Origin of the sequence: Actinomadura violacea (genome assembly GCF_017573465.1) — a bacterium.
Classification (GTDB): Bacteria; Actinomycetota; Actinomycetes; order Streptosporangiales; family Streptosporangiaceae; genus Spirillospora; species Spirillospora violacea.
This window is the reverse complement of sequence record NZ_JAGEPF010000055.1, coordinates 1-49,116: the sequence shown is the minus strand read 5'-3', so window position 1 is coordinate 49,116 and position 49,116 is coordinate 1. Positions and strand designations below refer to the sequence as shown.

At 73.4% G+C, this 49,116-nt stretch carries 48 protein-coding genes; 32 read left to right on the top strand and 16 right to left on the bottom strand.

All coding sequences use genetic code 11. The features are described from left to right. The 15 genes from J4709_RS51295 to J4709_RS51225 form a co-directional block, all read left to right on the top strand. Positions 1 to 1,255 (top strand): hypothetical protein (locus J4709_RS51295; RefSeq protein WP_208252816.1); only part of this gene is annotated, 1,255 nt, incomplete at its 5' end. A 186-nt stretch (positions 1,256 to 1,441) separates the two neighbouring features. After that, positions 1,442 to 3,115: a CTP synthase gene (gene pyrG / locus J4709_RS51290; protein WP_208252815.1), complete on the top strand. Its 1,674-nt coding sequence runs from the start codon at positions 1,442 to 1,444 to the stop codon at positions 3,113 to 3,115. After that, positions 3,112 to 3,756 carry an NUDIX domain-containing protein gene (locus tag J4709_RS51285; protein ID WP_208252814.1) on the top strand — a complete coding sequence of 215 codons (645 nt, stop codon included), beginning with the start codon at positions 3,112 to 3,114 and terminating at the stop codon, positions 3,754 to 3,756. Before pyrG ends, J4709_RS51285 begins: the two co-directional genes overlap by 4 nt. 374 nt (positions 3,757 to 4,130) lie before the next feature. Beyond that, on the top strand, positions 4,131 to 5,045 hold the full coding sequence (locus J4709_RS51280) for a site-specific tyrosine recombinase XerD (protein WP_307802168.1): 915 nt from the start codon (positions 4,131 to 4,133) through the stop codon (positions 5,043 to 5,045). Between the two features lie 194 nt (positions 5,046 to 5,239). Next, a complete protein-coding gene (locus J4709_RS51275; RefSeq protein WP_307802169.1) occupies positions 5,240 to 6,106 on the top strand; it encodes a ParA family protein in 867 nt (288 codons plus the stop codon). Beyond that, a complete protein-coding gene (locus J4709_RS51270) occupies positions 6,088 to 6,531 on the top strand; it encodes a hypothetical protein (RefSeq protein ID WP_208252812.1) in 444 nt (147 codons plus the stop codon). Before J4709_RS51275 ends, J4709_RS51270 begins: the two co-directional genes overlap by 19 nt. A 23-nt stretch (positions 6,532 to 6,554) precedes the next feature. Beyond that, entirely contained in the window at positions 6,555 to 7,295 is a 741-nt protein-coding gene (locus J4709_RS51265) for a SecDF P1 head subdomain-containing protein (RefSeq protein ID WP_208252811.1), read from the top strand. A 122-nt stretch (positions 7,296 to 7,417) separates the two neighbouring features. Beyond that, on the top strand, positions 7,418 to 8,320 hold the full coding sequence (locus tag J4709_RS51260; protein ID WP_307802167.1) for a segregation and condensation protein A: 903 nt from the start codon (positions 7,418 to 7,420) through the stop codon (positions 8,318 to 8,320). Beyond that, positions 8,313 to 8,933, top strand: a complete 621-nt coding sequence (scpB, locus tag J4709_RS51255) for an SMC-Scp complex subunit ScpB (protein WP_208252810.1) — start codon at positions 8,313 to 8,315, stop codon at positions 8,931 to 8,933. The genes J4709_RS51260 and scpB overlap by 8 nt, the downstream gene beginning before the upstream one ends. Then, complete coding sequence (locus J4709_RS51250; protein ID WP_208252809.1) at positions 8,930 to 9,661, top strand: pseudouridine synthase; 732 nt, start codon at positions 8,930 to 8,932, stop codon at positions 9,659 to 9,661. The genes scpB and J4709_RS51250 overlap by 4 nt, the downstream gene beginning before the upstream one ends. 39 nt (positions 9,662 to 9,700) lie before the next feature. Next, on the top strand, positions 9,701 to 10,063 hold the full coding sequence (aroH, locus tag J4709_RS51245; protein WP_208252808.1) for a chorismate mutase: 363 nt from the start codon (positions 9,701 to 9,703) through the stop codon (positions 10,061 to 10,063). 112 nt (positions 10,064 to 10,175) lie between these two features. Continuing rightward, positions 10,176 to 11,276, top strand: coding sequence for a prephenate dehydrogenase (locus J4709_RS51240; RefSeq protein WP_372442252.1), 1,101 nt, complete (start codon positions 10,176 to 10,178; stop codon positions 11,274 to 11,276). Positions 11,277 to 11,436: 160 nt separating this feature from the next. Beyond that, entirely contained in the window at positions 11,437 to 12,099 is a 663-nt protein-coding gene (gene cmk / locus J4709_RS51235) for a (d)CMP kinase (RefSeq protein ID WP_307802165.1), read from the top strand. A 29-nt stretch (positions 12,100 to 12,128) separates the two neighbouring features. After that, positions 12,129 to 13,520 carry a ribosome biogenesis GTPase Der gene (gene der, locus J4709_RS51230; RefSeq protein ID WP_208252807.1) on the top strand — a complete coding sequence of 464 codons (1,392 nt, stop codon included), beginning with the start codon at positions 12,129 to 12,131 and terminating at the stop codon, positions 13,518 to 13,520. Between the two features lie 179 nt (positions 13,521 to 13,699). Beyond that, the gene (locus tag J4709_RS51225) at positions 13,700 to 13,903 is read left to right on the top strand and encodes a hypothetical protein (RefSeq protein WP_208252806.1); all 204 of its coding nucleotides are present in this window, start codon (positions 13,700 to 13,702) and stop codon (positions 13,901 to 13,903) included. A gap of 75 nt (positions 13,904 to 13,978) precedes the next feature. Here the strand turns inward: J4709_RS51225 and J4709_RS51220 are convergent, their stop codons facing one another. The 3 genes from J4709_RS51220 to J4709_RS51210 all read right to left on the bottom strand — a co-directional run bounded on the left by J4709_RS51220 (position 13,979) and on the right by J4709_RS51210 (position 16,201). Next, complete coding sequence (locus J4709_RS51220) at positions 13,979 to 14,608, bottom strand: hypothetical protein (RefSeq protein WP_208252805.1); 630 nt, start codon at positions 14,606 to 14,608, stop codon at positions 13,979 to 13,981. Positions 14,609 to 14,685: 77 nt separating this feature from the next. Further along, positions 14,686 to 15,141: a PPOX class F420-dependent oxidoreductase gene (locus tag J4709_RS51215; RefSeq protein WP_307802164.1), complete on the bottom strand. Its 456-nt coding sequence runs from the start codon at positions 15,139 to 15,141 to the stop codon at positions 14,686 to 14,688. A gap of 34 nt (positions 15,142 to 15,175) precedes the next feature. Next, positions 15,176 to 16,201 (bottom strand): alpha/beta hydrolase, encoded by a 1,026-nt coding sequence (locus J4709_RS51210; protein ID WP_307802163.1) that lies wholly within the window; start codon positions 16,199 to 16,201, stop codon positions 15,176 to 15,178. A gap of 187 nt (positions 16,202 to 16,388) precedes the next feature. On the opposite strand from J4709_RS51210, the gene J4709_RS51205 reads away from it, so the two are divergent. From J4709_RS51205 to soxR, 8 genes are all read left to right on the top strand, one after another. Further along, positions 16,389 to 16,796 (top strand): TOBE domain-containing protein, encoded by a 408-nt coding sequence (locus J4709_RS51205; protein WP_208252803.1) that lies wholly within the window; start codon positions 16,389 to 16,391, stop codon positions 16,794 to 16,796. A 17-nt stretch (positions 16,797 to 16,813) separates the two neighbouring features. Continuing rightward, positions 16,814 to 17,590 carry a molybdate ABC transporter substrate-binding protein gene (gene modA / locus J4709_RS51200; protein WP_208252802.1) on the top strand — a complete coding sequence of 259 codons (777 nt, stop codon included), beginning with the start codon at positions 16,814 to 16,816 and terminating at the stop codon, positions 17,588 to 17,590. Then, positions 17,587 to 18,372, top strand: a complete 786-nt coding sequence (gene modB / locus J4709_RS51195) for a molybdate ABC transporter permease subunit (protein WP_208252801.1) — start codon at positions 17,587 to 17,589, stop codon at positions 18,370 to 18,372. Before modA ends, modB begins: the two co-directional genes overlap by 4 nt. Beyond that, a complete protein-coding gene (locus J4709_RS51190) occupies positions 18,369 to 19,436 on the top strand; it encodes an ABC transporter ATP-binding protein (protein WP_208252800.1) in 1,068 nt (355 codons plus the stop codon). The genes modB and J4709_RS51190 overlap by 4 nt, the downstream gene beginning before the upstream one ends. Positions 19,437 to 19,613: 177 nt before the next feature. Beyond that, positions 19,614 to 21,431: a phosphoenolpyruvate carboxykinase (GTP) gene (locus J4709_RS51185; RefSeq protein ID WP_307802162.1), complete on the top strand. Its 1,818-nt coding sequence runs from the start codon at positions 19,614 to 19,616 to the stop codon at positions 21,429 to 21,431. Between the two features lie 115 nt (positions 21,432 to 21,546). Next, a complete protein-coding gene (locus J4709_RS51180; protein ID WP_208252798.1) occupies positions 21,547 to 22,116 on the top strand; it encodes a DUF421 domain-containing protein in 570 nt (189 codons plus the stop codon). Between the two features lie 64 nt (positions 22,117 to 22,180). Further along, positions 22,181 to 22,798 carry an HdeD family acid-resistance protein gene (locus J4709_RS51175; RefSeq protein ID WP_208252797.1) on the top strand — a complete coding sequence of 206 codons (618 nt, stop codon included), beginning with the start codon at positions 22,181 to 22,183 and terminating at the stop codon, positions 22,796 to 22,798. 47 nt (positions 22,799 to 22,845) lie between these two features. Next, positions 22,846 to 23,373: a redox-sensitive transcriptional activator SoxR gene (soxR, locus tag J4709_RS51170; protein ID WP_232385359.1), complete on the top strand. Its 528-nt coding sequence runs from the start codon at positions 22,846 to 22,848 to the stop codon at positions 23,371 to 23,373. A 43-nt stretch (positions 23,374 to 23,416) separates the two neighbouring features. Here the strand turns inward: soxR and J4709_RS51165 are convergent, their stop codons facing one another. Further along, positions 23,417 to 25,822 carry a glycoside hydrolase family 65 protein gene (locus tag J4709_RS51165; RefSeq protein WP_208252795.1) on the bottom strand — a complete coding sequence of 802 codons (2,406 nt, stop codon included), beginning with the start codon at positions 25,820 to 25,822 and terminating at the stop codon, positions 23,417 to 23,419. Further along, entirely contained in the window at positions 25,819 to 26,568 is a 750-nt protein-coding gene (locus J4709_RS51160) for an HAD family hydrolase (RefSeq protein ID WP_208252818.1), read from the bottom strand. Before J4709_RS51160 ends, J4709_RS51165 begins: the two co-directional genes overlap by 4 nt. Positions 26,569 to 26,721: 153 nt before the next feature. On the opposite strand from J4709_RS51160, the gene gnd reads away from it, so the two are divergent. Beyond that, positions 26,722 to 28,146, top strand: coding sequence for an NADP-dependent phosphogluconate dehydrogenase (gene gnd, locus J4709_RS51155; protein WP_208252794.1), 1,425 nt, complete (start codon positions 26,722 to 26,724; stop codon positions 28,144 to 28,146). A gap of 53 nt (positions 28,147 to 28,199) precedes the next feature. On the opposite strand, the gene J4709_RS51150 is transcribed toward gnd, so the two are convergent. After that, entirely contained in the window at positions 28,200 to 28,388 is a 189-nt protein-coding gene (locus J4709_RS51150; protein WP_208252793.1) for a hypothetical protein, read from the bottom strand. A 275-nt stretch (positions 28,389 to 28,663) separates the two neighbouring features. On the opposite strand from J4709_RS51150, the gene J4709_RS51145 reads away from it, so the two are divergent. The 7 genes from J4709_RS51145 to J4709_RS51115 all read left to right on the top strand — a co-directional run bounded on the left by J4709_RS51145 (position 28,664) and on the right by J4709_RS51115 (position 38,703). Then, positions 28,664 to 32,704: a wHTH domain-containing protein gene (locus J4709_RS51145; RefSeq protein WP_208252792.1), complete on the top strand. Its 4,041-nt coding sequence runs from the start codon at positions 28,664 to 28,666 to the stop codon at positions 32,702 to 32,704. Positions 32,705 to 32,720: 16 nt separating this feature from the next. Further along, positions 32,721 to 33,317: an HD domain-containing protein gene (locus J4709_RS51140; protein WP_208252791.1), complete on the top strand. Its 597-nt coding sequence runs from the start codon at positions 32,721 to 32,723 to the stop codon at positions 33,315 to 33,317. Between the two features lie 64 nt (positions 33,318 to 33,381). Next, a complete protein-coding gene (locus J4709_RS51135; RefSeq protein WP_208252790.1) occupies positions 33,382 to 33,582 on the top strand; it encodes a hypothetical protein in 201 nt (66 codons plus the stop codon). Between the two features lie 35 nt (positions 33,583 to 33,617). Then, on the top strand, positions 33,618 to 36,125 hold the full coding sequence (locus J4709_RS51130; RefSeq protein WP_208252789.1) for a DEAD/DEAH box helicase: 2,508 nt from the start codon (positions 33,618 to 33,620) through the stop codon (positions 36,123 to 36,125). 14 nt (positions 36,126 to 36,139) lie between these two features. Next, complete coding sequence (locus J4709_RS51125; RefSeq protein ID WP_208252788.1) at positions 36,140 to 36,937, top strand: carbon-nitrogen hydrolase family protein; 798 nt, start codon at positions 36,140 to 36,142, stop codon at positions 36,935 to 36,937. Positions 36,938 to 37,060: 123 nt separating this feature from the next. After that, positions 37,061 to 37,705, top strand: coding sequence for a hypothetical protein (locus J4709_RS51120; RefSeq protein ID WP_208252787.1), 645 nt, complete (start codon positions 37,061 to 37,063; stop codon positions 37,703 to 37,705). Then, complete coding sequence (locus tag J4709_RS51115) at positions 37,702 to 38,703, top strand: hypothetical protein (protein WP_208252786.1); 1,002 nt, start codon at positions 37,702 to 37,704, stop codon at positions 38,701 to 38,703. The genes J4709_RS51120 and J4709_RS51115 overlap by 4 nt, the downstream gene beginning before the upstream one ends. A gap of 43 nt (positions 38,704 to 38,746) precedes the next feature. On the opposite strand, the gene J4709_RS51110 is transcribed toward J4709_RS51115, so the two are convergent. The 6 genes from J4709_RS51110 to J4709_RS51085 form a co-directional block, all read right to left on the bottom strand. After that, complete coding sequence (locus J4709_RS51110) at positions 38,747 to 40,126, bottom strand: FAD-binding oxidoreductase (RefSeq protein ID WP_208252785.1); 1,380 nt, start codon at positions 40,124 to 40,126, stop codon at positions 38,747 to 38,749. A gap of 42 nt (positions 40,127 to 40,168) precedes the next feature. Next, positions 40,169 to 40,714: a Clp protease N-terminal domain-containing protein gene (locus tag J4709_RS51105; protein ID WP_208252784.1), complete on the bottom strand. Its 546-nt coding sequence runs from the start codon at positions 40,712 to 40,714 to the stop codon at positions 40,169 to 40,171. Positions 40,715 to 40,717: 3 nt separating this feature from the next. Next, a complete protein-coding gene (locus tag J4709_RS51100) occupies positions 40,718 to 40,951 on the bottom strand; it encodes a helix-turn-helix domain-containing protein (protein ID WP_173100187.1) in 234 nt (77 codons plus the stop codon). An 84-nt stretch (positions 40,952 to 41,035) separates the two neighbouring features. Next, complete coding sequence (locus tag J4709_RS51095) at positions 41,036 to 42,052, bottom strand: CNNM domain-containing protein (RefSeq protein WP_208252783.1); 1,017 nt, start codon at positions 42,050 to 42,052, stop codon at positions 41,036 to 41,038. Beyond that, positions 42,049 to 43,398: a hemolysin family protein gene (locus J4709_RS51090; protein ID WP_208252782.1), complete on the bottom strand. Its 1,350-nt coding sequence runs from the start codon at positions 43,396 to 43,398 to the stop codon at positions 42,049 to 42,051. The genes J4709_RS51095 and J4709_RS51090 overlap by 4 nt, the downstream gene beginning before the upstream one ends. A gap of 178 nt (positions 43,399 to 43,576) precedes the next feature. Further along, positions 43,577 to 44,476, bottom strand: coding sequence for an EamA family transporter (locus J4709_RS51085; protein ID WP_208252781.1), 900 nt, complete (start codon positions 44,474 to 44,476; stop codon positions 43,577 to 43,579). 218 nt (positions 44,477 to 44,694) lie between these two features. On the opposite strand from J4709_RS51085, the gene J4709_RS51080 reads away from it, so the two are divergent. Next, entirely contained in the window at positions 44,695 to 45,714 is a 1,020-nt protein-coding gene (locus J4709_RS51080; protein ID WP_208252780.1) for a hypothetical protein, read from the top strand. Between the two features lie 65 nt (positions 45,715 to 45,779). On the opposite strand, the gene J4709_RS51075 is transcribed toward J4709_RS51080, so the two are convergent. The 4 genes from J4709_RS51075 to J4709_RS51060 form a co-directional block, all read right to left on the bottom strand. Next, positions 45,780 to 47,657 (bottom strand): CASTOR/POLLUX-related putative ion channel, encoded by a 1,878-nt coding sequence (locus J4709_RS51075; RefSeq protein ID WP_307802161.1) that lies wholly within the window; start codon positions 47,655 to 47,657, stop codon positions 45,780 to 45,782. A 197-nt stretch (positions 47,658 to 47,854) separates the two neighbouring features. Beyond that, the gene (locus tag J4709_RS51070; RefSeq protein WP_173100192.1) at positions 47,855 to 48,184 is read right to left on the bottom strand and encodes a histone-like nucleoid-structuring protein Lsr2; all 330 of its coding nucleotides are present in this window, start codon (positions 48,182 to 48,184) and stop codon (positions 47,855 to 47,857) included. A gap of 17 nt (positions 48,185 to 48,201) precedes the next feature. Then, a complete protein-coding gene (locus tag J4709_RS51065; protein ID WP_208252779.1) occupies positions 48,202 to 48,558 on the bottom strand; it encodes a histone-like nucleoid-structuring protein Lsr2 in 357 nt (118 codons plus the stop codon). Between the two features lie 160 nt (positions 48,559 to 48,718). After that, the coding region (locus tag J4709_RS51060) for a PucR family transcriptional regulator (protein WP_208252778.1) at positions 48,719 to 49,116 on the bottom strand (398 nt) is incomplete at its 5' end.

Genomic DNA, 49,116 nt, shown 5'->3' with positions numbered 1-49,116 from the left:
GCAGGTGGCGGCGATCCAGGCGGAGAAGGAGTCGGCGCAGCGCGACGCCGCGGCCGCGTGGGGCGAGGTGCAGCGCGCGCGGGGTCAGGCCGAGCAGGCCGACCGCCGCGCCGTCGACGCCGAGCGCAAGGTCGCCGAGGCCGAGCGCCGCGCCGGCGAGGTGCAGAACGAGGCCGTCGCCCAGATCGCCGCCCTCCAGCAGGAGAAGGAGGCCGCGCAGCGCGACGCCGCGGCCGCCTGGAACCAGGCGCAGCAGGGCCGCGCCCAGGCCGACCAGGCCCGCGGCCAGGCCGAGCAGGCCCGTGTGCAGGCCGACCAGGCGCGCGCGCAGGCCGAGCAGGCCCGCGCCCAGATGGAGCAGGCGCAGGCGCAGGCCGAGCAGGCAGAGCGCCGCGTCGCCGAGGCCGAGGCCACCGTCCGGCAGGCCATCCAGCAGCGCGACGCGATGAGCGAGGCCCGCGACGACGCGCTGCGCGCCGTCGAGGACGCCGTCGGCGGCCGCCGCTCCGCCGAGACCGAGCGCGACCGGGTCGCCGAGCAGGCCGCCGAGCTGTCGCGCGCCCTGGAGTCCGCGCACGCCGAGCTGTCCGCGCTGCGCTCCAAGGTCACCGACGCGGAGATGACCGCGCAGAACCTGCAGCACGCCGTCGTCGCCGCCGGCAAGGAGGCCGACGAGACGCGCCGCCGCGCGCAGGAGTCCGAGCGCCGCGCGCAGGAGAACGAGCGCCGCGCCCAGGAGTCCGAGCGGCGCGCCCAGGACGCCGAGCGCCGCGCGCAGGACGCCGTCGTCCGCGCGGAGACCGCCGAGGCCGAGCGCCAGCAGGCCCTCGACACCGCCGCGCAGTCGCTGGAGGCCGCCAAGAAGGCCGAGCGCGAGCGCGACGCCAGCGGCAAGGCGCGCGAGGCCGCCGACCGCACCCGCGAGGCCGCGGTGCAGTCCCAGGCCCGCGCCGAGTCGGAGCTGACGCTCGCCCGCGGCCGCGCCGACCAGGCCGGCCGGGAGCGCGACAAGGCGGTCGCCGGGATGCGGCAGATGGCCGCCGAGCGCGACGCTGTCGCCGAGAAGCTCGCCGAGCGCGACCAGTGGGTCGACCAGCTCGCCCAGGCCGTCACCGAGCAGCGCGCGCAGATCGCCGAGCTGTCCCAGGAGCGCGACGCCGCCCGCCAGGCCGCCGACCAGGCCCGGTCCCTGATCGACGAGCTGACCCGGCAGCTGCGCACCATCATGCCCACCGCCGCGACGCCGCGGCTCTGAGGAACCCCCCCCGGCCCGGCGGGCCGGGGGCACGGGCCGCCCGCCCCCCGCACCCTCTGACCAGCGGGAGCGGGGCACTCCCGGGATGGCGCACCCGCGACCGGCTGTTATTCTGGTGGCCCGTGGACAGTGCGGTACCGACCCCTTCGGTGAAAGCCGCCTCGCAACGACCACGGGAGCGCCTTCTTGCCTTCGGCAGCCACTGGTAGATCACGTCCTACCAAGCACCTCTTCGTCACCGGCGGTGTCGCCTCCAGCCTCGGCAAGGGACTGACGGCCTCCAGCCTGGGGCGGCTTCTCACCCTTCGCGGGCTGCGGGTCACCATGCAGAAGCTGGACCCCTACCTCAACGTCGACCCCGGCACCATGAACCCGTTCCAGCACGGCGAGGTGTTCGTCACCGACGACGGCGCCGAGACCGACCTGGACATCGGCCACTACGAGCGGTTCCTGGACACCGAGCTGCACGGGTCGGCGAACGTCACGACCGGCCAGGTGTACTCCAACGTCATCGCCAAGGAGCGGCGCGGGGAGTACCTCGGGGACACCGTGCAGGTGATCCCGCACATCACCAACGAGATCAAGGACCGGATCCGCGGGATGGCGGACGACACCGAGGTCGACATCGTCATCACCGAGGTCGGCGGGACCGTCGGCGACATCGAGTCGCTGCCGTTCCTGGAGTCGGTGCGGCAGATCCGGCACGAGATCGGCCGCGACAACTGCTTCTTCCTGCACGTGTCGCTGCTGCCCTACATCGGGCCGTCCGGCGAGCTGAAGACCAAGCCGACGCAGCACTCGGTCGCCGCGCTGCGCTCCATCGGCATCCAGCCCGACGCGATCGTGTGCCGCTCGGACCGGCCGATCACCGACGGGCTCAAGCACAAGATCAGCCTGATGTGCGACGTGGACCGCGAGGCCGTGGTGTCCGCGGTGGACGCCGCGTCCATCTACGACATCCCGAAGGTGCTGCACGCCGAGGGCCTGGACGCCTACGTGGTGCGCCGGCTCGGGCTGCCGTTCCGCGACGTCGATTGGGGCGCCTGGGACCGGCTGCTGCGCCGCGTCCACAAGCCCGCCCGCGAGGTCACGATCGCGCTGGTCGGCAAGTACATCGACCTGCCCGACGCCTATCTGTCGGTGACCGAGGCGCTGCGGCACGGCGGGTTCGGCAACGACGCCAAGGTGCACATCCGCTGGGTGAAGAGCGACGACTGCGAGACGCCCGAGGGCGCCAAGCGGGAGCTGGACGGCGTCGACGGGGTGCTGATCCCCGGCGGGTTCGGCGTCCGCGGCATCGAGGGCAAGCTCGGCGCGATCCGGCACGCCCGCGAGAACCGCGTCCCGCTGCTCGGCATCTGCCTCGGCCTGCAGTGCATGGTGATCGAGGCGGCGCGGACGCTCGGCGGGCTCGCCGACGCCGGCAGCGCCGAGTTCGACGCCACCACCGAGCACCCGGTCGTCGCGACCATGGCCGACCAGGTCGACGTGGTCGCAGGCGAGCGCGACATGGGCGGCACCATGCGGCTCGGCCTCTACCCCGCCGACCTCGCCGACGGTTCGGTGGTGAAGGGCCTGTACGGGGAGGCGAAGGTCTCCGAGCGGCACCGGCACCGCTACGAGGTCAACAACGCTTACCGCGGCCGGCTGGAGGAGGCGGGGCTGCGGTTCTCCGGGCTGTCGCCGGACGGCCGCCTCGTCGAGTACGTCGAGCTGCCCCGCGAGAGCCACCCGTTCTTCGTCGGCACGCAGGCGCACCCGGAGTTCCGGTCCCGGCCGACCCGCCCGCACCCGCTGTTCACCGGCCTGGTCGCCGCGGCGATCGAGTACGCCGACGCGCGCGCGGCGGACGCCTCGTGACCGCGGAGCCCGGGCCGGACGACGTCCGCGACCGGCCCGAGCACTGGAAGGTCGTCGAGGAGTCGACCGCGTTCACCGGGCACGTGTTCAACGTCCGCCGCGACCGGGTCGAGATGCCGGACGGCACCGGCGGCACCGAGGTCGTCGGCCGCGACGTGATCGAGCACCTCGGCTCGGTCGGCGTCCTCGCCCTCGACGACCGGGAGCGCGTGCTGCTGCTCCGCCAGTACCGGCACCCCGTCGGGCGGCTCCTGTGGGAGACGCCCGCCGGGCTCCGTGACGTCGACGGCGAGCCGCTGCGCGCGCTCGCCGAGCGGGAGCTGCTGGAGGAGGCCGGGTACCGGGCCGCGCGCTGGGACACCCTCGCCGACGTGTTCCCCTCGTCGGGGATGTCGGACGAGCGCACCCGGATCTTCCTCGCCCGCGACCTCGAACTCGTGCCGCCCGAGGAGATCGACTTCGAGCGGGTGCACGAGGAGGCGGACATGCCGGTCGTCTGGGTGCCGCTGGACGAGGCCGTCCGCAAGGTCCTCGCGGGCGACGTGCACAACATGATCGCCTGCGTGGGGATCCTCGCGGCGCACGCCGCCCGCGCCGCCGGCTACCGCGACCTCCGCCCCGCCGACGCCCCCGAGGGCTGACACCCGCTCTGTGCGGGGAGCGGGCCGAGACGCTCAGCCCGCACGCGAGCGCGCTATCTGACCGGTGGGGGCAAAGCCGAAGGCGAGCCCCCACCGGGAAGCTCGCGAAGCGAGGTCGCGCTCGCCCAAGCACGGTCAGCGGCCGAGCCCTAGGCGAGGCCGCTGGGCCGGGCTTGCAGTAGACACAGCGCGGTAGGGGCCGGAGGGGGCATGATGGGCACGTCGCGACCCGCCTCGAGCCGACCCCACCGAGCCGACCGACCGTCAGAAGAGGTGCCGCACTGTCCCCGCGCACGACCCGCCGGCCCGCCGAGCGGCCCCCCGCCCAGGACGACGCCCCCGACGCGGGCACCGGCTCGGCGCTGGAGGCGGCGGTGCGCACCTATTTGGGGCACCTGGCCGTCGAGCGGGGCCTGGCCGCCAACACCCTGTCGTCCTACCGCCGCGACCTGCTCCGCTACGTCCGGGTGCAGGAGGGGCGGGGCCGCACCGCCATCGGCGACATCACCGAGGACGACGTCCGCGCGTTCCTGATGGGTCTGCGGGAGGGCGACGAGGAGCATCCGCCGCTGTCGGCGGGGTCGGCCGCGCGTGCGCTCGTCGCCGTCCGGGGCCTGCACCGGTTCGCGCTGCGCGAGGGGCTCGCGTCCGGCGACCCCGCGCACGACGTCAAGCCGCCGACGCCGCCGCGGCGGCTGCCGAAGGCCATCACGCTGGAGGAGGTGGAGCGGCTGCTCGCGGCCGCCGCCGGACCGTCCGACGGCGACGCCGGCACCGCCCGCGGCCTGCGCGACCGCGCGCTGCTGGAGCTGCTGTACGGGTCGGGCGCGCGGATCTCCGAGGCGGTCGGCCTGGACGTCGACGACGTCGACCTCGACGACGGGTTCGCCCGCGTCGCCGGCAAGGGCGGCAAGGCCCGGGCCGTCCCGATCGGCGACTACGCGGCCCGGGCCGTCGGCGCCTACCTCGTCCGGGCCCGCCCCGAGCTCGCCGGCGCCGGGCGCGGCGGCCCCGCGCTGTTCCTGAACGCCCGCGGCGGGCGGCTGTCGCGGCAGGGCGCCTGGATGGTGCTGCGCGCCGCCGCCGACCGGGCCCGGCTGTCGCAGGTGTCGCCGCACACGCTCCGGCACTCGTTCGCCACCCACCTGCTGGACGGCGGCGCCGACGTCCGCGTCGTCCAGGAGTTGCTCGGGCACGCCTCCGTGACCACCACGCAGGTCTACACTCTGGTGACGGTACAGCTGCTGCGCGAGGTCTACGCGACCTCGCACCCGCGCGCCCGGAGCTGAGCGTCCGGCCGCCTCCCGGCCCGCTGCGACGTGCGGCCGCGGCGCCGCGACAAATCCCGACACTCGGCGCGCGTCGGCTTGAGACGCGGGGGACTGAGCCCTAGAGTCCCCGTTCTGGACGGCATTCCCGGCCGCCGGGGAGGGATCTGGTGACCAGCAGGAACGGCGGACATGGAGTTCTCTCCTCCGCCACCATAGAGACCGATCCGAGTCGGGCCCTCGGCCCGACTCAGCGACCCGTGCCCGTCTTTCCGGAGCCGGAACCGCTGGCCGAACACGGGCCGGCCCGCATCGTCGCCGTCTGCAACCAGAAGGGCGGCGTCGGCAAGACGACCACGACGATCAACCTGGGCGCCGCGCTCGCCGAGTACGGCCGCCGGGTGCTGCTCGTCGACTTCGACCCGCAGGGCGCCCTGTCGGTCGGCCTCGGCAAGGGCGACCCGCGCCAGCTCGACATGACGATCCACAACCTGCTGCTCGAACGCGACACCGAGTGGGAGGACATCGTCCTGGAGACCGGCGTCGACGGCATGGACCTGCTGCCGAGCAACATCGACCTGTCCGGCGCAGAGGTCCAGCTCGTCCACGAGGTCGGCCGCGAGTACATCCTGCAGCAGGCGCTGAAGTCGGCGGTCCCGCACTACGACTACATCCTGATCGACTGCCAGCCGTCGCTCGGCCTGCTGACCGTGAACGCGCTGGCCGCCAGCGAGGGCGTGCTGATCCCGCTGGAGTGCGAGTACTTCGCGATGCGCGGCGTCGCGCTGCTGATGGAGACCATCGACAAGGTGCAGGGCCGGATCAACCCGGAGCTGGTGATCGACGGCGTCCTCGGCACCATGTACGACTCGCGGACCCTGCACACCCGCGAGGTCCTCGGCCGGATCGTCGAGGCCTTCGGTGACAAGGTCTTCCACACGGTCATCAACCGCACGGTACGGTTTCCTGACGCGACCGTCGCCGGGGAGCCGATCACGTACTTCGACCCGAACTCGATGGGCGCGAACGCATACCGGGGTCTGGCGCGGGAGGTGCTCGGAAGGTGGGCTCACGTCGGGTAAGGCTGCCCGGTGTCGATGAGATCTTCCGGCCCACCGCGCCGCCGCCCGGCCCCGCTCCCGGCCCGTCCGGGAACCCGCCCGGCTCGGGGCGCGCGCTGCCCGAGCGGGCCGTTCCCGAGCACGCCGGCCCCGAGCACGCGGTCGCGGAGCGCGCGGTGCCGGGCGCCGGGCCGTCCCGGACCGTCCGGCCGGACGGCGGGCGCCGCCCCACCGGCCGCCAGCGCCACGACTCCAAGATCACCGTGTACATCTCCTCCGACGAGTTGCTCGCGCTGGAGCAGCTGCGGCTGCGGCTGCGCGCCGACCACGCCCTGACCGCCGACCGGGGCCGGCTGGTCCGGGAGGCCGTCGCGGCGATGATCGGCGACTTCGACGCGCTCGGCGAGCACAGCACCCTCGTCCGGCGCCTGCGCGACCTGTCCTGACCCGCGCACGGTAGGGATCCCGTATGGCCCAGCCCCCCGACGACCCGCCCGAGCCGTTCCGGCCGCCGCCGCCCATCTACGCGCCGCCGTCCTCGGCCGACACGCCGCCGCCTCCGTACGCGCCGCCGCCCCCGAACGCGCCGCCACCGGGTGCCGCGCCCCCGGCCGCCTACCCGCTGCCGGGCGCCGCCGCGCAGTACCCGTCGGCCGCCAGGCCCGCGGCACGCACACCGCTGATCATCGCAGGCGCGGCCGCGCTCGTGTTCGTCCTCCTGGCCGCCGGCGTGGCCGTCTACCTGGCGACGCGCGGCGGCGGCGGGTACGACGGCGGCCCGGCAGACCTGCGGCAGCCGCTGACGCTCCAGCAGGTCGCCGCGGTCTCGCAGGCGCCCTGCGCCGCCGGGACGCTGCCCGAGGCGTCCGGGACGTCCTGCTACCGCCTCGCCGGGGGCGGCATGACCGTCCGCCGCGTCGAGCACATGAAGGCCGAGCCGCCGGCGGGCGGGACGACGTCGTGGACGGTCCAGATCGGCCTGACCGCCGCGGACGCCCGGGCGTTCGCGCGCCTCACCGAAGCGGCGGCGCGGCAGCAGCCGGGGACGCCGGGGCAGCAGATCGCGATGGTCGCCGGCGGGCGGGTGCTGTCGGCGCCCGCGGTCACCGGAGGGCCCATCACCGGCGGCTCCGTGCAGATCACCGGCTCCTTCACCCGCGCGAAGGCCGAGGACCTCGTCGCGAGGATCAGCGGGCGCCGCCCGTCCTGACGCGGGGCGTCCGGCCCGCCCGGACGAGGCGCCCGCACACCCCCGGGCATGGGACGATGGGGCCGGTGAGCATGTTGCCGGGGAGCACGGGGCGGGCGGCGTCCTCCGCTACCGTGAGCGACGTGGACGAGACGGCGCCGGAGCAGGGCGCGGCACCCGACCAGGAGCAGGGCGAGGACCAGGGCTTCCGCGTCCACCTCGACAACTTCGAGGGCCCCTTCGACCTGCTGCTCGGGCTGATCTCCAAGCACAAGCTCGACATCACCGAGGTGTCCCTGCACAAGGTCACCGACGACTTCATCGCCCACATCCGCTCCTACGGCAAGGACTGGGACCTCGACCAGGCCAGCCACTTCCTGCTGGTCGCCGCGACCCTGCTGGACCTGAAGGCGGCGCGGCTGCTGCCGTCCGGCGAGGTCGACGACGAGGACGACCTGGCCCTGCTGGAGGCCCGCGACCTGCTGTTCGCCCGGCTGCTGCAGTACCGGGCGTACAAGGAGGTCGCGCAGGTCCTCGCCGCCAAGATCGCCGACGCGAACCGGCGGTTCCCGCGCGTGGTGCCGATGGAGCCGAAGTTCGCGAACCTGCTGCCGGAGGTCCTGCTCGGCCTCGGCCCCGAGGAGTTCGCGCGGCTGGCGGCCAGGGCGCTCGCCCCGAAGGCGCCGCCCGCTGTGTCGGTCGAGCACATGTACCAGCCGAAGGCCAGCGTCAAGGAGCAGGCCGAGATCGTCGTGGAGAAGCTGCGGCGGCTCCGCAAGACCACCTTCCGGGTCCTGGCGTCCGACGCCGACGGCACCTACGAGGTCGTCGCGCGGTTCCTGGCGCTGCTGGAGCTGTACCGGGAGCGGGCCGTCACGTTCGAGCAGCTCGAGCCGCTCGGTGAGCTGCACGTCACCTGGACCGGCACCGACGAGGGCGACGTGGCGGTCGGCGACGACTACGAGGGCTCCCCGGAGGCCCGCGCCGCGGCCGAGAAGGCCGAGCAGGCCGACACCGACGGGAAGGACGAGGAGGACGATGACTGAGGGACCCGGCCCGGACGCGCCGGAGCACCGGCCGCCCCAGGACGAGGCGCCGGACGGGCCCGGTGAGGGCGTGCCGGGGCTGCGAGCCTCGATCGAGGCGATCCTGCTGGTCGTGGACGAGCCCGTCGCCGAGATCACCCTGGCGCAGCTGCTGGAGCGGCCCCGCCCGCAGGTCGCCGCGACGCTGCGTGAGCTGGCCGCGGAATACACCGAGCAGGGCCGGGGGTTCGACCTCAGGGAGGTCGCCGGCGGCTGGCGCTACTACACCCGGGACGTGTGCGCCCCGGTGGTGGAGCGGTTCGTCACCGACGGCCAGCAGGCCAGGCTGACGCAGGCCGCGCTGGAGACCCTCGCGGTCGTCGCCTACCGGCAGCCGGTGAGCCGGGCGCGGGTGTCGGCGGTCCGCGGCGTCAACAGCGACGGCGTGATGCGGACGCTGACGCTGCGCGGCCTGATCGAGAACGCGGGCCAGGAGGCGGAGACCGGCGCGCACCTGTACCGCACCACCGGGTACTTCCTGGAGCGGCTGGGGCTGCGCGATCTCGGCGAGCTGCCGGAGCTGGCCCCCTTCCTCCCCGACGACCTGCCAGAAGACATAGTTGAGGAATCGTGACTGACAACGAGGGCGTGCGCCTGCAGAAGGTGCTGGCCGAGGCCGGGATCGGCAGCCGCCGCCACTGCGAGGAGCTCATCGGCGAGGGCCGGGTGACCGTCGACGGCAAGCGGGTGTTCCGGTTCGGCGAGCGGGTCGACCCGCAGCGGGCCGTGATCCACGTGGACGGCAAGCGGGTCGAGACGCGCGCCGAGATGCGGTACTACATGGTCAACAAGCCGCGCGGCGTCGTCAGCACGATGTCGGACGAGCGGGGCCGCAAGTCCCTGGAGGACTACGTGGACGTGCCGGAGCGGCTGTTCCACGTCGGCCGGCTCGACACCGACACCGAGGGCCTGATCCTGCTCACCAACGACGGGGAGCTCGCGCACCGCCTCACCCACCCGAGCTACGGGGTGTACAAGACCTACCTCGCCGAGATCCACGGGCCGATCCCGCGCGACCTCGGCAAGCGGCTGCGCGCCGGCGTGACGCTGGAGGACGGCCCGGCCAAGGCCGACAAGTTCCGGGTGTTCGACCAGGTCGGCAGGCGGGTGCTCGTGGAGATCACCCTGCACGAGGGGCGCAAGCACATCGTGCGGCGGCTGCTCAAGGAGGTCGGGTTCCCGGTGCAGCAGCTGGCCCGCATAGAGTTCGGCCCGATCAAGCTGGGCCAGCTGAAGCCGGGCGGGATGCGCGCGCTGACCGTCCAGGAGATCGGCGAGCTCTACCAGGTGGTCGGGCTGTAGGCCCGGCGCCGCGATTCAGTCGAGACGGAGAGGGACGACGTGGCGGTACGCGCGGTCCGCGGGGCGACGCAGGTGGACGCCGACGACCGGGGGGAGATCCTGGCGGCGACGACCGAGCTGGTGAGCGAGGTGATGAGCCGCAACGGGCTGACCACCGACGACGTGATCAGCGTGCTGTTCACGGCGACGCCGGACCTGACGGCGGAGTTCCCGGCGCTGGCGGCGCGCAAGCTCGGCTTCCAGGAGGTGCCGCTGATGTGCGCGAGCGAGATCGCCGTGCCGCACGCGCTGCCGCGGGTGATCCGGCTGATGGCGCACATCGCGACGGACCGCCCGCGCGCCGAGGTCCAGCACGTGTACCTGCGAGGCGCGAAGGCCCTCCGGCTGGACATCGCGCAGTAGCGCCCGAGCGCAGTGAGGCATGTGCAGGGCGCAGTAGCGCCCGGGCGCAGTGAGGCATGTGCAGGGCGCAGTAGCGCCCGGGCGCAGTGAGGCATGTGCGGGGCACAGTAGGGTGACGGGCGTGGACGAGGACGTGGTGGGCCGCATCGTCGTGGTCGGGACGGGGCTGATCGGCACGTCGATCGCGCTGGCGATGCGCGAGCGCGGCGCCGAGGTGCTGCTGACCGACCGGGACGCGGCCGCGCTCGCGCTGGCCGTCGAGCTGGGCGCGGGGGAGGCGCTGCCGGACGGGGCGTCCGCGGAGCCCGCCGACCTGGCGGTGCTGGCGGTGCCGCCCGCGGCGGTCGCGGTGACCCTCCTGGACGCGCAGAAGCGCGGCCTGGCGACCGCCTACACCGACGTGGCGAGCGTGAAGGCGCTGCCGCTGGCGCAGGCGGCGGAGCTGGGCTGCGACCTGTCGACGTTCGTCGCGGGGCATCCCCTCGCGGGCAGCGAGCGGTCGGGGCCGGGCGCGGCGCGTCCGGACCTGTTCCTCGGCCGCCCGTGGGCGCTGTGCGCGACCCCGGAGGCGGCGCCGGAGACGGTGGCCGCGGTGACGGCGCTGGCGAAGGCGTGCGGCGCGATGCCGGTGGAGGTGGACGCCGCGGAGCACGACCGTGCGGTGGCGCTGGTGTCGCACGGCCCGCACGTGGTGTCGGCGGCGGTTGCGGCGCGGCTGACCGGCGCGGACGACGTGGCGCTGGGCCTGTCGGGGCAGGGCGTCCGGGACGTGACGCGGATCGCGGCGAGCGACCCGCGGCTGTGGATCGGGATCCTGTCGGCGAACGCCGCGCCGGTCGCGGACGTGCTGGAGGCGGTCGCGACGGACCTGGCGGTCGCGGCGTCGCTGCTGCGCGACGGCAGCGAGGGCGCCTCGGCGCACGTCGCGGACCTGCTGCTGCGCGGGAACGCGGGCCGGTCCCGGATCCCGGGCAAGCACGGCGGCGGCCAGTCGGCGTACGCGACGGTGCAGGTGGTCATCCCGGACCGGCCGGGCGAGCTGGCGATGATCTTCCAGGCGGCGGGGATCGCCGGGGTGAACATCGAGGACGTGACGATCGAGCATTCGCCGGGCCGCCCGCTGGGCGTGCTGGAGCTGGCGGTGGTGCCGGAGGCGGCCGACAAGCTGGCCGCCGAGCTGCGCGCCCGCGGCTGGTCGGTGCCCGGCCGGTAGCCGGGGCCTGCGGATCTTGCGGCGGGCCGCGGTGGTGGGTGCGGGCCGGTAGCCTGATGCGCTGGGCCCCCGCGAGGGAAACGCTCGCGTTCCGCCGCCCGCCCCGCCCGCCGCCCGCCCGTGCCGGCGGGCGCTCCGATGCCGACGAAAGGGAGCGATCGTGCCGCTCGTCATCGCCATGGACGGACCCTCCGGATCGGGCAAGTCCAGTGCGTCCAAGGGCGTCGCCCGCGCGCTCGGCCTGCGCTACCTCGACACCGGCGCGATGTACCGCGCGATGACGTGGTGGATGCTGCGCAACGGCGTCCCGGTCGGGGACGCCGAGGCGGTCGCGGCGCGCGCCGGCGACCCGGTCATCGTGTCCGGCACCGACCCGGACGCCCCGACGATCGGGGTGGACGGGCAGGACGTGTCGGACCCGATCCGCACCCGCGAGGTGACGAACGCGGTCAGCGCGGTCAGCGCGGTCCCGGCCGTCCGGGCGCGGCTGGTGGCGCTGCAGCGTGAGATCATGGCGGACGGGGGCATCGTGGTGGAGGGGCGCGACATCGGCACGGTCGTCGCGCCGGACGCGCCGGTCAAGGTATACCTGACCGCCAGCGAGGAGGTGCGGGCGGCCCGCCGCGCGAAGGACCTGGCGGCGGACCCGGGCGCGTCGGTGACGGTGACGCAGGCCGAGCAGGCGCGCCGCGACCGGCTGGACTCCACCCGCAAGGCGTCGCCGCTGGCGAAGGCGGCGGACGCGCATGAGATCGACTCGACGGAGCTGGGCCTCGCCGAGGTCATCGAGGCGGTCGTCCGCCTCGCCAAAGAGCAGGAGTGAGCGGGCGGCCTGACGGCCCCTGTGGGGATATGACTGTGAGCGATTACGAGATCGAGACCGCGGACGTCGTCGAGGACGTCGCCGCCGACGCCGGCCCGGCGCCGGTGGTGGCGGTGGTGGGGCGGCCCAACGTCGGCAAGTCGACGCTGGTGAACCGGATCCTCGGCCGCCGGGAGGCGGTCGTGGAGGACGTGCCGGGGGTGACCCGGGACCGGGTCGCCTACGACGCGACGTGGTCGGGGCGGCGGTTCACCGTCGTCGACACCGGCGGCTGGCTGCCGGACGCGGCGGGCCTGGCGGCCGCGATCGCCGAGCAGGCGCGCCTCGCGGTGGACCTGGCCGACGTGGTGATGTTCGTGGTGGACGCGACGGTGGGCGCCACGGACGTCGACGAGGCCGTGGTGGAGATCCTGCGCCGGTCCGGGAAGCCGGCGGTGCTGGTGGCCAACAAGGTCGACGACACCGGCGCCGAGGCGGACGCGGCGCTGCTGTGGTCGCTCGGCATCGGGGAGCCGTATCCGGTGTCGGCGCTGCACGGCCGCGGCAGCGGCGACCTGCTGGACGCGGTGCTGGAGGCGCTGCCGGCGGAGGCGCCGCGCGAGACGTTCGGGGACCAGGGCGGGCCGACCCGGATCGCGCTGCTGGGCCGGCCGAACGTCGGCAAGTCGAGCCTGCTGAACCGGCTGGCGGGGGAGAACCGGGCCGTGGTGGACGCGGTGGCCGGCACGACCCGCGACCCGGTCGACGAGCTGATCGAGCTGGGCGGCCGGACGTTCCGGTTCATCGACACGGCGGGGATCCGGCGGCGGCACCGGGAGAACCAGGGCGCCGACTTCTACGCGACGCTGCGCACGCAGTCGGCGCTGGAGCGGGCCGAGGTCGCGGTCGTGCTGGTGGACGCGGACGAGCCGCTCGCCGAGCAGGACCTGCGGATCGTGTCGATGGTGATCGAGTCGGGCCGGGCGCTGGTCATCGCGTACAACAAGTGGGACCTGCTGGACGAGGAGCGCCGGCACTACCTGGAGCGCGAGATCGACCGGCAGCTGCACAACGCGCGGTGGGCGCCGCGGGTGAACATCTCGGCGAAGACGGGCCGGCACATGGACCGGTTCGTCCCGGCGATCGACACGGCGCTGGACGGCTGGAACACCCGGGTGCCGACGTCGAAGCTGAACCAGTTCTTCGCGGACCTGGTGAACTCGCATCCGCATCCGGTGCGCGGCGGCAAGCAGCCGCGGGTGCTGTTCGCGACGCAGGCGGGGGTGCGGCCGCCGCGGTTCGTGCTGTTCACGTCGGGCTTCCTCGAGGAGGGGTACCGGCGGTTCATCGAGCGGCGGCTGCGCGAGGAGTTCGGGTTCGAGGGGACGCCCCTCGACATCGCGATGAAGATCCGCGAGAAGCGGGGCAAGGCGCGCAAGTAGCCGGATTATCCGGCGACCGGCCCGCCGGGGATCTTTCCCCGGCGGGCCGCGGCATGCCAGGATGCATCCAGCGGGCAGCGGGTAAGTCTTCCATTACTCGTTGATTCCGCAACGAAAGCGTGTTCTAGTCTGGGTGAGCGGTTCTCCCGGACGTTCATGGCGCGGTCGAGGGGTGCGACGTGAAGCTCTTGCTGCTCATTGCCGTTGCGGTCGCCTGCGTGGCGGCCAGCTTCGTCTGGCGCGAGCCGTGGATCGGCGGTGTCGGGCTGATCGTCGCGTTCGTCGCGATGTTCACCGATCGCGACGACGTGAAGCTGGACGACGAGAAGGGCAGCTACGAGACCACCAAGTCCGTCCGGAACATGCGCAGCAGGAACCGCTGACGGCATCCCGGACGGCCCCGGCGCCCCGCTGAGCGGGACCGCCAGGGCCGGTCTCAGGGCCGGTCTTGGGGCGCCCTACCGTTCGAGGCCGCCCGGCTCGCCCGCGACCCGCTGGTCGCCCGGTGGCCGCGGCGCGGGGGCCGTCGGCCCGCCCGGCTGCCCCGGCCCGGCGGTGTCGCGCGCGTACCGGCCGAACACCAGCGGCTGCGTGGTCCCGCCGTCCTGCACCGGCTCGTCGGGCGGGGCCGCCTCGCGGACGCCCACCACCGCGAACCGGCCGAGGGCGAGCGCGGCGAAGAACACGATCACCGTGCCGAGGCCGGCGAAGCCGGACAGCTGCTCGGCGAGGTGCCGGCCGTTGCCGGTGCCGAGCGGCGCGCCGACGCCCTGCACGTCCCACAGCGTGGCGAGCGGCCCGCCCACCACGAACCAGGCGCCGCCGAGCACGCCCAGCCACGCGCCGAGCATCGCGACCGCGCGGTGCGCGCTGAACAGCACGATCAGCCCGCCGAGCACGGCGGCGGCCGCGGGGGCGATGCTGAGCTCGAGCCGGTCGGTGTTGTAGACCCAGGTGTCGTCCGGGGCGAACCCGAAGTCGAAGTAGGGGCCGGCGAAGGGCAGCAGGCCGCCCCACAGGCCCAGCAGCACCAGCAGGACGCCGCTGAAGCCGCCCCTGCTGCGCGGTACTCGCATGGTCCCAGTCATGATCATTCCTCCTGACCGGGCGATGTGATTCTGTTTTGTCCCCCTTTACCCGCGTCGAACGTCCCCACACCGCCGTTTCAGGCGACGGTCCGGGCCTCCCCCTCGGGGCGCGCGGCGTCGATGTGCCAGCTGATCACGCGGACCGGGCGGATCCGGATCAGGTCGTCGCTGAAGAACCCCTCGCCGAACGGCATCCGGCCCTTGACCGGCTCCGCCGTGCCGCGGATCTCCACGCCGCGGCCCCAGCCGGGCCGCACCGCGTCCGGGTCGTCGGCCGCCGTCTTGTCGTCGACGAGGAACGACACGTGCGGGTTCGCCAGGACGTTGCGGTACTTGCGGCTGCCGGCGTTGGCGGGGCCGCCGACGTCGATCGTCCCGTCGCCGTTCAGGCGGAACCCGACGGGCCGCACCTGCGGCCCGCCGTCCGGGCCGACGGTCGCCAGCCGGCCGAGGTCCTGCGCGGACAGGTAGGCGCGCTCGGCCGGGGTGAACGGGTCGCTCATCGTCGCTCTCCGATCGTCGGTGGTGCTCACGCGACCGACGCTAGGACCTCAAGCGCGATTCAGGTCAACTGGCGCTCTCCAGGCCCGCGGATGTGTCGCGGGAGGCCGGGGCGAGGCGGCCGTCGAGGGCGTCGCGGACGAACCGGCCGAGCGAGCCGACCGCCGCGCGGGACTCGGGCAGCAGCGGGCCGAACATCTGGAAGACGTGGATCTGCCGGTCCCATACCTGCAGCGTCGCGGGCACGCCGGCCTCGGCGAGCCGCCGCGCCATCAGCTCGGAGTCGCAGTACAGCAGCTCGGTGGACCCGGCCGTCAGCAGGACGGGCGGCAGCCCGGCGAGGTCGGCGCGGACGGGGGAGATCGCCGGGTCCTTGAGGTCGAGGTGGCCGAGGAAGGTCTCGACGAGCTTCTCCAGCAGCACGCCCGGGTCGGACGGGTCCAGGCCCATGTTGGCGTGCGCGAGCTTGTCGGCCAGGTCCATGTCGAGCATGGGGGACAGGGCGGCGAGCGCCGCCGGCATCGGCAGGCCCTCGTCGCGGGCGCGCAGCGCGGTCGCGAACGTGAGGTGCCCGCCCGCCGAGTCGCCCATGATCACGATGTTCGCGGGGTCGACGCCGCGCTCGTCCAGCAGCCACCGGTAGGCGGTGAGGCAGTCCTCGACCTCCCGCTCGAACGGGACGGCCGGGATCATCCGGTAGTCGACCGACAGCGCGGGCACGCCGGCGGCGGCGCTGAACGAGGCGACCATCCGGCGGTGGGTGTTGAGGCCGCAGCAGACCCAGCCGCCGCCGTGCAGGTAGAGGATCACCCGGTCGCGGGCGTTGGACGCGCCGGGCCCGCGCACCCATTCGGCGCCGAACCCGTCGAAGCGGACCCTCTCCGTGCGGACGCGGCGCGGCGCCGGGGCCCGTCCGGCGAGCCGGTCGAGGGCCGCGACGCGCCGGATCGCCCGGTCGTCGAACGGGAGCGCGGCGGCCTTGGCCAGCCGGGGGCGCAGGATCCGGCGGATCCCCGCCGAGACGGCGCGGGACCGCAGGCTCGCGGTCCCGTGGCGTTCGATGACCAGGGTCGTCGGGCGTGGCTGCGGCACCGGGGTCCTCCTCGCGACGGGGGTGTAAGTAGATGGTGACATTCGCCCGCGACCGGCCCGAGGCCGGGGGAGCGGCCGGGGGAGCGGCGCCTGTGGCAATTGCCAGAGAATCAGCCCTTGCAAGCTCGCAAGAACTGGCTGATTGTCCAGATGCGGGTCGAATCTGCGAGGGCTACGATCGTCCCTCGTGACGACGTTCAGGATCAGTGAGGCGGCGGCGCTGCTCGGCGTCAGCGCCGACACCGTCCGGCGCTGGGTGGACGGCGGGCGGCTGCCGGCCGAGCGCGACGAGCACGGCCACCGGCGGGTGCCGGGCGCCGACCTCGCCGCCTTCGTGCGCGAGCAGGCCTGCGGCGGCGCGCCCGCCGAGCAGGGCGAGCGGTTCTCCTCGGCGCGCAACCGGCTGCGCGGGATCGTCACCGAGGTCGTCCGCGACGGCGTGATGGCCCAGGTGGAGATCCAGGCCGGGCCGTTCCGGGTCGTGTCGCTGATGAGCCGGGAGGCGGCCGACGAACTCGGCCTGCGGGTCGGCGTGGTCGCCGAGGCCGTGGTGAAGTCCACCAACGTCGTCGTCGAGGTGTCCGACCCGGGCTGACCCCCTTGAGGAGTGACATGTTCAAGCGCACATCGGCGGCCGTGCTCGCGGCGTCCCTGGCACTGGCGGCGGCGGGCTGCGGCGACACCGGCGACGACACGTCCTCGGGCGGCGGCGGATCCAAGACCCTGACCGTGTTCGCGGCGGCCTCGCTCACCGAGACCTTCACCGCCCTCGGCAAGACCTTCGAGTCCGCGCATCCCGGGGTGAAGGTCCGGTTCAACTTCGGGGGCAGCGACAGCCTCGCGCAGGGCATCACGCAGGGCGCCCCGGCGGACGTGTTCGCCTCCGCCAGCCCGGCGACGATGAAGACCGTCACCGACGCCGGGGACGCCGACGGCACGCCGCAGGTGTTCACCCGCAACCGGCTGGTCATCGCCGTCCCGCCGAAGGACACCGGGAAGGTCGCCAAGCTGGCGGACCTGTCGCGCTCCGGGCTCAAGGTCGTGCTGTGCGCGCCGACGGTGCCGTGCGGCGCGGCGGCGAAGAAGGCGCTCGCGGCGGCGAACGTCACGGTCAAGCCCGCGTCCGAGGAGAGCGACGTCAAGGCGGTGCTCACCAAGGTCGGCCTTGACGAGGCCGACGCCGGGCTCGTCTACCGCACCGACGCCAAGGCCGCGGCCGGGAAGGTGAAGGCCATCGAGTTCCCCGAGTCGGCCAAGGCGGTCAACGACTACCCGATCGTCGAGGTGAAGAAGGCGCCGCAGGGCGCGCTCGCGAAGCAGTTCATCCAGCTCGTCCTCGGGGCGCAGGGCCGGGCCGCGCTCACCGGGGCGGGCTTCGAGGCGCCGTGAGCCGGTCGAGCCGGCCGCCCTGGTTCCTGCTGCTGCCCGCCCTCGCCGGGCTGGTGTTCCTGGTGCTGCCGCTGGCCGGGCTGCTCGCCCGCGCCCCGTGGTCCACCCTCGGCACCCGGCTCGGCCAGGGGCAGGTGCTGGAGGCGCTGCGGCTGTCGCTGGTGAGCGCCACGCTCAGCACCGGCGTGTGCCTGCTGCTCGGCGTGCCGCTGGCGTGGGTGCTGGCGCGGGCGTCGTTCCCCGGGCTTGGGCTCGTCCGCGCGCTGGTCACGGTGCCGCTGGTGCTGCCGCCGGTCGTCGGCGGCGTGGCGCTGCTGCTGGCGCTCGGCCGCCGCGGGCTGGTCGGCGCGTGGCTGGACTCGGCGTTCGGGATCACCCTGCCGTTCACCACCGCCGCGGTGGTGATCGCCGAGACGTTCGTCGCGATGCCGTTCCTGGTGATCAGCGTGGAGGGCGCGCTGCGCGCCGCCGACCTGCGCTACGAGGAGGCCGCCGCCACGCTCGGCGCCGGCCGCTGGACGATCTTCCGCCGCGTCACGCTGCCGCTCGTGGCGCCCGGCGTCGCGGCCGGCGCGGTGCTGTGCTGGGCGCGGGCGCTCGGCGAGTTCGGCGCCACGATCACCTTCGCGGGCAACTTCCCCGGCCGGACCCAGACCATGCCGCTCGCGGTCTACCTCGCGCTGCAGAACGACCCGCAGGCCGCGATCGTGCTGAGCCTGGTGCTGCTGGCGGTGTCGGTGGCCGTGCTCGCCGCGATGCGCGACCGCTGGGTGCGGACGTGACCCGCGACGCCGGCGCGAAGGGGCTGGACGCGCGGCTCGTCGTCCGCCGTCCCGAGTTCGACCTGGACCTGGCGCTCGCCGCCGAGCCCGGCGAGGTCGTCGCGCTGCTCGGGCCGAACGGCGCGGGCAAGAGCACGGCGCTGCGCGCCCTCGCCGGGCTCGTCGCGATGCCGGCCGGCCACATCCGGCTGGACGGCACGGACCTGCGCCCGCTGCCCGCCGAGCGCCGCCGCGTCGGCATGGTCTTCCAGGACTATCTGCTGTTCCCGCACCTCAGCGTCCTGGAGAACGTCGCGTTCGGGCCGCGCTGCCAGGGCGCCGGACGCCGCGCGGCCCGGCGCCGCGCCGGCGAGTGGCTGGAGCGCGTCGGGCTCGCCGGGTACGCGTCCGCGCGCCCGCGGGCGCTGTCGGGCGGGCAGGCGCAGCGGGTCGCGCTGGCGCGGGCGCTGGCCGTCGAGCCGGGCCTGCTGCTGCTGGACGAGCCGCTCGCGGCGCTCGACGCGCACACCCGGCTGGAGATCCGCGCCGCGCTCCGCCGGCACCTGGCCGGGTTCGCGGGCGCCGCCGTCCTCGTCACCCACGACCCGCTCGACGCGATGGTGCTCGCGGACCGGATCGTGGTGGTGGAGGACGGCCGGCTGGTGCAGGAGGGCACGCCCGCGGAGGTCGCCCGGAGGCCGCGCACCGACTACGTCGCGCGGCTGGTCGGGCTGAACCTGTACCGGGGGACGGCCGAGGGGGGCACCGTAGTCATCGGCGGCACCGAAGGCGAGCACACGCTGGACACAGTCGACTCCCTCCAGGGCGAGGTCTTCCTGGCCTTCGCGCCATCGTCGGTCGCGCTGTACCGCACTCGCCCCGACGGAAGCCCGCGCAACCTCTGGCGTGCGCGTGTCGCGGCGGTCGAACGGCAGGGAGACCGGGTGCGGGTGCGGTTGGCGGGGCCGCCATTCGACGCGGTCGCGGACATCACTCCCGCATCCGTCGCGGAACTTGATTTGTCCGAGGGCAGCACGATATGGGCGGCCGTGAAGGCCACCGAAACCCACGTTTACCCAGCTTGAGCGGGCCCCAGCCGGGAGCGGCGGCGCGCCGCCCTTGGCGCCCGTGCTCTAGTGATATCAATCACAAAACTGCGCGGGAAGGCCCAGAAGGCGACGGGATTGGTCCAGACCAAATGGCAAAAACGTCGGGTCTTGTTCATCATGCAAACATCCTGCGAACAGCTGAAGGAGTTGCCCGTGTCCAACCAGGTCCCCGGCCTCGACCAGGCCCCTACCGGCCACACCGAACTAGTGGAGTGGGTACGCGGGATCGCCGAGCTGACCAAGCCCGACCGCGTCGAGTGGTGTGACGGCTCGGACGAGGAGTGGGAGCGTCTGACCGGCCTCCTCGTCGAGCAGGGCACCCTCACGCGGCTCGACCCGGCCAAACGGCCCAACAGCTTCCACGCCGCCTCCGACCCGACCGACGTCGCGCGCGTCGAGGACCGGACCTTCATCTGCTCCGAGAAGGAGGCGGACGCCGGCCCGACGAACAACTGGGTCGCGCCCGCCGAGATGAAGGCGACCCTCACCCCGCTGTTCGACGGCTGCATGAAGGGCCGCACCATGTACGTGGTGCCCTTCTGCATGGGCCCGCTCGGCGGCCAGATCTCCCAACTCGGCGTCGAGATCACCGACTCCGCCTACGTCGCGGTCTCGATGAAGATCATGACGCGGATGGGCGCGGGCGCGCTGCGGCTGATCGAGGAGCGCGGCACCTACGTCAAGGCCGTCCACTCGGTGGGCGCGCCGCTGGAGCCGGGGCAGGCCGACGTCAAGTGGCCGTGCAACTCCACCAAGTACATCACGCACTTCCCCGAGACCCGCGAGATCTGGTCCTACGGGTCCGGCTACGGCGGCAACGCCCTGCTGGGCAAGAAGTGCTACGCGCTGCGCATCGCCTCCACGATGGCGCGCGACGAGGGCTGGATGGCCGAGCACATGCTCGTCCTCAAGCTCACCCCGCCGCAGGGCGAGACCCGCTACGTCGCCGCCGCGTTCCCGTCGGCGTGCGGCAAGACCAACCTCGCCATGCTCGAGCCGACCATCCCGGGCTGGAAGGTCGAGACGATCGGCGACGACATCGCCTGGATGCGGTTCGGCGACGACGGCCGCCTCTACGCGATCAACCCCGAGGCCGGCTTCTTCGGCGTCGCGCCCGGCACCGGCGAGAGCACCAACGCCAACGCCGTGAAGACGCTGTGGGGCAACAGCATCTTCACCAACGTCGCGCTCACCGACGACGGCGACGTGTGGTGGGAGGGCCTCACCGACGAGCCGCCCGCGCACCTGACGGACTGGAAGGGCAACGACTGGACGCCCGCGTCCGAGACGCCCGCCGCGCACCCGAACGCCCGCTTCACCACCCCGGCCGGGCAGTGCCCGATCGCGGCGGAGGAGTGGGAGGACCCGAAGGGCGTGCCGATCTCGGCGATCCTGTTCGGCGGCCGGCGCGCGTCCGCGGTCCCGCTGGTCACCGAGTCCTTCGACTGGCAGCAGGGCGTGTTCCTCGGCGCGAACATCGCGTCGGAGAAGACGGCCGCCGCCGAGGGCACGGTCGGCGAGCTGCGCCGCGACCCGTTCGCCATGCTGCCGTTCTGCGGCTACAACATGGGCGACTACTTCGGCCACTGGCTGGAGATCGGCAAGGCCACCGACGCCGAGAAGCTGCCGCGGATCTACTACGTCAACTGGTTCCGCAAGAACGCCGACGGCAAGTTCATCTGGCCCGGCTTCGGCGAGAACAGCCGCGTGCTCAAGTGGATCGTCGAGCGGCTGAACGGAAAGGCCGACGCCGCCAAGTCCCCGATCGGCCAGCTGCCGACCAAGGACGCGCTGGACACCGAGGGCCTCGACATCGACGACGCCGACCTGGAGACGCTGCTGTCGGTCGACGCCGAGGTGTGGAAGCAGGAGGCCGCCCTCGTGCCGGAGTTCTTCGAGAAGTTCGGTGACCACATGCCGAAGGCGCTGTGGGACGAGTACCACGACCTGGTGCGCCGCCTGGAGGCCTGATCCCGGCCGCCCGCCCCGCCACGGGACGGGCCCGTTCCGCCCCGCCCGCGCCCGCTCGCTGAGATCCTTCGGCGAGCGGGCGCGAGTCCTTTTCATGGGGAGTTGGGAGCGGACCATGTGGCATGACCTGTTCGGGATGGGCGTCCCGGTGGCCGACAAGGTGATCCGGTCGGTGGCGGTGTTCCTGGTGATCATCGTCCTGCTGCGGGTCGCCGGGAAACGGGAGCTGGCGCAGCTGAACGGCTTCGACTTCGTGGTCATGCTGCTGCTGTCCAACGTCGTGCAGAACGCCGTCATCGGCCCGGACAACTCGCTGACCGGGGGAGTGCTCGGGGCCGTGGTGCTGCTGGCGCTGAACGCGGCGCTGGTGCGCGCGGCGCTGTTCGTGCCGTGGCTGTCCGGGCTGGTGCACGGCCCGGCGAGCATCCTCGCCGCGGACGGGGCGTACCGGCGGCGGACGCTGCGGCGGCTCGGGCTGCGGCCCGGCGACGTCGAGGAGGCGATCCAGGAGCAGGGCGGCGACGACGTCTCCGACACCCGGCTGGTCACCCTGGAGCCGGGCGGCGCGGTCGTGGTCCGGCTGCGGGAGGAGGAGCAGTCCGCGACGGCCGCCGACGTCGCCGACCTGCGGGCGCGGCTGGACCGCATCGAGCGGCACCTGGAGCGGCTCGCCGGGCAGCGCTGACCGCGCAGGACTTTGCCCATTTCGGGGCGGTTGTTGGCGGTTCCGTCGGTGACGGTGGGCTGCAATGGGGGGAAAGCCGCTGCCCTGGGAGGCCGCCGTGTTCGACCAGATGACCCGCCACTGGTGGGTGCTCGCGCTGCGCGGCGCGTTCGCGATCCTGTTCGGCGTCGTCGCGTGGGTGTGGCCGCACATCACGCTGTGGGTGCTGGTCGTGCTGTTCGGCGCGTACGCGCTGGTGGACGGGGTGACCGCGGTGGCGCAGGCGATCCGCGGCACGACCGGCGGCCCGCGCGGGCTGCTGGCGGTGTCCGGCGCCGCGGGCATCGTGCTCGGCATCGTCGCGATGGCCTGGCCGGGCGTCACCGCGCTCGCGCTGCTGATGCTGATCGCCGCGTGGGCGGTCGTCACCGGCGTGCTGGAGATCGTCGCGGCGGTGTCGCTGCGCCGGGAGCTGCGCGGCGAGTGGATGTACGCGCTGACCGGCGCGATCTCGATCATCTTCGGGCTGCTGCTGTTCGCCTGGCCGGTGTCGGGCGCGCTCGCGGTCGTCTGGCTGATCGGGCTGTTCTCGATCCTGTTCGGCGCCGCGCTGGTCGGGGTCGCGCTCCGGCTGCGCGGCCTCGGCAAGAGGGCGGAGCGGCACGGCGCGGGGATGGGCGCGGTCGGCCCGCACTGGCGCTGACCCGCCGGTAACCTCAAGTGCGGTTGAGGCCGCATAGGATGCCGACCATGACGCGCCTCGAGCACCGCAAGCACGAACTGACCGTCGGGCAGCTCGCCGAGCGCAGCGGCGTGGCCGTCTCGGCGCTGCACTTCTACGAGGCCAAGGGGCTGATCAGCAGCCGCCGCACCGCCGGCAACCAGCGCCGCTTCAGCCGCGACACGCTGCGCCGCGTCTCGTTCATCAAGGTCTCGCAGCGGGTCGGCATCCCGCTCGCCGACATCAGGGACGCCCTCGCCACGCTCCCCGAGGAGCGCACCCCGACCGTCGCGGACTGGGCGCGGCTGTCGGACCTGTGGCGCACCGACCTCGACGCCCGCATCCGGCAGCTGGAACGGCTCCGCGACGACCTCACCGAGTGCATCGGCTGCGGCTGCCTGTCGATCAACAAGTGCGCGCTCGCCAACCCCTACGACCGGCTCGGCGACGAGGGCCCCGGCCCGCGCCGCCTCCTCGTCGAGGCCGCGGACGCCGCCGAGGCCCGAGGGCAGGACGGCGCCCCGCGAGAGCGCTGCGACATGTCGTCCTGCGTCTGACGGCCCGGCGCCGGGGCGTCAGACCGTCAGACCGCGCGGCCGGTCACGAATCCAGGGGCGGGGTCTGCCTGCCGTGCGGGTCGATGCGCCGCGGCAGCGGCTCCCGGCCGGCCGGCTGGACCGGCGCCGGACGGGCCGCGACCTGCTCGATCGGCAGCGCGACCGGCTCGTCCCCGAGCTCGAACTCCTCGCCGTGGTGCCAGAGCCGGATCGCCGGGCCGTCCAGCAGCTGGTAGGTCGCCGACTCCCCGGTCACCTCCACCCGGACCCGGCTGCCCCGGTACCGCATCCGGAACGCCAGCCGGCTGATGCCGCCCGGCAGCCGCGGCGCGAACCGCAGCCGCCCGCCGCCCGCCCGCATCCCGCCGAACCCGGCGACCAGCCCGCTCCACGCGCCCGCCATCGACGCCACGTGCAGCCCGTCGCGGGTGTTGTGGTTCAGGTCGTGCAGGTCCATCAGCGAGGTCTCGCCGAGGTAGTCGTGCGCCAGCTCCAGATGGCCGACCTCCGCCGCCACCACCGCCTGCGTCTGCGCCGACAGAGACGAGTCGCGCACCGTCAGGCCCTCGTAGTACTCGAAGTTGCGGGCCTTCTCCTCCTCGGTGAACTCCTCCCCGCACAGATGCAGCGCCAGGACGAGGTCCGCCTGCTTCACGACCTGCTTGCGGTACAGGTCGAAGTACGGGTAGTTCAGCAGCAGCGGGTAGTGGTCCGGCTTGGTCGCCGCGAAGTCCCAGCGGGCGTGGTTGGTGAAGTTCTCGTTCTGCGGGTGGACGCCCAGCCGCTCGTCGTAGGGGATCACCATCGCCGACGCCGCGTCCCGCCACGACGCGGCCTCCTCGGCGTCCACGCCGAGCCGGTCGCACAGGTCCGGATGGCGCATCGCCATCTCCGCCGCCTCGAGCAGGTTCCGGCGGGCCATCAGGTTGGTGTAGACGTTGTTGTCCACGACCGCGCTGTACTCGTCCGGGCCGGTCACGCCGTCGATGCGGAACACCCCGCCGACGTCGTGGTGGCCGAGGCTGCGCCACAGCCGCGCCGTCTGCACCAGGATCTCCAGCCCGGTCTCCCGCTCGAACTGCTCGTCCTGCGTGGCGTCCACGTACCGGACGACGGCGTCGGAGATGTCGGCGTTGATGTGGAACGCCGCCGTGCCGGCGGGCCAGTAGCCGGAGCACTCGTGGCCGCGGATCGTCCGCCACGGGAACGCCGCGCCCGAAAGGCCGAGCTGGTAGGCGCGCTCGCACGCCAGCGGCAGCGTCATGTGCCGCCAGGCGAGCGCGTCGGCGGCGGAGTCCGGCGCGGTGTAGGTCAGCACCGGCAGCACGAACGTCTCGGTGTCCCAGAACGTGTGCCCGTCGTAGCCCGGACCCGTCAGCCCCTTGGCCGGGATCATCCGGCGTTCAGCGCGCGCGCCCGCCTGCAGGGTGTGGAACAGCCCGAACCGGACCGCCTGCTGGATCTCGGCGTCCCCGTCGACCTCCACGTCCGCGCCGCACCAGAAGTCGTCCAGGTACTGGCGCTGCTCCTCCAGCAGCCCCTCCCAGCCGGTCTGCCGCGCGCCCGCCAGCGCCCCGACCACCTGGTCGTGCAGCGCCGGACGGGACCGCTGGCTCGACCACCCGTACGCCAGGTACTTGATGATCCGCAGCCGCTGCCCCGGCTCCAGCCGCGTCGCGACCGTCAGCCGGCCCACGTCCGGGGAGCTCTCGGTCTCCACCGCCATCGACTCGGGGCCCTCGATGTGGTGCGACATGCCCGCCGCCATCCGCAGCCCGCTCTGCCGCGTCCGGTGCAGCAGCAGCACCTTCGTGCCGTTGGCGAAATGCTCCTCGCTGATCAGCGGATGGTCCAGGATCGCCGACGCGCGCGGGTCCTTGCCGCCGTCCGGCAGCGCCTCGTTGGCCACCAGCTCCGACTGCGCGACGACCCGCATGGACTGGTGGACCGGCTCCACGTCGTAGCAGATCGCCGCGACCGCCCGCTGCGTCAGCGACACCAGCCGCGTGGACGTCACCTTGATGCGCTGGTCGGCGGGCGACGTCCACTCCACGTGCCGGGTGAGGGTCCCCGCCCGCATGTCGAGCACCCGCTCGTGGTGCTCCAGGCGGCCGTACCGCACGTCCAGCGGCTCGTCGTCCACCAGCAGCCGGATCACCTTGCCGTTGGTGACGTTGATGACCGTCTGCCCCGACTCGGGGTAGCCGTAGGCGGTCTCCGCCTGCGGCAGCGGCCGCTGCTCGTAGAAGGAGTTCAGGTAGGTGCCCGGCAGTCCGTGCGGCTCCCCCTCGTCGAGGTTGCCGCGCAGGCCGAGATGGCCGTTCGACAGCGCGAACACCGACTCGCTCTGCGCCAGCCGGTCCAGCCGCAGCTCCGGCTCGCGGACGCACCACGGCTCCACGGTGAACACGGGCCGGTCGGCGCTGGTCTGTCCCTCCGGGTCCGTCACTTGGCCTCCAGCAGTTCGGACAGGTCGTTCACCACCACGTCGGCGCCGTGCGCCGCGAGGTCCTTCGCGTGCTCGGCGTCGACGCGGTTGACGCCCACCACGTACGCGAACCCGCCGGCCCGGCCGGCCTGCACGCCGGCGAGCGCGTCCTCGAACACCACGGCCCGGTCCGCGGGCACGTCCAGCTCCTTCGCCCCCGCGAGGAACATGTCGGGCGCGGGCTTGCCGGGCAGGTTCCGCTCCGCCGCGACGACACCGTCCACCCGCGCGTCGAACAGGTCGGTGATGCCGACCGAGCGCAGCACCTGGACGGTGTTGGCGCTGGAGGACACCACGGCGGTCTTCAGCCCGGCCTTGCGCGCCGCCCGGACGAAGTCGATGGACCCGTCGAAGGTCTCCACGCCCTGCGTCCGGATCAGCTCCAGGACCAGCGCGTTCTTGCGGTTCCCGAGGCCGCGGACGGTCGCGTTCTCCGGCGGGTCGTCCGCGTCGCCCTCCGGCAGCATGATGCCGCGCGACTCCAGGAACGATCGCGTCCCGTCCTCGCGCTTCTTGCCGTCGACGTAGCGCCCGTAGTCCTTCACCGGGTCGAAGGCGACGAACGGCTCACCCGTCTCCGCGGCGCGTTCCCGCAGGTAGCCGTCGAACATCTCCTTCCACGCCGCCGCGTGCACGGCCGCGGTGCGGGTAAGCACCCCGTCGAGATCGAACAGACACGCCGCGGCCGCGTCCGGCAGTCCCAGCATCCGCACCCCCTGGATGACACCGATCGGAATCGCTCTCAAGTGCGTCCCGTTCCCGTGCCGGAACAGGACATGCGGGGCCGGCGTTCGAACGGGGGGGATCATGATCGTCGTACAACCCCTTGGCCAGGGTGGCACACGAAGAGGAGAGAACCAATGGAAACGGCGCGTATAGGCGTCACCGGGCTCGCGGTGATGGGCCGGAACCTGGCCCGCAACCTCGCCCGGCACGGTCATCCCGTCGCCGTGCACAACCGCACCGCCGCCCGCACGAAGGCGCTGGTGGAGGAGTTCGGCGACGAGGGGACGTTCCTGCCCGCCGACACGCCGGAGCGGTTCGTGGCGTCGCTGGAGCGGCCCCGCCGCCTGGTGATCATGGTGAAGGCGGGCGCGCCGACCGACGCGGTCATCGACGAGTTCGCGCCGCTGCTGGAGCCCGGCGACATGATCGTCGACGGCGGCAACGCGCACTTCGCCGACACCCGCCGCCGCGAGGCCGCGCTGCGCGAGCGCGGCATCCACTTCGTCGGCACCGGCATCTCCGGCGGCGAGGAGGGCGCGCTGCACGGCCCGAGCATCATGCCGGGCGGCTCCGCCGAGTCCTACGAGGCGCTCGGCCCGCTGCTGGAGGACATCGCCGCCAAGGTCGACGGGACGCCCTGCTGCACCCACGTCGGACCCGACGGCGCCGGGCACTTCGTGAAGATGGTGCACAACGGCATCGAGTACTCCGACATGCAGCTGATCGCCGAGTCCTACGACCTGCTGCGGCACGCCGCGGGCCTCGCGCCCGCCGAGATCGCCGAGGTGTTCCGCACCTGGAACACCGGCCGGCTGGAGTCCTACCTCATCGAGATCACCGCCGAGGTGCTCGCGCACACCGACGCCGCCACCGGCAAGCCGTTCGTGGACGTCGTGCTCGACCAGGCCGAGCAGAAGGGCACCGGCCGCTGGACCGTCCAGACCGCCCTGGACCTCGGCGTCCCCGTCGGCGGCATCGCCGAGGCCGTGTTCGCCCGGTCCGTCTCCGGCCACGCCGACCTGCGCGAGGCGTCCCGGAACCTGCCGGGCCCGTCCCGCACCGCCGTCGCCGATTCGGGCTTCGCGGACAAGGTCGAGAAGGCGCTGTACGCCTCCAAGATCGTCGCCTACGCGCAGGGGTTCCACGAGATCCAGGCGGGCAGCGCCGAGTACGGCTGGGACATCGACGCCGGCGCGATGGCCACGATCTGGCGCGGCGGCTGCATCATCCGCGCCCGCTTCCTCGACCGGATCCGCGCCGCCTACGACGCCGACCCGTCCACGCCGACGCTGCTCACCGACGACCACTTCGCCGAGGCCCTCGGTGACGCCCAGGACGCCTGGCGCGACGTCGTCGCCACCGCCGCCCGCATCGGCGTCCCCGCACCGGGGTTTTCCACCGCGCTCGCCTACTACGACTCGCTGCGCGCCGACCGCCTGCCCGCCGCGCTCACCCAGGGCCAGCGCGACTTCTTCGGCGCCCACACCTACCGCCGCGTCGACCGCGACGGCTCGTTCCACACCCTCTGGGGCGGCGACCGCACCGAGGTCCAGGCCTGACCGCCGGGCCCGGCCGGCGCCCGCTGATCAGGCGCCGGCCGGGCCCGCCCGGTTCACGACTCGTCGTCCTCCAGCTCCACGCCGGCGATCGGGTTGCCGTCCCGCGTGCCGTTGCCCTCCCTGGGCTCATAGCCCTCGGCGGCGCTCCCGTTCCCGGGCACGATCCGCTCGCGCGGCAGCTCCTCATGCCCCGAACTGGCCCCGGGACCCCGGTCGGCGGGGTCGTACTTCTTCTTCGCCATCGCACTGCCCCCTCGTCTCGCTGGCTCGTCCAGCACCTACTTGCCCCAAGAGCGAGCGCTAACCGGCCACATTCCGAATTCGGGTGGTCTATGGCGGAGTCGCCGTGTAGATACCTCTTCCAGGGCGGTGCACAGCGGGAGGCGACGTGGCGGGCGGCCATCGGATCGATCGCACGGACTGGCCGCAGGACGGCCCCTACCGGCGGTTCCTGGAGCACCTCGCGGCCGTCCATGACGGCAACGGCGCGAAGAGCCTCCGCACGATCGCGAACGGCATGCACCTCAGCTCGGGGACCCGCGTCAACGACATCCTGCGGGGACGGAGCCGTCCTGTCGACGCGGACCAGCTCGAGGCGCTCGTCCGCGCCCTCGGCGGGGGAGACGACGACGTCCGCACCGCCGCCCGGCTCTTCGACCGGCTGCCGCCCGCCGGGCCGGCCGTCCCGGCGCCGCACCCGTGGGCGACGCTGGTCCGCGAGCACGTCGCCTGGGACAGCGTCGACTCCAGGTGCGACGCGACCGCGTTCCAGGACGCGGCGGCCGCCGTCGCCGACCGCCTCGGCACCCTCGGCCGCGACGCCGAAGCCGCCCTGGACGACGACCCGTGGCTCGACCCCGACCTCGGCGCCCGCTTCACCAAACGGGTCGACTGGCTCCTCCGGGCGCCGCTCGCCGGAGCCCTCCCCGACCTGTCGCCCGCCGAGGCCGCCCTGCTCGCCCTGGTCCCCTTCCTGCACCACGCCCACATGGCCCGCACCCTCGCCGAACTCCGCGACATCGGCCCGCTCGACCTCGACTCGGAAGGCACGGACGGCCCGCGCCGCGAATACGCGACCTTCCTGCGCGGCCAGCGCGAACTTGTCGACCGGGCGAGGGCCAGGACCCTGCCCGACCGCGAGGCCGCCGGCACCGAGATCGGCTGGTGGCTGTTCCACCGCTGGGCGGCCCGCTACCCGGTCGCGTACCGGCTGGGCGCCGTCCGCGACCTCCTCGACGACACCGGGATCGCCGACCCGCCGATGCGGGACGAGGTCCTGAGCACCAAGACCGTCCAGCGCTTCCTCGCCGCCCTCCGCCTCGACCTGTCCGAACTCGGCGACACCGGCCGCATGAACGCGCCGCAGCACGAGACCGTCCTCTTCGCGGGCGAACCACATGAGCAGCGCGTCCGCGAACTGCTGATCGGGCAGGTCCTCACGGTCGCCTACGCCCTGGCGATCGACCTCGTCCGGCTGCCCGACATCGTCGTCCGGCACCTCGGCATCCCGCACCCGGTCGACCCGGCGCGACTGCGCCGGACCGCGACGGACCGCGCCCGCTGGGTGCTCGAATCCGACTGCCTCGTCCTGCGCGCCGACTGCCACCACCCCGCCGAGCTCGAAGGGCTCCGCCAGTACGCCGGTCAGGTCGACGCGCTGCTGCACACGATCCGGCAGGGATGCCGCGGCCTCAGGACGATGCAGGTCCTCACCCGGCTGCCGGCCCGAGCCTCCGCCGACGACGTCCGCGCCGACGCCGACGACGACGGACGGGCCCTGTTCCAGCGCGTCAGCCGGTTCCGACTGGACGAGCGCCGCGTCCAGGACCTGCTGATGGGGGAGCAGCTCTACCAGGACCGCGGCCTCGCCATCCGCGAGCTGTACCAGAACGCCCTCGACGCCTGCCGGTACCGCAAGGCCGACCTCGCCTACCGCAGCCGGGGCGACTGGCCGGACGCCTGGGAAGGCCGCATCCGCTTCGTCCAGGGCGTGGACGCCAACGGCCGCGCCTACCTCGAATGCCGCGACAACGGCATCGGCATGACCGAGGCCGTCCTCACCGACGTCTTCTCCCAGGCCGGCACCCGCTTCACCGACACCACCGAGTTCCTCATCGAGTCCGCCGACTGGAAGAGCTCCGACCCGCCCGTCCCGTTCCACGCCAACAGCCGGTTCGGCATCGGCGTGCTCAGCTACTTCATGATCGCCGACGAGATCGAGGTCGTCACCCGCCCCGTCGACCGCGGCGGGCGCCACCACCCGGCCCTCAAGGCGTCGATCTTCGGCCCCGGCCACCTGTTCCGCATCGAGCACCTCCCCGCCGACCCCTTCACCGGCACCATGGTGAGGCTCTACCTCCGCGACGGCGACGACGCCCCGTCCTGCGTCGAGGAACTCCGCCGCCTCGTCGGCATCGCCGAATTCCACACCACCGCCGAGCACGACGCCCAGCGCGAAGTCTGGGAACCCGGCGTGCTCAAGGCCCGCGTCCGCCCGTCCTGGGAGACCGACGGCCTGAACGTGCACGGAAAGCTCGTCCCCTGGACCGACCCCGAGGGCGATGGCCAGGTCGTCTGGTGCGAAAGCGGCGGCGGCCTCCTCGTGGACGGCATCCACGCCCGGCCCGCCGTCCGCCGCGGCGTCTTCGCCGGTCTCGGCGACGGCACCCTGCACGGCGCCATCGTCAACCTCACCGGAAGGCGGCTACCTGATCGCCTTTCCGTGGACCGCCGAAAGGTGCTGACGGACGTGTCCGCTGCCGCTGAGGAGCTTCTGCGTGTGGCGGCGGGTGAACTGGTGTCGGGAGGGAGCGATCTGCTGGACGTCCGCTGGCTCACCGATCTCACTGAGGCCAGCCCCCGCCTGGGGGATCTCGTCAGCGAGACCGCGGCGGCTTCGGGTGCCGCGTTCAGGACGCGCACGGCGTCGTTGGAGGCCGCCCGCACCGGCTGCTTCCTGCAGGACTCCCACCTCGTCATGAACGGCGATGAAGCCGCGCATGAATCGAAGAGCAAAAGCGGTTACTGGGAATGGGATTTCGGTCCGTACGTGAGTGATCATGTCCTGCTATGGCGCTTGGCCGCCCATGGACGGCAGGCGGAACTTCTGGGAGAGGCGGGGGGTGACGCCAGGTCGGTTCTCCGCGCGCTGCCATCGGACATTTTTCTGCTGGGCTCCAATATCGCGGCCATTCGCTCGGATCGAGACATGATTCCCAATTACTGGGATTGGAGTCCTGATGATCTGAGGCACCATCCCGGACATGTCCTCTGGGTGGCACTGCTGACCGGAACGGCCCCCAGAGAGGTCGCACGGCGTGCGGCGGCCCTGGGGGTTCGCGAGATCGAGCCCGCACGGTTCGGTGAGTCCACCGTCGCCGTGGAAGACCTCGCGTTGCTCAGCGAGCGCCAGAACGGTAGGCCGAGGTGGCTCGATGTGCGCGAAACCGTGCCGTTCGGGCATCTTGTAGCGATTGCACTCCAGTTCGGAACCGGTCTGCGGGCCCTGCGGGAGAGGATTGAGGGATACGGGCACATCCTCCCGGAGGTCGAGCCGTCGACGGATTCGCCGTCGAATCGGGACCTGCGCCTTTTGACGTGGGGTGCGGAGGGTGGCCCGATCGCCCACAGGCCCCAGGCCCTGCCGGCCAGTCATCTGATCCAATGTGCACACGACCTCGATATTTCGGTGGCCGAAGTGCGGGAAAGGGTGGCGATTTTTGGATTTCGGACGGAGGCCCTCAATCTGCCGGATCGGCCTTCCAGTGAAGATCGAGCTCTGTTCGACTGGTGGCTGGGGTATTCGCAGTGCGACGAGTTCGATTCTCGCTATCCGCTCCCACCGGCTCATTTGGTCAGGGCTTCCTTTGTGCTCGGAGTCACCATTTCTGAGGTGGGGGACCGGTTGGCTTCCTATGGCGTTCTGGTGCCCACCCGACTCCCCGAAGACGTCGCGGACATGGACCTGGCCTTGCTGAGCCGTGACGGCGATGCCTCCCCGCCTTGGAGGACGGCGGGTGAGGAGATCTCCATGCCCGAACTGCTGGTTCTGAGCGCCCGTGCGGGTTGTGAGCCCGAGGTGGCGGCGGCGCGTCTCGCCGACTACGGACTGGTGGTGCCTGGTGGGCCCTATGCGGCCAGGATCGATGAATCCGTGGTTCGGCTGTTGTCCAGAAACCTCCATACCCGTGGCCCGCTGCTCGACCCACGCGAACCCGTGACGCGTGGGCATCTGGTGCGGGCGTTCGCGGAACTCGGGATCGAGCCACGGACCGCTGCTGACCTGCTGCTGCAATGCGGGATGTCGCTATGTCAAGGAGCCATGTCGGCTACCGCCGACGCCGGTGACATCCTGCTACTTCGTTATCGCCAGAATTTCAGTGATAGCTGGCTTAGCGAGGACGAGCCGGTTCCGCTCTTTCACTTGCTGCGGGCCTCGCGGAAGGCGGGGATCACCCTTCGGGAGGCGGCGGAGCGGTTGCGGTGGTTGGGGTTGGACGTGCCGGACGTCGACGAGAGCATCGCGGAGGCGCTGCGGAGGCTGCCCCGGGCGACCTGAGCCCTAGGCTGGCGGGATGCGGGTTCCCGGGGACGGTGAGATTCGGGCGTTGCACGAGCGGCTGGCGGCGAGCCGGGAGGCGTTCGAGCTGGTCTGGACGCACTGTGTGATCGTGTGCCGGATCGCGGAGCAGCTCATGGAGGGCGGCGGACCGGACGTCGACAAGGACCTCGTGCGGGCCGGGTGCCTGCTGCACGACGTCGGGGTGTACCGGCTGTACGACGTCACCGGGGAGTTCGATCACAAGCAGTACATCCGGCACGGGGTGCTCGGGCACGAGGTGCTGGCGGGGGAGGGGTTTCCCGAGGTGCTGTGCCGGTTCTGCTCGCACCACACCGGGATGGGGTTGACGCGGGACGACGTCGAGCGGCAGAACCTGCCTCTGCCGCGCGCCGACTACCTGGCGGAGAGCGGCGAGGAGCGGCTCGTGATGTACGCGGACAAGTTCCACAGCAAGACGAACCCGCCGACGTTCGTGAACGCCTCGTCCTACGCGGTGCACGTGCGGCGGTTCGGCGGGGACAAGGTCGCGGCGTTCAAGGCGATGCGCGAGGAGTACGGCGAGCCGGACCTGGAGTCGCTGGCGGCCGAATACGGTCACGCGCTGGTGTGACGCCGGGCGTGCGCCCGTGTGCCGTGCCGATGGCGGTGAGCCCTGGTCCGGGGCGTGATCCGGGGTGGACGCGGCGGAGGTCACGGCGGCGCACGCCTCCGCGGCCAAGGCGCGGCGCAGGCTGCTCCCGTTCACCGGACACGGGACGGGAGTGGTCATGCAGACGATCGTGGAGCTGGCGCCGGTGGTCGGCGGGGCGCTGAACGTGGTGGCGGCCGGGATCGGGGCGGCGGTCGCGTGGATCTCCTGGCGGAGGCGGGGGTGACGCGGGCAGTGGGCGATCCGGGGCAGGATGGAGGGGTGAGTCTTATCGATGAGCTTCCTTCCGGTACCGACGCCGATCCCGATGCGCTGTTCGAGGCGTTCGAGCGATGGGTGTCAGGGCGCGGGATCACGCTGTACCCCGCGCAGGAGGAGGCGCTCATCGAGGTCGTCTCGGGCGCCAACGTGATCCTTTCGACGCCGACCGGGTCGGGCAAGAGCCTGGTGGCGGCGGGGGCGCTGTTCGCGGCGCTCGGCAAGGACCAGGTCGGCTTCTACACGGCGCCGATCAAGGCGCTGGTGTCGGAGAAGTTCTTCGACCTGTGCGAGATGTTCGGCCGGGAGAACGTCGGAATGATGACCGGCGACGCCAGCGTGAACGCCGACGCGCCGATCGTGTGCTGCACCGCCGAGGTGCTGGCGAACATCGCGCTGCGGGACGGCGCCGACGCCGACATCGGCGTGGTCGTGATGGACGAGTTCCACTTCTACGCCGAGCCGGAGCGGGGCTGGGCGTGGCAGATCCCGCTGCTGGAGCTGCCGCAGACGCAGTTCCTGCTGATGTCGGCGACGCTCGGCGACGTCGGGTTCTTCCAGAAGGACCTGACGCGCCGGACGGGGCGCCCGACGGCGCTGGTGACGTCGGCGGAGCGGCCCGTCCCGCTGATCTACGACTACCGGGTGACGCCGCTGCACGAGACGATCGAGGAGCTGCTGGCCGAGCAGAAGGCGCCGATCTACCTGGTGCACTTCACGCAGGCGGCGGCGATCGAGCGGGCGCAGTCGCTGATGAGCATCAACGTGTGCACGAAGGCGGAGAAGGCGCGGATCGCCGAGCTGATCGGCGGGTTCCGGTTCACGACGAAGTTCGGCCGGAACCTGTCGCGGTTCGTGCGGCACGGGATCGGGGTGCACCACGCGGGGATGCTGCCGAAGTACCGGCGGCTGGTGGAGCGGCTCGCGCAGGCGGGGCTGCTGAAGGTCATCTGCGGGACGGACACGCTGGGCGTGGGGGTGAACGTCCCGATCAGGACGGTGGTGTTCACCGCGCTGAGCAAGTACGACGGGCACCGGGTGCGGCGGCTGCGGGCGCGGGAGTTCCACCAGATCGCCGGGCGGGCCGGGCGTGCCGGGTTCGACACGGTCGGGTTCGTGGTGGCGCAGGCCCCCGAGCACGTGGTGGAGAACGAGAAGGCCCTCGCGAAGGCCGGCGACGACCCGAAGAAGCGGCGGAAGGTGCAGCGCAAGAAGCCGCCGGAGGGGTTCGTCGGCTGGGACGAGGAGGTCTTCGCCAAGCTGCAGGACGCCGAGCCGGAGATGCTCCGGTCCCGGTTCCAGGTGTCGCACGCGATGCTGCTGTCGGTGATCGCCCGTCCGGGGAACGCGTTCCAGGCGATGAAGCGGCTGCTGACCGACAACCACGAGGAGCCGTCGGCGCAGCGCCGGCACATCTCCCGGGCCATCGCGATCTACCGGTCGCTGCTGGCCGGCGGGGTGGTGGAGGCGCTGCCGGAGCCGGACGACGTGGGCCGGTACGCGCGGATCACCGTCGACCTGCAGGAGGACTTCGCGCTCAACCAGCCGCTGTCGACGTTCGCGCTGGCGACGTTCGAGGTGCTGGACCCGTCGTCGCCGTCGTACGCGCTGGACGTCCTGTCGGTGATCGAGGCGACGCTGGACGACCCGCGGCAGATCCTCGCGGCGCAGGTCAACAAGGCGCGCGGCGAGGCCGTCCAGGAGATGAAGGCGGAGGGGATCGAGTACGAGGAGCGGATGGAGCTGCTCCAGGACGTCGACCATCCGAAGCCGCTGGAGGAGGAGCTCGACGCCGCGTACGAGATCTACCGGGCCGGGCACCCGTGGGTCGGCGACCATCCGCTGCGGCCGAAGTCGATCGTCCGGGACATGTACGAGCGGGCGATGACGTTCACCGAGTACATCGGCTTCTACGAGCTGGCGCGGGCGGAGGGCCTCGTCCTGCGGTACCTGTCGGGGGCGTACAAGGCGCTGCAGCAGACCGTCCCCGAGTCGATCAAGACCGACGACCTCATCGACCTGATCGAGTGGCTCGGGGAGCTGGTGCGGCAGGTCGACTCCAGCCTGCTGGACGAGTGGGAGCAGCTGGCGAACCCGTCCGAGGAGGACGTGGACGTGCCGATCGAGGACCGGGTCACCCGGGTGACCGCGAACGCGCGGGCGTTCCGGGTGCTGGTCCGCAACGCGCTGTTCCGCCGGGTGGAGCTGGCGGCGCTGGAGCGGTACCGGGAGCTCGCGGAGCTGGACCCCGACTTCGGCGAGGACGCGTGGCGGGAGGCGATGGACGGGTACTTCGCCGAGCACGAGGAGCTGTTCACCGGCCCGGACGCGCGCGGGCCGAAGCTGCTGCAGATCGAGGAGGTCCCGGACGACGCGCTGTGGCGGGTCCGCCAGGTGTTCGACGACCCGGCGGGCGACCACGACTGGGGGATCTCCGCCGAGGTCGACCTCGCGGGCTCCGACCAGGAGGGCGCCGCCGTCATCCGGGTCACCGCCGTCGACCGGATGTGACAGGAGGGCTGGAGATGGTGCAGGTCGCGGTGGCGCAGTTCGCGCCCGGTGAGGACAAGGACGCCAACCTGGCGGCGATCGGGAAGCTCGCCGCGGAGGCGGCGGGGCGCGGCGCGCGGGTGGCCGTGTTCCCGGAGTTCGCGATGTTCACGGCGCCGCGGCTGGACCGCCGGTTCGTCGACGCGGCCGAGCCGCTGGACGGCCCGTTCGCGTCCGGGCTCGGCGAGCTGGCGCGCCGGCACGGCCTGCACGTCGTGGCGGGTGTGAACGAGCGCCTGGACGACCCCGGCCGGATCTCCAACACCCTCCTCGCGATCGGCCCGGACGGCGCCGTCGCCGCCACGTACCGCAAGACGCACCTGTACGACGCGTTCGGGTACGAGGAGTCGGCGGTCGTCCGGCACGGCCCGATCGGCGACCCCGAGACGTTCACCGTGGACGGCGTCCGGTTCGGCATGCAGACCTGCTACGACGTCCGGTTCCCGGAGGTGACGCGGCGGATCGTGGACGCGGGCGCGGACGTGCTGGCGCTGCCGGCCGAGTGGGTGCCCGGGCCGCTCAAGGAGGACCACTGGCGCACGCTGGTGCGGGCCCGCGCGATCGAGAACACGATCTACGTGGCGGCCGCCGACCAGTGCGCCCCGACCGGCGCCGGCAACAGCATGATCGTCGACCCGATGGGCGTCGTCGTCGCGGCGGTGGGGGAGACGACCGGCACGGCGGCGGCCGACGTGTCGCCGGAGCGCGTCGCGGCCGTGCGGGAGAAGAACCCGGCGCTGGCGCTGCGCCGCTTCACCGTCGTCCCGCGCTGAGCCGGTGACGGCGCGCCTCGCCGGGCGCCCGGCCCGCCCCCGGCGGGGCCGGGGTGTATCGAGCGGGCAACGGTCTCCGGCATTCTCCGTGCACGATCGTGTGCGGACCGTGACGATCGGATCGTGCCCGATTCCCGCGATCTCCCTCCGGCCGGATACACCCGCGCCGCGCCCCGCCCGCCCCTGCGCGCCCGCCTGTTCGCCGCGCTCGCCCTGGCCGCCCGTCCCCGGGCCCGCTCGCCGTTCCCGGCCGTCGTGCTGGCGCTGGTCCTGGCGGCCGGGATCGTCGGCGCGGTCGGTTACGGGATGAGGGACGAGCCGCCGGAGCGGACCCTCAGTCCGGACGGCGCGAGCCCGTCCGCGGCTCCGGCGTCGTCCGCGACGGCCGCCTCGTCCGCGACGGTCGCCGCCGCGCCTCCCGAGGCGCCGTGGACGGGCACGTCCGGTGCCGCGCCGGCCGCCCCGGCTCCGGTGTCCGGCTCGGTGAACGCTGGGGCCGGCCCGCAGGGCGGCGGGCCGGCCGGGGCGCCGCCGCACCCTACAGCGCCCGCACCGCCGCACGTCCGTCCCGCGGCCACGCGGCCGCCTCGTCCGCGCCCGCGCCCTCGGCCCAGGCCCGCGCCGCGGCCGCACGTGCCCGCCAAGCCGCGCCCCGCGCGCCCGGCCGCGCCCGCGTGGATCGGGCCGGAGTGCCACCGCCGGTTCCCGGGCGACGCGGCCCGGCAGGCGGCCTGCGTCGCGGCTCTGACCAGGTACTACGCGAAATGACGCAGATCACACGAACCTCCGGCCCCGCGGCGGGGTCGTACCCGACCATGAACCCGAACGCGTCCGATGCCATCGGCATGGCCCTTGTCAACGCCTTCGCGCAGCGCGGGTACCCCTGCGCGCTGCCCGACGCGGACACCATCGCCATCACCCGCAGGGACGGTTCCCAGGTGCACGGGAGCCTCGTGGAGTGGCGGCGGTACGCCGTGACCCGCCCGGCGGCGGAGCTGCCGGCCATGGCGGCCCAGTACGTCGACCAGGCCGTCCAGGCCCTGGAGCAGGGGCCCTCCGCCGCGCCCTCGGGCGGCGGGGCGCGCCGCATGATGGAGGAGGGCAGCCTGCGCATCCGCCTCTACCCGGAGGGCGCGCTCGACGAGCGGATGCGCGCCGCGCTGCTGACCCGCCCGCTCGCCCCCGGGCTGCTGGAGACGGTCGTGGCCGACCTGCCCGACTCGATCGTCCCGCTCAACCGGGCCGACCTCGGCGACGTGCCCGAGCACGAGGCGTTCGGCAACGCGCTGGCCCGCTCGATCGAGGCCGAGCCGCACTACGTCCAGGCCACCGACGTGGACGGGGTGAAGATCTCGCACATCGGCGAGCAGCACCGCTACATCGGCGCGCACGCGCACGTGCTGCGCCGCCACTTCCCGGGTCCGCTGCCGTTCGGCGCCCTCGTCGCCTTCCCGCTGCCCGAGTACGTCGCGGTGCACGAGATCGGCGCCGACCCCCACCTCGTCCTGGCGATCAAGACGATGCAGGACGTGGCGGCCAGGCTCGCCGGGACCGGGGAGCGGCCGGTCAGCCCGCAGGTGTACTGGTGGCGGCCGGGCGAGTACGAGCAGCTGGAGGAGCGCGCGGGCTTCTACAGTGGGCGCGTCCCGGACCTGCGGCCGGTCGGCGTGCAGGTCGAGCAGGGCGAGGACGGGCGGCTGAGCGTCGGGCTGCACGGCGACACGACGGCCGAGCTGGTGCAGGGCTGGGAGTCCGCGCGCGGCTGACCCGGGCGGGCGGCCGAGCGCGTCCCGCCCGGATACGCCCCGGTCAGGGCGTCCCGAAGACCTTGCCGGGGTTGAAGATGCCGGCCGGGTCCAGCGCGTCCTTCACCGCGTGGTGCATGGCGATGACGGCCGGGTCGAGCTCGGCGTGCAGGCCGCGCCGCTTCAGCAGCCCGACGCCGTGCTCGCCGGTGACGGTGCCGCCGAGGTCGATGGCGTCCGCCACGATCCGGTCGAACGCGCGCTGGGCCCGGACCCGGGCGTCGTCGTCGCCCGCAGGCGCGATGATCAGCGGGTGCAGGTTGCCGTCGCCGGCGTGCGCGATGTTGGCGATGTGGGTTCCGGTGTCGGACGCGGCGGCCTCGATCCGGGTCAGCATCTCCGGGACGAGCGCGCGCGGCACGCACACGTCCTCGGTGAGGACGGGCCCGAGCCGCTCCAGCGCCGGGTAGGCGAGCCGGCGCGCGGCGAACAGCGCCTCGGCCTCCGCCTCGTCGGACGAGCGGGCGCTCCAGGTCGCGCCCGCCTCCTTGAACAGGGCGACCATCGCGTCGGCTTCGGCCTCGCCCGCCTCGCCGGGCAGGTCGGTGCGGCCGAGGAGCAGGACGTTCGCGTCGGCGGACAGCCCCATGTTCCGCCACGCGTCGACCGCCTCCAGGCAGTGCCGGTCGACCAGCTCCAGCGCGCTCGGCACGATCCCGGCGGCGGTGACGCGGCTGACGGCCTCGCCCGCGTCCCGCAGCGCGTCGAAGTACCCGACGACGGTGTGCTCGGGGGCGCGGGCGCCGCGCAGCCGCACGGTGACCTCGGTGATCACGCCGAGCGTGCCCTCGGAGCCGACCATCAGCCCGCACAGGTCGTACCCGGCGACGCCCTTGGCGGTGCGGCGGCCGAGCCGCACCACCTCGCCGCGCCCGACGACCGCCTCGACGGCCAGCACGTAGTCGCGGGTGACGCCGTACTTGACGCAGCAGACGCCGCCGGCGTTGGTGGCGGTGTTGCCGCCGATCGTGGACCACGGCGAGCTGGCCGGGTCCGGCGGGTACCACAGGCCGCGCTCGGCGGCGGCGAGCCGCAGCACGTCGTTGACGACGCCGGGCTGGACGACGGCGAGCCGCTCCGCCGCGTCGATCTCGACGATCTCGTTCATCGCCTCCAGGGACAGCACCACGCACCCGTCCAGGGCGTTCGCGCCGCCTGACAGCCCCGTGCCGGCGCCACGCGGCACGACCGGGACGCCGTGCTCGGCGCAGGCGGCCACGACGGCCCGGACGTCCTCGGTGGATCCGGCGCGGACGAGCGCGGCGGGCGTCCCGCGGGGCGCCCACTCCGCCTCGTCGTGCGCGTAGGAGGCGACCACGTCGGGGTCGGTGACGAGCCGGGCGGCGGGGACGGCGTTGCGGAGGGCATCCAGGAAAGCGGGCATGTCCCCACGTAATCACACCGCCGCGGCCGGGTGGGGCGGTGGTCAGGCCGCCTCGGTGGTGAGCAGCCGGGTGACGTCGGCGCGCAGCTCCGCCACGTCCGCGCCCGCCTCGGCGGCCAGCCGCACCGCCAGGAACTCGTCGTCGTGCAGGACACCGAGCAGGATGTGGCCGGCGGCGATCTCCTTCTGCTTGAGCCGGATCGCGTGCCGCAGGCTCAGCTCCATGGCCTTCTTGGCCTTCGGGGTGAACGGGATGTGGCCGGTGGGGCGGCCCTTGCGCCCGCGCGGGGCGTCGAGGGCGCCTTCCCCGAACGCCTCCTCCGTCGCCTCGCGGACGGCGTCGAGGTCGATGCCGAGGGTGCGCAGCGCCTCGGGGTCGAGCCCGTCGTCGGCGTGGCGGGCGATCCGGTGCCGGAGGTCGGCCGCCTCGAGCCCGTGCGCGCGCAGCGTCCCGCGCATGGCGTTGTCGTGGGCGCAGAACGCGAGCAGCAGGTGCTCGGTGCCGATGTGGTGGTGGTTGAGCATGCGGGCGTCCTCCTGGGCGAGGACGACGACGCGCCGCGCGTCCTTGGTGAAGCGCTCGAACATCTCCTACTGCTCCTTCTTGAGGAGGCGGCGCCCGCCGCCGTGCTTCTTGTGGACGGCCTGCCGGCTCACGCCGAGGCAGACCGCGATGTCCTGCCAGGACCAGCCCTGCTCGCGGGCGCTGGCCACCTGCAGCGCCTCCAGCCGCTCGGCCAGCTCGCGCAGCGCGCGGACGGCCCGCAGGCCGACCGCGGGGTCCCTGCTGCTCGCCTCCTGGGCGAGTGTCACTCCATCGCTCATGTCTGTCAATGTAGGTTGACACTCGCGGCGTTGTCAACCGACGTTGACGCATCGGTGTCGCGGTGACGGTGGGGTCGCGGCCCGTCAGGAGAGTTTCAGCAGCGTGGTGAGCAGGTCGTCCAGGCTGACCAGGCCCGCGACCCGCCCGTCCGGGCCGATCGCCAGGCCCAGCTGGCTGTGCCGCGCCCGCAGCGTCGCGACGGCCTCGCCGACGGGCGTGCCCACCGGCATCGCCGGCACCGGATGCGCCAGCTGCCCGGCCGGGGTGTCGCGGCCGCGCGCCCGCGCCAGGTAGGCGTCGCGGACGTGCACCATCCGCGCCTGCCCGCCGCCCGAGCCGCGCAGCATGATCCGGACCCGGCCGGTCCGCGCGGCGGTGTCGATGACCTCCTGCGGGGACGCCTCCGGCGGCACCGACACGATCTCGTCCACCGGCACCACCAGCCCCGACAGCGGCGCGCGCGGCGCGTCCAGCGCGGCCGTCAGCAGGGTCAGGTCGCGCTGCCCGATCAGCCCGAGCCGCCGCGACTCCTCGGCGATGCTGCGCAGCTGCTCCGGCGTCCGCGACACCTCCCGCGTCTCGCCCGGATGCACGCCCGCCGCGCGCAGCAGCAGGTTCGTCGCGCCGTTCAGCGCCGCCAGCACCGGCCGGACGACCGTCGTGAACGCCCGGAACGGCAGCGCCAGCACCGTCGCCGACCGCTCCGGGCCCGCGATCGAGAACGACTTCGGCGCCATCTCCCCGACGACCATGTGCAGGAACGTCACCACGCCGAGCGCGATCACGAACCCGACCGCGTGCGCCACACCGCCCGACAGCCCCGCGGCGTGGAACAGCGGCGCCAGCGCCTCGGTGAACACCGGCTCCGACACCAGGCCCAGCCCCAGCGAGCACATCGTGATGCCGAGCTGCGCGCCCGCGAGCGTCAGCGACAGCTCGCCGATCCCCGCCACCGCCGCCCCCGCGGCCCGGCTCCCGCGCGCGGCGGCCCGCTCCAGCCGCGGCCGCTTCGCCGCCACCAGCGCGAACTCCGTCGCGACGAAGAACCCGTTGCCGGCCAGCAGCGCCAGCGTCACCGGGACGCCCGTGGTGAGGTTCACCGGTCACCGCCGTCCCGGCCGCCGGGCGCGGTGTCGACGGTCCGGACCCGGATCAGCTCCGGGACGTGCCGGTGGATGGTCAGCACCTCCACGACGGCGGTGCGCGGCGGCTCGTCCAGCCGGGTCGGCTCCAGTTCCACCCGCACCACGTCGCCGGGCCGCGCCACCCGCCCGAGCCGCTTCAGCAGCAGGCCCGCGACGGTCTCGTAGTCGCCCTCCGGCAGCGCGATCCCGGTCTCGTGCGCCACCTCGTCCACCCGCAGCCCGGCGTCGGTGGTCCACCACTCGCCGCGCCGGATCGCCAGGTCCTCGTCCTGGTCGTGCTCGTCGGCGATCTCCCCGACCAGCTCCTCCGCCACGTCCTCCCAGGTGATCAACCCGGCGAAGCCGCCGTACTCGTCGACCACGCAGGCCACCGGCGCGTCGGCGCCGCGCAGCCGCGCCACCACGTCCGGCAGCGGCAGTGACGAGGGCAGCAGCAGCGGCGGCCGGGCGATCGCGCCCACCGCGGTCCGCTCCGCCTCCTGCGGGCCGAGCAGGACCAGCTCGGCCAGCCCGACGATCCCGACCACGTCGTCGACCCGCTCCCCGACGACCGGGTAGCGGGAGTGCCCGCTCGCGGAGATGATCTCGCTCAGCTCCGCCGCGCGTGCCGACGCGGGCACCGTCACCACGTCCACCCGCGGCACCATGACCTCCTCGGCGTCCCGCTCGGAGAACGCCAGCGCCCGCTCCAGCAGGTCGGCGTGCGCCTCCTGGAACTGCTCGCCGGACTCGCCGATGATGTGCCCGAGCTCCTCCAGCGTCGCGCCGTGGTGCAGCTCCTCGACCGGCTCGATCCCGACCGCCCGGACGAGCCGGTTCGCCGCCGCGTCGAACAGCCGGATCACCGGCGCCGCCACCGCCAGGTACGCCAGCGTGGACCCGGCCAGCCACCGCGCCATCGCCTCCGCCCGCGCCAGCGCCAGGTTCTTCGGGAACAGCTCGCCCAGCACCATCTGCAGCACCGTCGCCAGCACGAACCCGAGCGCGACCGCGACGCCGCCCGACACCCCGCGCGGCACCCCCGCCGCGTCCAGCGCCGGCGAGATCAGGTCGGCGAGGGCCGGCTTGGCGATGAACCCCACCACCAGCGCGGTCACGGTGATGCCGAGCTGCGCGCCGGACAGCATGAACGACAGCCGCTCCATCACCCGGACGGCGCGCGCCGCCGCGCGGTCGCCCTCCGCGGCCCGCTGGTCCAGCAGCGGGCGGTCCGCGGTGACGAACGCGAACTCCTGCGCCACGAAGTAGCCCGTCGCGGCGGTCAGCACCAGGACCGCGAGCAGTCCCAGCGCGCCGTTCACCGGCCCCCCGCGCCGTCCGAGGCCGGCCCGACGGCCGGCGGCCCGCTCTGCCCGGGCACCGTGTCCCCTTCCGCGCGTCCCTGCAAGATCCCTTCCTACCCTGCCAGGACCCGGCATGCGCCGCGAGACCCGCCCGTGCGGCGGGCCGGATGCGGCGGCGGGCCGGTGCGCGGTGATGCTAGTGCGCGGTGATGAGGACGACGCCCGCCGCGACCACGCAGGCCGCCGCGATCCGGCGCGGGCCGAGCCGCTCGGAGAAGAACACCGCGCCGATCACCGCGCCCGAGATCACCCCGGTCTCGCGCAGCGCCGCCACCGACGCCAGCGCGCCGCGGGTCTGCGCCCACAGCACGATCCCGTACGCCGCCATCGAGATCAGGCCGCCCGCCAGGCCGCGCAGGACGGCGGCGCGGGGCAGCCGGGTGAGCGTCGCGCGGCCGCGCAGCGCCAGCACGAGCGCGACCGTCACCGGCGCCTGGATGGCGAACAGCCACGACGTGTACGCCACGGACCCGCCCGAGTGCCGCACCCCGACGCCGTCCAGGAGCGTGTAGCCCGCGATGGACACGCCGGTCAGCAGCGCCGCCACCACGGCACGCGGATCGCGCTCCTTGGCCCCGCCCGCGGTTCCGCCGTCCCCGCCGTTTCCCGCGCCGCCGTCCGCGCCCGCGGAGTCGCGGCGGCCCGCGAAGGCCAGCACGCCGAGCCCGCCGCAGATCGCCGCGACGCCCGCGTCCTGCGCCCAGGTGAGGCGCTCCCCGAGCGCCACCGCCGCGACGACCGCGACGATCAGCGGCGCGCTGCCCCGCGCCAGCGGGTACACCTGGCTGAAGTCGCCGAGCTGGTACGCCGCCAGCAGCAGCCCCATGTACACGACGTGGACGACCGCCGACGCGACGAGCCACGGCCACGCCGCCCGGTCCGGCGGGCCGCCGATCAGGGCCAGCGGCACCACCACCAGCGCCTCGCCGAGGCCGATCAGCGCGAACGAGGCCCACCGGTCCGGCGCGCCCTTCGCGATCGCGTTCCAGGTGGCGTGCAGCATTCCGGCGAAGATCACGGCGAGGGCGACGGTCATCCGCCCACCCCACCGCGAAAGGCCCGTCCTCCATACTGTTTTAGGTCACGGCTAAAGGGTCCACCGCCCCGCCGGACGGCCCGAATTTCCGGATCTCGTGACATTCCGGGGAGGGCTGGGCACAACTGATAGCAAGGGAAGGATGGAAGCACGGGCAGATCTCCCGCGGGGCGGCCCCGCCCGGCCCGCTGGACCTCCTGACGCGGTGGGGAGCGCCGATGAACGATGAGAGCCGTCCCCGTCCGGTGTTCGACCCGGGCATTCCCGCCGCGGAGCGCGCCGCGCTCGCCGCCGCGCCGCGGCGGCTCGTCGCGGCGCACCTGCCCGCGCCCGCGCCGCCCGCCCTGACCCTCGCCACCGTCGCCGGCCGGGTGCTGTGGATCCCGGCGTTCGCCTTCTTCTACGGCGTGCTGCCCGGCGGCTGGCTGCGGGTGTTCTTCCTCGCCTCGCTCGACCAGGACGACCTCGTCGGCGGCGCGCTGCGGTGGGGGAGGCTGCCGGTCCTGGCGATGATGCTCACCCCGGCGCTGCAGGTCGTCCTGCTGATGCTCGGGCAGACGGAGGCCGCCGTGCTGCTCGCCGCCGTCAGCTTCACCGGCTGGGTGGCGGGCGCGCTGCGGCACCTGCGCGAGCCCGCCGCCTCGCGCGCCGCCCGCGAGCACCACGGCCGCTACCTGCTGCCCGCCGACTTCGACCGGCCCGCGACCCGGCTGCTCGTCCGCGCGCAGCGCGCCGTCGACGCCGTCCTGTGCTCGCAGTCGCACCGCGCCGGGCTGCTCGACGACGTCGGCGACACGGTCGTGCTGCCCCGGCAGGAATGGGCGATCGCGTCCACCCTCGCCGAGCACACCCGGCTGCGCCGGGAGCGGCACGCCCAGCGGGCCGAGCGGCTGTCCCCGCGGGTCCGCGCGCTCCTCGAACCGCAGGACCGCGCGCTCGCGCTGTCGGCGCGGTCCGTCACCGGCCGGATCGAGGCGCTGGAGACGTACGCGCGCCGCGCCGCCGACGCCGACGACGCCTACCACGAGGCGCGGGTCCTGGCGGCGCTCCCGGAGCAGAACGCCCGCTACCGCGACCTGCTCGCCGCCACGGCCGGCGACGAACTGGCGGGCACCGAGATCCGCGGCATGGCCGAGGACGCCCGCCGCACCGAACGCGCCCTCCGCGAGCAGGTCGCCGACGCGCTCGGCGCCGCCCCGGAACTCGCCGTCCCCGACGACCGCGAAGAGGCGTCCTAGGGCCGCCTCGCCCCGCTGCCGGCCGGTGCGCGCTCAGGGACGGCCGGCCCGCGCCCGTACGCGCGTCAGTTCTCCGCGAGGACGATGACGCGGTCCCGCGCCGACAGCACCAGCGGGGCCGTCTTGTCCGGGTTGAGCACCACGCCGTACCCCGGCGGCTCGTGGTACCGGTCGATCAGCCGGTAGCCGAGCGCGACCTCGCCGCGCCGCCGCGCCGACTCGATCAGCGTCGCGAAGTCGGCGGTGCCGCCCGGCGCGAGGTAGTCGCAGGCGGGCTTGAGGTAGATCTCCGACCCGGCCGGGTCGAGCAGGTCGGCGAACACGTCGTACAGGTGCCGGTTCTCGCTCAGCTGGGTCAGCATCAGGCTGATCAGCTTGTCGCTGACCACGAAGTCGTCGGCCTTGGTGACCTGCGCGACCTCCCGGTTGGCGTCGTCGTTAATCTCGCTGACGATGGAGAACGGGTCGCCGAGCGCGTCCTCCATGTCGCGCAGGTGCAGCAGCGTCACCAGCGTGCGCGCGTCGGCGTGCTCGCGGTCGTAGCCGGCCTCCGACAGCACGATGACGTGCTGGAAGGACCCGACGTCCAGGGACTCCAGCGACGGCCGCTCGGTCGGCTCGGCGCGCACGAACCCGACCTTGAGGTTGGCGAACGGGCCGAGCCCGCCGGTCGGGTCCTCGCGCGGCGCGGCCACCGTCAGCACCGAACCGGGCGCGAGGAAGTCGTCCAGCAGCTCGATGATCTTCTGGGCGCGGTGGTTCCAGCCGAGCAGCAGGGTGCGCTCGGGCACCGGCTCGCGCGCGGTCGCGGTGGTGATCGCCCGCTCCCGGACCGGCGGCGGCGGCCCGGCCGCGAGCCGGATCAGCAGGTCGTCCTCGGCCAGCACGATGATCTCGTCGTCGGCGCTGACCGGGGTGTCCATCGGCGGGTTCAGCGCGACCGTGCCGTCGCGGCGCCGCAGCCCCGCCGGGACGCCGAGGTCGTAGCGCGACAGCGTCTCGCCGAACGCCAGTCCCGCCAGCGACGGCTCGGCCCGCATGTAGAACTCGTGCCCGGCGAAGTCCAGCAGGTCGGTGCAGACCTGCGACAGCCCGGACTGCCGGTGCGACTGGACGATCAGCCGGATCGCGATGTCGTCGGCGTCGATGACCCGGGCGGCCTCGCCGCCCGCCAGCCGCGCCGCGGGCAGGTTCGCCGAGTCGTGCACGGCGGCGACGACGTGCGGCCGCCGCCGCTCCCAGGTGCGCGCGCCGAGCGACAGCAGCACCTTGATGACGTGGGTGTCGGCGTCCTCGACCTCCGGCGAGATCACCATGATGGACCGCGCGGTGCCGGGGCTGACCAGCTCCAGGTCGGCGACCTTCAGCGGGTTGCCGGTGCGGCACACGATCCGGGTCCGGCCGAACTCGCCGACCCGCGCCCGGATGGCGTCCTCCATCTCGACCTTGTCGCGGTCGGCGAGGATCGCCACGCAGGAGCGCCGCTCGCTCTGATTGGCCTCCACCAGCTCGGCGACGACCGTGAACACCTGTTCCGACCAGCCGAGCAGCACGGTGTGGCCGTGCTCGACGATCCGCGACCGGCCCTTGCGCAGCTCGGTGATCTTGCTCTCCAGGCCGGTGGTGATGACGCCGATCAGCGAGCTGACGATGAAGATGCCGCCGACCGTGGCGACCAGCATCAGGCCGAGGAACGCGACGCCGCCGCTGTCGCCGCCCATCGTGCCGGGGTCGAGGGTGCGCAGCAGGCTGCGCCACACCATGCCGGGCCAGTGCCCGTTGCGGTCGCTGTCGCGCGGCGCGAGGACGACCGCGGCCGTCGCCACCACCAGCACCAGCGCCGCCGAGGCGAGCCCGAGCCAGCCGATGAGCGCCGGCGTCCCCTTCGACATCGTGGTGTCGAACCAGTACCGGACACGGTCCCGTCGAGTCGCGTGCTTCAACCCCGCTTGCCCCCTTTGCCGGTCCCCCCGGGCGTCACCCTACCGACTTGCACGGCGATGATGTCCACCATGCGGAATTCGGGGAATGCCGAGCGAAAGGCGATTTGCCCGGTGCGCACTAATGCGGGAGGGGCCGGAGTGAGAATTCCACTCCGGCCCCTCGGCGCTCCGCCGGAACTCGGCCGGCCGCGCGAGCGCTAGTGCGCGGCCTCGTACTGCTCGATCACATTGGCGGGGATACGACCCCGCTCATTGACCTTGATGCCGTGGTTCTTGGCCCACTCGCGAATCTCGGCGGACCGCTCGCGGCTGCCCGCGGTGCGCGTACCGCGCACCTGCCGCCCGGCGGGCTTGCGCGCCTTGCGGGCACCGGCCACGAACGGCTCCAGCCCGTCGCGCAGCTTCGCGGCGTTCTTCTTGCTCAGGTCGATCTCGTAAGTGGTGCCATCGAGCGAAAAGCTGACCGTCTCGTCGGCCTCGCCACCGTCGATGTCGTCCACGAGAAGGACTTCGACCTTCTGTGCCATGCGGGGACTCCCTCTAGCTATGCGTCCGGCTTCGCGTCCGGATGAGCGTCGATGAATGCAGCATAGACCTCATCCGATATCTTGCCACGTTCGGAGACTTCGACGCCCTCGCGCAATGCCCACTCGCGGACATCGCCGTTCGTGTAGCCCTTGATCTTCGCGACCCGGGACTTGCGGCCCTTCCCGGCGGGCTTCACCTCGGCGGCGTTCTCGATGAAGGGCGCGAGCGCGTCCAGCATCTCGTTCAGCCGCTTGAAGTTGTCCTCGCTGAGGTCGATCGTGAACGTCCGACCCAGGACCTCGAAGTCCCGCTTGGCGACATCGTCCCCTTCGGAGCCGTCGATGTCGTCGACTCGAATGACCTTCTCGGCCATCTGTACCTTGTGTTCCTTCCCCTCGCCTACGCGGCGCCCCTGACCGTAGCGGATTCCGCGCCCCACCATGACGTCGCGGCGCGGCGCGGCACGGGAAAAGGCGCGGCGGATCGGCGCACGATCGGCACGCGGATCGGCGCCGCGTTCGAGCGGGGGGCGCTCAGGAAGAGGAGCGGGCCCGGATCCAGGTGCTGAGCAGCAGCATCATCTCCAGGCGGAGTTCGGGGTCCTCGATGTCGAAGTCGAACATCTCGTGGAGTTGCGCGAGCCGGTACCGGACGGTCTGCGGGTGCACGCACAGCACTTCGGCGGCGCCCGTGGCGTTGAAGCCGTGCTTCATGCACTCCAGCAGCGTCTCGGCCAGCCGGACGCCCTGCCGCGCGCCCGCCGCCTCCAGCGGCGCCAGCCGCCGCGCCGCCACCAGCGCCGCGAGCGAGCCGCCCTCCTGCAGCAGCAGTTCCGGCAGGTGCGCGTCGGCGCGGACGAGCAGCCCGCCGCGCCGCGACCCGCGGCCCGCGCCGTTCGCCTTGCCCGCCGCGCCGCCGCCCCCGCCGCGCC

Excerpts from the sequence above, each read along its gene's own strand:
- J4709_RS51265 (WP_208252811.1), top strand. The coding sequence starts at position 6,555 with ATGGCCCAGCCCCCCGACGACCCGCCCGAGCCGTTCCGGCCGCCGCCG.
- scpB (WP_208252810.1), top strand. The coding sequence starts at position 8,313 with ATGACTGAGGGACCCGGCCCGGACGCGCCGGAGCACCGGCCGCCCCAG.
- der (WP_208252807.1), top strand. The coding sequence starts at position 12,129 with ATGACTGTGAGCGATTACGAGATCGAGACCGCGGACGTCGTCGAGGAC.
- J4709_RS51220 (WP_208252805.1), bottom strand. The coding sequence starts at position 14,608 with ATGACTGGGACCATGCGAGTACCGCGCAGCAGGGGCGGCTTCAGCGGC.
- modA (WP_208252802.1), top strand. The coding sequence starts at position 16,814 with ATGTTCAAGCGCACATCGGCGGCCGTGCTCGCGGCGTCCCTGGCACTG.
- J4709_RS51180 (WP_208252798.1), top strand. The coding sequence starts at position 21,547 with ATGTGGCATGACCTGTTCGGGATGGGCGTCCCGGTGGCCGACAAGGTG.
- J4709_RS51175 (WP_208252797.1), top strand. The coding sequence starts at position 22,181 with ATGGGGGGAAAGCCGCTGCCCTGGGAGGCCGCCGTGTTCGACCAGATG.
- soxR (WP_232385359.1), top strand. The coding sequence starts at position 22,846 with ATGACGCGCCTCGAGCACCGCAAGCACGAACTGACCGTCGGGCAGCTC.
- J4709_RS51160 (WP_208252818.1), bottom strand. The coding sequence starts at position 26,568 with ATGCTGGGACTGCCGGACGCGGCCGCGGCGTGTCTGTTCGATCTCGAC.
- gnd (WP_208252794.1), top strand. The coding sequence starts at position 26,722 with ATGGAAACGGCGCGTATAGGCGTCACCGGGCTCGCGGTGATGGGCCGG.
- J4709_RS51150 (WP_208252793.1), bottom strand. The coding sequence starts at position 28,388 with ATGGCGAAGAAGAAGTACGACCCCGCCGACCGGGGTCCCGGGGCCAGT.
- J4709_RS51145 (WP_208252792.1), top strand. The coding sequence starts at position 28,664 with ATGCACCTCAGCTCGGGGACCCGCGTCAACGACATCCTGCGGGGACGG.
- J4709_RS51140 (WP_208252791.1), top strand. The coding sequence starts at position 32,721 with ATGCGGGTTCCCGGGGACGGTGAGATTCGGGCGTTGCACGAGCGGCTG.
- J4709_RS51125 (WP_208252788.1), top strand. The coding sequence starts at position 36,140 with ATGGTGCAGGTCGCGGTGGCGCAGTTCGCGCCCGGTGAGGACAAGGAC.
- J4709_RS51115 (WP_208252786.1), top strand. The coding sequence starts at position 37,702 with ATGACGCAGATCACACGAACCTCCGGCCCCGCGGCGGGGTCGTACCCG.
- J4709_RS51110 (WP_208252785.1), bottom strand. The coding sequence starts at position 40,126 with ATGCCCGCTTTCCTGGATGCCCTCCGCAACGCCGTCCCCGCCGCCCGG.
- J4709_RS51105 (WP_208252784.1), bottom strand. The coding sequence starts at position 40,714 with ATGTTCGAGCGCTTCACCAAGGACGCGCGGCGCGTCGTCGTCCTCGCC.
- J4709_RS51100 (WP_173100187.1), bottom strand. The coding sequence starts at position 40,951 with ATGAGCGATGGAGTGACACTCGCCCAGGAGGCGAGCAGCAGGGACCCC.
- J4709_RS51085 (WP_208252781.1), bottom strand. The coding sequence starts at position 44,476 with ATGACCGTCGCCCTCGCCGTGATCTTCGCCGGAATGCTGCACGCCACC.
- J4709_RS51080 (WP_208252780.1), top strand. The coding sequence starts at position 44,695 with ATGAACGATGAGAGCCGTCCCCGTCCGGTGTTCGACCCGGGCATTCCC.
- J4709_RS51070 (WP_173100192.1), bottom strand. The coding sequence starts at position 48,184 with ATGGCACAGAAGGTCGAAGTCCTTCTCGTGGACGACATCGACGGTGGC.
- J4709_RS51065 (WP_208252779.1), bottom strand. The coding sequence starts at position 48,558 with ATGGCCGAGAAGGTCATTCGAGTCGACGACATCGACGGCTCCGAAGGG.